Origin of the sequence: Streptomyces sp. TN58, from assembly GCF_001941845.1 — a bacterium.
Lineage (GTDB): Bacteria > Actinomycetota > Actinomycetes > Streptomycetales > Streptomycetaceae > Streptomyces.
Genome location: NZ_CP018870.1, coordinates 6,801,119 through 6,858,789 on the forward strand (window position 1 = coordinate 6,801,119; position 57,671 = coordinate 6,858,789).

General features: G+C 72.3%; 47 protein-coding genes and 7 pseudogenes (2 of these 54 running past the window's edge). 29 read left to right on the forward strand and 25 right to left on the reverse strand.

Annotated elements, in window-relative coordinates:
* Positions 1-79 carry the 5' portion of a hypothetical protein gene (locus BSL84_RS30765; RefSeq protein ID WP_159393594.1) on the reverse strand. It extends 368 nt beyond the left edge of the window, so the window shows 79 of its 447 coding nt (coding positions 1-79); it begins with the start codon at positions 77-79; its stop codon lies beyond the left edge, outside the window.
* Positions 80-182: 103 nt separating this feature from the next.
* Here BSL84_RS30765 and BSL84_RS30770 point away from each other — a divergent pair, with 103 nt between their 5' ends.
* On the forward strand, positions 183-1,418 hold the full coding sequence (locus tag BSL84_RS30770) for a hypothetical protein (protein WP_075971694.1): 1,236 nt from the start codon (positions 183-185) through the stop codon (positions 1,416-1,418).
* 674 nt (positions 1,419-2,092) lie between these two features.
* Positions 2,093-2,629, forward strand: coding sequence for an SMI1/KNR4 family protein (locus BSL84_RS30775; RefSeq protein ID WP_159393595.1), 537 nt, complete (start codon positions 2,093-2,095; stop codon positions 2,627-2,629).
* 34 nt (positions 2,630-2,663) lie between these two features.
* Here BSL84_RS30775 and BSL84_RS30780 read toward each other — a convergent pair whose 3' ends face one another.
* Positions 2,664-3,785 carry an IS630 family transposase gene (locus BSL84_RS30780; protein WP_075971696.1) on the reverse strand — a complete coding sequence of 374 codons (1,122 nt, stop codon included), beginning with the start codon at positions 3,783-3,785 and terminating at the stop codon, positions 2,664-2,666.
* A gap of 139 nt (positions 3,786-3,924) precedes the next feature.
* Between BSL84_RS30780 and BSL84_RS30785 the strand changes: the two are divergent.
* A pseudogene (locus BSL84_RS30785) lies at positions 3,925-4,314 on the forward strand (transposase); the annotation flags it as partial.
* Positions 4,315-4,598: 284 nt separating this feature from the next.
* Here BSL84_RS30785 and BSL84_RS30790 read toward each other — a convergent pair.
* The 4 genes from BSL84_RS30790 to BSL84_RS36670 all read right to left on the reverse strand — a co-directional run bounded on the left by BSL84_RS30790 (position 4,599) and on the right by BSL84_RS36670 (position 7,718).
* Positions 4,599-5,264: a response regulator transcription factor gene (locus BSL84_RS30790; RefSeq protein WP_030031644.1), complete on the reverse strand. Its 666-nt coding sequence runs from the start codon at positions 5,262-5,264 to the stop codon at positions 4,599-4,601.
* Positions 5,261-6,457, reverse strand: coding sequence for a sensor histidine kinase (locus BSL84_RS30795; RefSeq protein ID WP_045321091.1), 1,197 nt, complete (start codon positions 6,455-6,457; stop codon positions 5,261-5,263). The genes BSL84_RS30790 and BSL84_RS30795 overlap by 4 nt, the downstream gene beginning before the upstream one ends.
* Before the next feature lie 7 nt (positions 6,458-6,464).
* Positions 6,465-7,127, reverse strand: coding sequence for a DUF998 domain-containing protein (locus BSL84_RS30800; protein ID WP_079273361.1), 663 nt, complete (start codon positions 7,125-7,127; stop codon positions 6,465-6,467).
* A 333-nt stretch (positions 7,128-7,460) separates the two neighbouring features.
* Positions 7,461-7,718, reverse strand: coding sequence for a hypothetical protein (locus tag BSL84_RS36670; RefSeq protein WP_199838770.1), 258 nt, complete (start codon positions 7,716-7,718; stop codon positions 7,461-7,463).
* Between the two features lies 1 nt (position 7,719).
* Between BSL84_RS36670 and BSL84_RS30810 the strand changes: the two are divergent.
* A pseudogene (locus tag BSL84_RS30810) lies at positions 7,720-7,881 on the forward strand (HNH endonuclease); the annotation flags it as partial.
* A 241-nt stretch (positions 7,882-8,122) separates the two neighbouring features.
* Positions 8,123-10,897, forward strand: a complete 2,775-nt coding sequence (locus tag BSL84_RS37210) for a hypothetical protein (protein WP_075971699.1) — start codon at positions 8,123-8,125, stop codon at positions 10,895-10,897.
* A 943-nt stretch (positions 10,898-11,840) separates the two neighbouring features.
* On the opposite strand, the gene BSL84_RS30820 is transcribed toward BSL84_RS37210, so the two are convergent.
* From BSL84_RS30820 to BSL84_RS37215, 3 genes are all read right to left on the reverse strand, one after another.
* Positions 11,841-12,332, reverse strand: a complete 492-nt coding sequence (locus BSL84_RS30820; protein WP_075971700.1) for a hypothetical protein — start codon at positions 12,330-12,332, stop codon at positions 11,841-11,843.
* 443 nt (positions 12,333-12,775) lie between these two features.
* Positions 12,776-15,547: a PKD domain-containing protein gene (locus BSL84_RS30825; protein ID WP_075971701.1), complete on the reverse strand. Its 2,772-nt coding sequence runs from the start codon at positions 15,545-15,547 to the stop codon at positions 12,776-12,778.
* 524 nt (positions 15,548-16,071) lie between these two features.
* The gene (locus BSL84_RS37215; RefSeq protein ID WP_234363661.1) at positions 16,072-16,209 is read right to left on the reverse strand and encodes a hypothetical protein; all 138 of its coding nucleotides are present in this window, start codon (positions 16,207-16,209) and stop codon (positions 16,072-16,074) included.
* A gap of 223 nt (positions 16,210-16,432) precedes the next feature.
* On the opposite strand from BSL84_RS37215, the pseudogene BSL84_RS37220 reads away from it, so the two are divergent.
* The 4 genes and pseudogenes from BSL84_RS37220 to BSL84_RS30845 all read left to right on the forward strand — a co-directional run.
* A pseudogene (locus BSL84_RS37220) lies at positions 16,433-16,849 on the forward strand (tyrosine-type recombinase/integrase); the annotation flags it as partial.
* A gap of 132 nt (positions 16,850-16,981) precedes the next feature.
* Positions 16,982-17,300: pseudogene (locus tag BSL84_RS30835) on the forward strand (helix-turn-helix domain-containing protein).
* A gap of 291 nt (positions 17,301-17,591) precedes the next feature.
* On the forward strand, positions 17,592-18,926 hold the full coding sequence (locus tag BSL84_RS30840; protein ID WP_234363572.1) for a hypothetical protein: 1,335 nt from the start codon (positions 17,592-17,594) through the stop codon (positions 18,924-18,926).
* The gene (locus tag BSL84_RS30845) at positions 18,923-19,432 is read left to right on the forward strand and encodes a hypothetical protein (RefSeq protein ID WP_075971702.1); all 510 of its coding nucleotides are present in this window, start codon (positions 18,923-18,925) and stop codon (positions 19,430-19,432) included. The genes BSL84_RS30840 and BSL84_RS30845 overlap by 4 nt, the downstream gene beginning before the upstream one ends.
* A 288-nt stretch (positions 19,433-19,720) precedes the next feature.
* Here the strand turns inward: BSL84_RS30845 and BSL84_RS37225 are convergent, their stop codons facing one another.
* The 3 genes and pseudogenes from BSL84_RS37225 to BSL84_RS30860 form a co-directional block, all read right to left on the reverse strand.
* A complete protein-coding gene (locus BSL84_RS37225) occupies positions 19,721-19,909 on the reverse strand; it encodes a hypothetical protein (RefSeq protein ID WP_234363662.1) in 189 nt (62 codons plus the stop codon).
* Between the two features lie 152 nt (positions 19,910-20,061).
* Positions 20,062-20,655: pseudogene (locus BSL84_RS30855) on the reverse strand (helix-turn-helix domain-containing protein); the annotation flags it as partial.
* Between the two features lie 5 nt (positions 20,656-20,660).
* Positions 20,661-22,049, reverse strand: coding sequence for an MFS transporter (locus tag BSL84_RS30860; protein WP_075971703.1), 1,389 nt, complete (start codon positions 22,047-22,049; stop codon positions 20,661-20,663).
* A gap of 127 nt (positions 22,050-22,176) precedes the next feature.
* On the opposite strand from BSL84_RS30860, the gene BSL84_RS30865 reads away from it, so the two are divergent.
* On the forward strand, positions 22,177-22,809 hold the full coding sequence (locus tag BSL84_RS30865) for a helix-turn-helix domain-containing protein (protein ID WP_075971704.1): 633 nt from the start codon (positions 22,177-22,179) through the stop codon (positions 22,807-22,809).
* 13 nt (positions 22,810-22,822) lie between these two features.
* Here BSL84_RS30865 and BSL84_RS30870 read toward each other — a convergent pair.
* Positions 22,823-23,125: pseudogene (locus BSL84_RS30870) on the reverse strand (hydroxymethylbilane synthase); the annotation flags it as partial.
* Between the two features lie 108 nt (positions 23,126-23,233).
* Between BSL84_RS30870 and BSL84_RS37690 the strand changes: the two are divergent.
* Positions 23,234-23,542 carry a hypothetical protein gene (locus BSL84_RS37690; protein ID WP_075971705.1) on the forward strand — a complete coding sequence of 103 codons (309 nt, stop codon included), beginning with the start codon at positions 23,234-23,236 and terminating at the stop codon, positions 23,540-23,542.
* Between the two features lie 25 nt (positions 23,543-23,567).
* Here the strand turns inward: BSL84_RS37690 and BSL84_RS30880 are convergent, their stop codons facing one another.
* The 4 genes and pseudogenes from BSL84_RS30880 to BSL84_RS30900 form a co-directional block, all read right to left on the reverse strand.
* On the reverse strand, positions 23,568-24,065 hold the full coding sequence (locus BSL84_RS30880; RefSeq protein WP_045322242.1) for a metallophosphoesterase family protein: 498 nt from the start codon (positions 24,063-24,065) through the stop codon (positions 23,568-23,570).
* An 89-nt stretch (positions 24,066-24,154) separates the two neighbouring features.
* Positions 24,155-24,984, reverse strand: a pseudogene (locus tag BSL84_RS35030) (IS5 family transposase).
* Between the two features lie 225 nt (positions 24,985-25,209).
* Positions 25,210-26,658: an Asp-tRNA(Asn)/Glu-tRNA(Gln) amidotransferase GatCAB subunit A gene (locus BSL84_RS30895; RefSeq protein WP_075971706.1), complete on the reverse strand. Its 1,449-nt coding sequence runs from the start codon at positions 26,656-26,658 to the stop codon at positions 25,210-25,212.
* Positions 26,645-26,854: a hypothetical protein gene (locus tag BSL84_RS30900; RefSeq protein WP_030031586.1), complete on the reverse strand. Its 210-nt coding sequence runs from the start codon at positions 26,852-26,854 to the stop codon at positions 26,645-26,647. The genes BSL84_RS30895 and BSL84_RS30900 overlap by 14 nt, the downstream gene beginning before the upstream one ends.
* A 293-nt stretch (positions 26,855-27,147) precedes the next feature.
* Here BSL84_RS30900 and BSL84_RS30905 point away from each other — a divergent pair, with 293 nt between their 5' ends.
* Positions 27,148-28,029 (forward strand): MBL fold metallo-hydrolase, encoded by an 882-nt coding sequence (locus BSL84_RS30905; protein WP_075972326.1) that lies wholly within the window; start codon positions 27,148-27,150, stop codon positions 28,027-28,029.
* Here BSL84_RS30905 and BSL84_RS30910 read toward each other — a convergent pair.
* Positions 27,954-28,547 (reverse strand): TetR/AcrR family transcriptional regulator, encoded by a 594-nt coding sequence (locus tag BSL84_RS30910; protein WP_075971707.1) that lies wholly within the window; start codon positions 28,545-28,547, stop codon positions 27,954-27,956. The genes BSL84_RS30905 and BSL84_RS30910 overlap by 76 nt on opposite strands.
* Before the next feature lie 68 nt (positions 28,548-28,615).
* Entirely contained in the window at positions 28,616-30,394 is a 1,779-nt protein-coding gene (locus BSL84_RS30915) for a SpoIIE family protein phosphatase (RefSeq protein WP_079273363.1), read from the reverse strand.
* Positions 30,395-30,618: 224 nt separating this feature from the next.
* Here BSL84_RS30915 and BSL84_RS30920 point away from each other — a divergent pair, with 224 nt between their 5' ends.
* The 4 genes from BSL84_RS30920 (at position 30,619) to BSL84_RS30935 (ending at position 35,017) form a co-directional block, all read left to right on the forward strand.
* Complete coding sequence (locus BSL84_RS30920) at positions 30,619-31,098, forward strand: MSMEG_6728 family protein (RefSeq protein WP_075971709.1); 480 nt, start codon at positions 30,619-30,621, stop codon at positions 31,096-31,098.
* 88 nt (positions 31,099-31,186) lie between these two features.
* Entirely contained in the window at positions 31,187-32,371 is a 1,185-nt protein-coding gene (locus BSL84_RS30925; RefSeq protein WP_030030590.1) for a zinc-dependent alcohol dehydrogenase, read from the forward strand.
* A 131-nt stretch (positions 32,372-32,502) separates the two neighbouring features.
* The gene (locus BSL84_RS30930; protein ID WP_079273364.1) at positions 32,503-33,696 is read left to right on the forward strand and encodes a spore photoproduct lyase family protein; all 1,194 of its coding nucleotides are present in this window, start codon (positions 32,503-32,505) and stop codon (positions 33,694-33,696) included.
* Between the two features lie 172 nt (positions 33,697-33,868).
* The gene (locus tag BSL84_RS30935) at positions 33,869-35,017 is read left to right on the forward strand and encodes a glycoside hydrolase family 64 protein (protein ID WP_234363651.1); all 1,149 of its coding nucleotides are present in this window, start codon (positions 33,869-33,871) and stop codon (positions 35,015-35,017) included.
* Between the two features lie 97 nt (positions 35,018-35,114).
* Here BSL84_RS30935 and BSL84_RS30940 read toward each other — a convergent pair whose 3' ends face one another.
* Positions 35,115-35,444 (reverse strand): hypothetical protein, encoded by a 330-nt coding sequence (locus BSL84_RS30940; protein ID WP_075971711.1) that lies wholly within the window; start codon positions 35,442-35,444, stop codon positions 35,115-35,117.
* A gap of 396 nt (positions 35,445-35,840) precedes the next feature.
* On the opposite strand from BSL84_RS30940, the gene BSL84_RS30945 reads away from it, so the two are divergent.
* From BSL84_RS30945 to BSL84_RS30965, 5 genes are read left to right on the forward strand one after another with little or no spacing between them, the layout of a single operon-like run.
* Positions 35,841-37,370: an ATP-binding protein gene (locus BSL84_RS30945; protein WP_045322248.1), complete on the forward strand. Its 1,530-nt coding sequence runs from the start codon at positions 35,841-35,843 to the stop codon at positions 37,368-37,370.
* Between the two features lie 6 nt (positions 37,371-37,376).
* Complete coding sequence (locus BSL84_RS30950; protein ID WP_030031532.1) at positions 37,377-37,781, forward strand: roadblock/LC7 domain-containing protein; 405 nt, start codon at positions 37,377-37,379, stop codon at positions 37,779-37,781.
* Positions 37,778-38,137: a DUF742 domain-containing protein gene (locus BSL84_RS30955; RefSeq protein ID WP_030031533.1), complete on the forward strand. Its 360-nt coding sequence runs from the start codon at positions 37,778-37,780 to the stop codon at positions 38,135-38,137. Before BSL84_RS30950 ends, BSL84_RS30955 begins: the two co-directional genes overlap by 4 nt.
* Positions 38,118-38,738, forward strand: a complete 621-nt coding sequence (locus tag BSL84_RS30960; RefSeq protein ID WP_030031534.1) for a GTP-binding protein — start codon at positions 38,118-38,120, stop codon at positions 38,736-38,738. Before BSL84_RS30955 ends, BSL84_RS30960 begins: the two co-directional genes overlap by 20 nt.
* Positions 38,735-40,144 carry a cytochrome P450 gene (locus tag BSL84_RS30965; RefSeq protein WP_045322250.1) on the forward strand — a complete coding sequence of 470 codons (1,410 nt, stop codon included), beginning with the start codon at positions 38,735-38,737 and terminating at the stop codon, positions 40,142-40,144. Before BSL84_RS30960 ends, BSL84_RS30965 begins: the two co-directional genes overlap by 4 nt.
* Before the next feature lie 81 nt (positions 40,145-40,225).
* Here BSL84_RS30965 and BSL84_RS30970 read toward each other — a convergent pair whose 3' ends face one another.
* From BSL84_RS30970 to BSL84_RS30990, 5 genes are all read right to left on the reverse strand, one after another.
* A complete protein-coding gene (locus BSL84_RS30970) occupies positions 40,226-41,323 on the reverse strand; it encodes a terpene synthase family protein (protein WP_051873364.1) in 1,098 nt (365 codons plus the stop codon).
* Positions 41,320-42,237 (reverse strand): methyltransferase domain-containing protein, encoded by a 918-nt coding sequence (locus BSL84_RS30975; protein WP_045322252.1) that lies wholly within the window; start codon positions 42,235-42,237, stop codon positions 41,320-41,322. The genes BSL84_RS30970 and BSL84_RS30975 overlap by 4 nt, the downstream gene beginning before the upstream one ends.
* A 251-nt stretch (positions 42,238-42,488) precedes the next feature.
* Entirely contained in the window at positions 42,489-43,250 is a 762-nt protein-coding gene (locus BSL84_RS30980; RefSeq protein WP_075971712.1) for a DUF72 domain-containing protein, read from the reverse strand.
* A 142-nt stretch (positions 43,251-43,392) separates the two neighbouring features.
* The gene (bla, locus tag BSL84_RS30985; RefSeq protein ID WP_075971713.1) at positions 43,393-44,298 is read right to left on the reverse strand and encodes a class A beta-lactamase; all 906 of its coding nucleotides are present in this window, start codon (positions 44,296-44,298) and stop codon (positions 43,393-43,395) included.
* A gap of 90 nt (positions 44,299-44,388) precedes the next feature.
* Entirely contained in the window at positions 44,389-45,636 is a 1,248-nt protein-coding gene (locus tag BSL84_RS30990) for a saccharopine dehydrogenase family protein (RefSeq protein ID WP_030037401.1), read from the reverse strand.
* 114 nt (positions 45,637-45,750) lie between these two features.
* On the opposite strand from BSL84_RS30990, the gene BSL84_RS30995 reads away from it, so the two are divergent.
* The 8 genes from BSL84_RS30995 to BSL84_RS31030 all read left to right on the forward strand — a co-directional run.
* Positions 45,751-46,557, forward strand: a complete 807-nt coding sequence (locus BSL84_RS30995) for a TetR/AcrR family transcriptional regulator (RefSeq protein ID WP_234363573.1) — start codon at positions 45,751-45,753, stop codon at positions 46,555-46,557.
* On the forward strand, positions 46,554-46,820 hold the full coding sequence (locus BSL84_RS31000; protein ID WP_030037403.1) for a DUF4235 domain-containing protein: 267 nt from the start codon (positions 46,554-46,556) through the stop codon (positions 46,818-46,820). The genes BSL84_RS30995 and BSL84_RS31000 overlap by 4 nt, the downstream gene beginning before the upstream one ends.
* A 50-nt stretch (positions 46,821-46,870) precedes the next feature.
* Positions 46,871-47,422, forward strand: coding sequence for a GNAT family N-acetyltransferase (locus BSL84_RS31005; protein ID WP_075971714.1), 552 nt, complete (start codon positions 46,871-46,873; stop codon positions 47,420-47,422).
* 392 nt (positions 47,423-47,814) lie between these two features.
* Entirely contained in the window at positions 47,815-49,554 is a 1,740-nt protein-coding gene (locus BSL84_RS31010) for an AfsR/SARP family transcriptional regulator (RefSeq protein ID WP_107484872.1), read from the forward strand.
* 217 nt (positions 49,555-49,771) lie between these two features.
* The gene (locus tag BSL84_RS31015) at positions 49,772-52,048 is read left to right on the forward strand and encodes a TOMM precursor leader peptide-binding protein (protein ID WP_075971715.1); all 2,277 of its coding nucleotides are present in this window, start codon (positions 49,772-49,774) and stop codon (positions 52,046-52,048) included.
* Positions 52,035-54,059, forward strand: coding sequence for a TOMM precursor leader peptide-binding protein (locus BSL84_RS31020; RefSeq protein ID WP_079273368.1), 2,025 nt, complete (start codon positions 52,035-52,037; stop codon positions 54,057-54,059). The genes BSL84_RS31015 and BSL84_RS31020 overlap by 14 nt, the downstream gene beginning before the upstream one ends.
* 41 nt (positions 54,060-54,100) lie before the next feature.
* Positions 54,101-55,684, forward strand: a complete 1,584-nt coding sequence (locus tag BSL84_RS31025; protein ID WP_075971716.1) for a SagB family peptide dehydrogenase — start codon at positions 54,101-54,103, stop codon at positions 55,682-55,684.
* Positions 55,681-57,671: the 5' portion of a lantibiotic dehydratase gene (locus BSL84_RS31030; RefSeq protein WP_234363574.1), read on the forward strand. The gene runs 844 nt beyond the window's last position; only the first 1,991 of its 2,835 coding nucleotides appear in the window; the start codon lies at positions 55,681-55,683; its stop codon lies beyond the right edge, outside the window. The genes BSL84_RS31025 and BSL84_RS31030 overlap by 4 nt, the downstream gene beginning before the upstream one ends.

The window sequence follows — 57,671 nt, forward strand, 5'->3', positions numbered from 1 at the left end:
AGAAGGACTGCAGCTTCCTGTCCGGCAGCGCTTCGCTCGCGCTGCCGAGGGGGCCGCGCACCACAGGGCGTACGATCATCGCCATACTTGCAGGTCGGAGGCGTCCGATGGTTACGGCCCCGCCTGCCCGTAATGCCCTCGCGCCGTGGCGGTTGTCAGCTGGGCGAGGCGCCTGGACACCTGTGAGGGACCCTGTGGGAAGGCACACCCGGCGATCGGGAGAATACGTCAGGCCCCAGCAGCGCATATACCTCGACGACTACTGCCGAGCGTCCGGGGACTTCTTCGCCTCGGGGACGTACTACCACCAGGATGTGTTGCGCGGATTCCCGGCGGGACAGAAGGTCGAGGCCGAGCTGGTGCCCGAGCCTCACAACCCTTGGGACGCGCGGGCGGTCGCGCTGGATGTGGAGGGGCAGCGAGTTGCCTATCTGCCCGCGGTCTCGGCGAAGATGTGGCACGACGTAATCCGGGGGTGGAACACCGCCGGATTCGCGGTCTACTGCGGAGCCGAGATCAACGCGTGGGAGGGGGGCGACGCAAAGTGTCGCGTCGGCCTGACCGTGCCCAAGTGGGACTGGGAGACGCTGGTGGCACTGGCGGAGGCCGTGGGGCTTCGCGTCTCATGGGAAGCCGCCCTGGCCGATCTGACCGAGGCACAGCGGACCTTGCTGCGCAGGGACCGCGGGTACAGCCCCGACGAGCGCGTCATCCGGGCGATGCAGAAGAAGCGTGCGCACCACCCCGAGTTCAGGTGGGGCGCCGAGAACGACGGAGACCTGACGGAGCGGATGCCTTTCTGGTACGGCTACTTCGTCCGCGAGCAGATGCGGGAGGAGGCGAGGCAGGAGGAGGAGCTCGTCCGGTTCGCCCGTTCCGTCAGATCCGGCTTGCTGCGCGCGTTCACGGCGGAGGTCAGGAGAGCGCGGGAGCGGGAGCGCGAGCAGGCACGCCTTCTGCGCCAAGACCAGGACGACCGGGCGCTGCGGTTGCAACACGAGGGCAGGCGGGTCTCGGCCATCGCTGCCGAGCTCGGCCTGTCGCCCAAGCAGGTCGAGGCTGCCCTGTCACGTGCTCGCCGGGCCGCAGGGATCACTGTTCGGGGGAACGCGGGCCTGCAGAGCGACCGTCGCCGCGATGCGGCGGAGGCTGTCCGCCTGAAGAGGTCCGGCATGACGCGGGCGCAGGTGGCGAGGGCCATGGAACGGTCCGTCGACACTGTCGACGAACTGCTCAAAGATGGGCTGTTCTACGCGGCGCCTGAAGACCATCCGGAGCGGCTGGCACTGGCGCGACGGTGCCTCGGCCTGCGGGCCACAGGGCTGGGGAAGGAGGAGATCCTGGGCCGGTTGGGAGTCAGCCGCAAGCAGGCGCTGCGAGCCTTCCGGGACGCGTCCCTTCTTGACGCCGAGAGATGAGCGAAGCCACGCTTGACCACTGCCGGAGCTGCCCCACCGCAACCGGTGTGTCTGCTCACGGCAGGTCGGCTGGAATACTCCGGCCATGGAGGCCGGGGCGGCGGGGAGCGGGGCACGGTCGGACGTGGCGGCCGGCGCCGGGCAGTCGGCGTTCTGCGCAGGCAGCGGACGTCGAGGGGGCCACGGAGCTACGGACCGTGGTGTGCGTGCAGTTTCTGGACCGCTCGGGCGCCACGATCAGCACCGAGTGCGGCACGGATGCGGGCATCCTTCTCCACGGACAGCACGTCCATCGTTATGGTCGATCGCGAGCGCGCAGGATGCGTCAGGTCCGTACTGCCCCCGGTGGGTAGCTCAGCCGTTGTCGTTCTTCGCCCGCCGGCTGGGCTTCGGTGTTCCCGGGGCAAGGCCGGGTCCGCGGACGGGACTCGGGCGGTTCGTGCGGAGCGCGGGCGTCTTCGTCGACGGCGGCCGGCTGCACGCCGACTTCTTGTCCTGTCGGAGGCCGCTCGGGCTCACGCCAGCACCCATGCGTCAGCGAATGTCGACCGCCGTGCCGCCTAGTGCTGTGACCGGGAAGGTTCGCCGGGTTTGAGAACGCTGGCCCCTCGGTGATGTCAGAGGGAGGCCTGATGATGTTCCCTGCCAGTCACATCTCAGGGACGAGGGAAGACATGTCATCGGCATTGGAACGCCTCCAGGCACTGCTCGGTGAGCCGGAGGAGGCGTGGGGCTGGCCGCGCCGAGAGGTCTGGGAGGCCTCCGAACAGCACCTCGGTGTCACGCTGCCCGAGGACTACAAGGCCTTCATGGACCTGTACGGGCCCGGAACCCTCGGCGGGTACCTCCACCTCAACCGGCCAACAGGTCTCATGACCCCCGCCGAATTCGAGGACTTCTGGTCCCTGGAGGGTTGGCGCGATGCACGAAGAGGGGCGGAGGATCTCTACCCCTTCCCCTTCCACCCCGAGCCCGGTGGGCTCATCCCCTGGGGCCACGACGAGCACAGCAGCGAGTACTACTTCCTGGCCGGCGACCCGGATCCGGGCAACTGGGAAATCGTGGTCGGTAGCGAGTGCGCGGAGTGGTACCGAACCAGCGGCAGCTTCACCGACTTCCTGATGCGCTGCTTCGACGGCCTCGACCGGGCCCCGTTCATGGACCGAGGCTGGCCCGGAGGCGACGCCCGCTACGAACCCTTCGACATGTAGTGCTGTGCCCGGAAAGGGTTGGCAGGCCGGGCGGTCAAGCTGCTGTTTGCAGTGGCCTGCCGCCCCAGCGGAGACCTCGTTCGCTGCGGATCCGTGCGCGTTCGCGTCGTTGGGCGGCCAGGACGTCGGGGTGACGGGCGTTCTGGTTGCGCCAGCGCAGGTAGGCGTGCAGAGCCCGGGTCTGGACGGTGTGGTTCAGATGGGTCGAGTTGGCCAGGGTGAACTGCCGCAGTGGTCCGAAGTGGGCCTCGATGGGGTTGGCCCAGGACGCGTAGGTGGGCGTGAAGCACAGCTCCACCTTGTTGCGGGCCGCCCACCTGCGGATCTTCCAGTTCAGGTGGGCGGAGAGGTTGTCGAGGATCACGTAGATCGGGGCGCCGTCAGGACGGGCGGCGCGGATGGACCGTAGAGCGGCCCAGGTGTGGTCGATGCCCTTGCGGCGCCTGTTGATTCCCCAGAGCTTGTCGTCGCCGACGGAGTAGCAGCCGTGGAAGTAGGTGACGCCGTGGGTGCGTCGGTAGGTGGCCGGCAGCCGGTCGGGGCGGGTCCTTTCAGCCCAGCAGGAGCCAGCGGTGGGGCGGATGCCCAGCGGCCCGAACTCGTCGAAGGCGAATGTGCGGTTCGGCCGCTCGTTGACCGCGTACTCGATCCGTTCCAGCTTGGCGTCGAATCCCGGGTCCGGGTATTCCTTCCAAGTCTTCGTCCGCTGGAAGGTGATCCCGCGGCGGGCCAGTAAGCATCGCAGGGCCTCGCGCCCGATCCGGACGGGCCGGGCCAAGTTCCTGCGCAGGTGATCGACCAGTTTGCGGACCGACCAGCGGGTGAAGGGCTTGCCCAGCACGGTGGGCCGGGTGGTGGCCGTCTGGATGACGAAGTCCTCGTCGTCACTGCTCAGCAGGCGGGGACGGCCTCCCGCCCACTGAGGGTTGAGGCATGCGAGCCCGATCTTGTTGAAGCGGTGGATCACGTCACGGACGGTGTCCTCGTCCGCCTGGACCAGCCGCGCGATCACCGGGACCGTGCTACCGCCGGCCGAGGCCAGCAGCATCATCGCTCGCCGAAACCGCACCGAGCTCGTACTGCCCCGCCGCACAATCCGCTGGAGCTTCTGTCCCTCGTGCTCCGTTAGCCTCCGGGCCCTGACCGGTGGTGCCATCCCGCCCCCCTGCTGGTTGGAAGTCGTCACTTCCAACCAGCACAACGAGCAACCCGGTGAACCTATGCGGTCACAGCACTAGACGAGTAAGTCCGAAGTCTTCGCGCGCATGAAGCGAGGGTCTCACCGGGGCCGGCCCGTGACCTGGCGCAAGGGTTCCGGGGCCGCGATGAGCTCGCACTTCGTCCGCCTGCGGATCCGCCTCGCGGGCCGCCGGCCCAAACCCGCCGCCAACGGCACGATCCCGCTGGTCTGGCTGGTCGCGCAGTGGCCCGAGAGCGAGGCCGAGCCGGTGAAGTACTGGATCTCGAACCTGCCCGCGAACATTCCCGCCAAGGACCTCGTCCGGCTCGCGAAAGCCCGCTGGCGGATCGAGCACGACTACCGCGAGCTGAAGACCGCTCTGGGGCTGGACCATTTCGAGGGCCGCTCGTTCACCGGCCGGCACCGGCACGTCACCCTCGTCACCGCCGCCCACCTGTTCCTGACCGAACAGCGGAGGAACCCAAAAGTCCCTGCCAGGGCCTGACCCTCTACCCAAGCCCTGGACCTCCTCCAACACCTCATCGCCACCTGGACCGGCACCTGCCCCACCTGCCAGCAAACCGTGCCATGGCAGCCCTACGACACCACCTGACAAAGCACTACCAAGGGCTGCCCCGTGCTCCCCGGCGGGCGCGCGGCGCCGGTTACAGCGCCGCGCCGCGTTGTCGCAAAGCGCCCGCATACGCCCAGCATGAGGACGCTCCTCCGCCTTGCGATGCACCGCATCCGACACCGCGCGCTGATCCGCCAGGGATCACGGGACAGCCCTTAGCTGCCGACACGGACCAGGCCCGTCTCATAGGCGAGGATGACCAACTGGGCGCGGTCGCGGACGCCGAGCTTGGCGATGGCGCGGGTGACATGGGTCTTGGCGGTGTGCGGGCTGATGACGAGTTGTGCGGCGATTTGGTCGTTGGAGAGGCCGGTCGCGATCAGACGGGTCACCTCGATTTCCCGGGCGGTGAGCACGCGGAGACGCTCTGCGGTGTCGACGGGTGTCGCCGGGCGGTGCGCGAACTGCTCGATCACCCGCCGTGTCGCGCCCGGGGAGAGCAGTGCGTCGCCGGCAGCCACCGACCGGACGGCCTGACGCAGGTCTTCCGGTTCGATCTCCTTGGTGAGGAAGCCGCTTGCGCCGGCCCGCAAAGCCGCGAACACATACTCGTCGGTCTCGAAGGTCGTGAGCACGAGGACCCGGCAGCCCGTCAGTTCGGAGTCCGCCACGATCTTCCCGGTGGCGGTGAGGCCGTCGGTACCGGGCATGCGGATGTCCATCAGGACGACATCAGGGCGGACGGCGCGGGCCGTGCGCACGGCCTCGTCACCCGTTCCGGCCTCGCCGACGACCTCGATGTCCTCGGCGCGCGCGAGAAGGCTGCTGAATCCGGCCCGTACGAGGGCCTGGTCGTCGGCCAGAAGTACCTTGATCGTCATGGGCGGAAGCGTGGCACAGGGATGGCGGCCCGCACGACCCAGCCAACGCCCTCGCCGCCCTTGCCGCGCGGTCCTGCGGAGAAGTCGCCGCCGAGCGCCCGGACCCGTTCGCCCATGCCGCGTATGCCGTTTCCGGATCCGCCCGAGGCCGCCGCCGGGATCCGGCCGTCGTCGGTGATCTCCACATCCACCCGTCCGTGGCAGCACCGGATGCTCACGTCGGCCCGGCAGGCCCGTGCGTGGCGGGCGGTGTTGGTGAGGGCCTCCTGGACGATCCGGTGAACGGCGAGGGAGACCGGTGCGGGGACGGCGGCGAGGTCGCCGGAGGTCTCCAGCCGGATGTCCAGCTCCGCCGATCTCATCCGGTCCACAAGAGGCTCGACTTGGGGAATTCCGGCCGTCGGATCATCGTGAGCCTCTCCCGGGGCGCGCAGCACGTGGACGAGTGCCCGAAGGTCCCGTACCGCCTCGGAACGGACCTGTTGGGCGGTGGTGAGTGCGGCCCGGGCATCCATCGGCGAGTCGTCCAGTGCCTCGGTCGCGACCCGCAGCTGGATCCCGACGACGGTGAGGGTGTGCCCGACGACGTCGTGCAGTTCTCGGGCGATCTCCAGGCGGGCCTCCGCGATCCGGCGGCCGGCCTCCAACTCCCCTTCCCGCGCGGCCCGCAGCAGGCGCTCGTCGAGTTCGGCCCGCCACCGGAGGCGGTTGCGGTAGGCGGCCGCGGCGGCGAGAAGTACCGCCAGCCACAGGGCCTCGGTGCCAAGGGAGCCGAGGACCTCGCGTGGGGTGGCGCCGCCGGAGGTCGACTCCCAGGTCGCGGCGAAGGCCAGTTCCGTCAGGCCGACACCTGCGGCCCAGGCGAGTCCGGGGCGGCCGGGCCGGTCGTCGGCGGCCAGGGTCGCGTACGCGGCGGACGCCGGCCACACCCAGCCGGTGTCGGTGAGCCCCGAGGAGCGGAACACGATGACGGCCTGCAGGCTCAGCAGGAGGACGGCGAGCGGCCACCGGCAGCGCACCAGGAGGAGCAGGCTCAGCCACAGGGCGAGCGGTACGGCTCCCGCGAGGTCCAGTCGGCCGCCGAACCGGGCGGTGCCCGCCAGGACGGCAATGGCGGTGCCGACTGCGAGTAGCCAGTCGACGAGCCGCACCGAGCGCCGGCCGGCGGGGGTGGGGGCGGCAGGTCGGTCCATGCGCCGATCATGCACGACGGTCCCGCCCCTGTTCCTGGCGGGAGCCCATCGCCACCGTGGCGAGCGCGATCCACCCCAAATCGACGGCGATGACCAGGCGTTCGACAAGACCGACGAGGGTGGGGGCGCCGACCGCCCCCAGCGACGGGCCGCCGTGCATCACGTCGACCAGGAAGACCGCGAGCGCAGCCGTTGTGGTGACCGAGGCCGCGGTGAAGAGGCTCAGGGCCGTGCGCAGGCCGGGCCGCCAGGCGGCCAGTGCCCGGCGGAGCAGCACCGCGGCAGTGGGCAGGGCCGCGAAGGCGAGGAAGGCGGCGTTGCCGTGGACGAGTTCGGAAGGGGAGGGGCGGCCCCACTGGCCAGGCGGGTCCGCGGGGAACAGGGCCGCGACCAGGATGCCGACTGTCCACACCGCGAGCGCCGCCCGGCCGGCCCGCCGGGCCCCGGTACCGAGCCGTATCGTGAGGACGGCGGAGGCGGTGCCGACGGCCAGCAGCGCGGCGGGGAGCAGCCAGCCGGCGGTGCCGTGCACGTACCGGCTGATGGTTTCGCCCACCAGCTCGTACTCCGAATTGAGTGCCTCCAGTACGGCCATCGCCAGTCCCGCGATGCCGACAAGGGCCAACGGAGGCCGAACCCCCGCCACACACGCCGTGTTCGTCGCCGTCATGTTGTCCTCCTCGATTTCGTTCCGGTGATCCAGAACCTACGGAGGGGCAGCGGCGGCCACATCGCCCCGATGAGGGCGTCGGCCCGTACACCGAACGGTGTCGTTGCCCCCGCCAGCTGCACCAACCGGTGTACGGCATCGGTCGGCTCGACGCCGGGCGATCCGTTCAGGGGAGCAACCACACCCCCCGCGTAATGGTGGAGAGGCGGCCCCCTGTCCCGGGGAAAGACCCGGCGGTCCGTGGCACGGCGGCCGCCGCGCGGCGGCCCCGCGGGCCGCACCGGCCGCACCGGAAGCCGCAGCCGGTGTCACCGCGTTCATCCTCGCCGGGCGCTACTTCGAGGCGCGCTCCAAGCGGAAGGCCGGCGCCGCGCTGCAGGCACTGCTGGAGCTCGGCGGAGTAGCTGTCGGTGTCGGTGCCCAGTGCGTCGGTGAGGAGAGGTAGCCGCCGGTCCCGTTGGTCAGTTTGGTGAGCGCGGACGTGCTGACCTCCTGTGCGGCTCCCAGGCCGATGGCGAAGGTACGGGCGTTGATCAGTCCGCTGACCTCGTCGAGGAACTTGGGCTGGTTCCCGAGACCGTCGGTGAGCACCCTGACCGGCGGCGTGTGGTGGCCGTACTGCGACGAGTGGGAAGTCACGCCGGCCGGCGCGCTGGACATCGACCACATGGTCCCGCTCGCCGGGGCCTGGGACTCCGGAGCAGCGGTATGGACCCCGGCGCGCCGTGAGGCGTACGCGGACGGCCAAGGCTCCTGCGCGACCTGGTTCCAGCCTGACCGGACCCGGCCGGACGAGGCGGGTGGCGGGCGCGGTCACCGGGTGCGGTGACAGGGGGTGCGAATATCGGCCACGCCGACCCCGCACGGATGTGCGACGATCTCTCGTCGCACATCACCGTGGGGGGTCCATGACAACCGCATCGGCGTCCGGAAGACGCCTGTTTTCCACCGTATTGACGGGCTTGCTTGGCGTCCTCGCTGCGCTGCTCCTGCCAGTGGGCACCGCTCAGGCCGCACCGGTCGCCGAGGACTGCGTCGGCGTCACCGAGGGACGGTACGCGGGCACGTTCACCGCGGCCGGGCAGACGCACTGCCTGGAGCTGCCGAGCCAGCAGGGCGCCCGGATCGCTGCCCTCACCTCGCGCGGCGGCGCGGGTCTGACCGTCCAGGTCGAGGTGGTCGACCGGAACGGCACCGCGCAGTGCACCGCCGGTGACCTCGCCGAGGGCATCTGCGGGCTGACCGGCACGGCGCCGTTCCGCGCGCTGGTGCACGCCGACGACACCGAGGCCACCGGTCCGTACGGCGTCCACTTCGTCCGCACGGACGTCCTCCAGAAGAACTGTCAGACCCTGCCCGCGGGGACGTTCGCCGACGACTCGGGGACGGTGCGGCTGGAGACCGGCAACGGCGTCTTCTCGCACTGCCTGACGATCCCGGCCGACGCGCACTCCACCTCCGAACTCCTGCGCATCCGCTACAGCCTTCCGGACGACGCGGACCTGTTCCCGGACTACGCGATCAGCCTGATCGACACCGATGGCAACGGGCCTTCCTGCCACAGCCACGCCACCCCGGGGCAGCAGCTCCGGACCGACGGCCTCACCAGCTGCTCCTTCACGGCGGGCAAGGCCTACACCGTGCTCCTGGAGGGGCAGGACGTCCCGCGCGGCCACACCCTGGACCGCCGCGACGTCACCGCTGCGGCCCGCGGCTGCGCCACCTCGGCGGCCACGGCGGTCGGAGCCCCGGCCACGACCGGGACGTCCGGCCAGAGCGGCACCCTGCGCTGCCACCGGATCACCACGGCAGCCGCTACGGACCGGCTGCACGTCGACGTCCGGGACGCCCACGACAGCACCAACATGCTGATCATGAACAACGCCGGCGACATCGCCTGCCATCCACGGACTTCGGCGTGCACGCCCACCGGTTCCACCGGCTACCAGGTCGTCACCCAAGCTCCGGAGAACTGGTCCCTGCCCGCTTCCTACCGCCTCGACGCCTGGCGGATCGCCACCGCCGCCGGGCCCGCCGCTGACTGCGCGCGCTCGGGGTCGGTCGCGTACGGGTACGGCCCGCTGACCGGGACGCTCTTCGAGGAGCGGACCGGCGTGTGCGCCGTCCTGCCGAGCGTGAAGGGCGACCGGTTCAGGGCGACCATCACGGCCACGGACGACGGGTCGTACCTTCCGGTCCCCTCGCTGTACAACCAGGCCGGAAACAACCTCTGCATGGGAGGGTCGTCCTCGTACGACTGCCAGGGCTCCGACCAGAGCCTGTTCGTCCTGGCCCTGCCGGATCGCACCGACCGTACGGCTTACCGCGCCGAGCTCGTCTGCACCACCGCTCCGTGCGGCTCGGAGGAGGTGACCATCGGGACGGTCACGCCGACCACTGTGCAGAGCGGTACCGTCGCCACCCTCACCGTTCAAGGAACGGCGCTGGGCACGAGCACCACTGTCGACCTGACCGGCGGGCCGGCGCCGCTGACGGCCAAGACCGTCTCGGTCTCCGACGACGCCCGCACCCTGAAGGCCACCGTGGACCTGCGCACGGCTCCCGCGGGCCACTGGAACATCAGCGTGAGAGCACTGAGCCACCAGTACGCGGCCGGCACGCTGACGGTGACGCCGCCTGCGGTCTCCGGCCTGGGCACGTACAAGCCGGTCACCCCGACGCGGTTGATGGACACGCGCAGCGGGCTGGGTGTGCCGAAGGCGAAGGTGGGTCAGGGCGGCACGGTGACTCTGCAGGTCGCGGGTACCTCGACCATCCCGGCGTCGGGTGTCACGGCCGTGGTCCTGAACGTGACGGCGACCGACCCGACCACGGGCAGCCACGTGTCGGTGTACCCGGACGGGACGCCGCGTTCGAGCGCCTCGAACCTGAACTTCACTGCCGGGCAGACGATTCCGAATCTGGTCGTCGTCCCCGTGGTGAACGGGAAGGTCAGCTTCTACAACAACGCCGGTTCGGTGGACCTGATCGCCGACGTGGCGGGCTACTACACGACGGACGGCTCGGGCTCCTCCTACAAGCCGGTCACCCCGACGCGGTTGATGGACACGCGCAGCGGGCTGGGTGTGCCGAAGGCCAAGGTCGGCCAGGGCGGCACGGTGACCCTGCAGGTCGCGGGTACCTCGACCAGCCCGGCGTCGGGTGTCACGGCCGTCGTCCTGAACGTGACGGCGACCGACCCCACGACGGACAGCCACGTGTCGGTGTACCCGAACGGCACGACCCGTACCAGCGCCTCGAACCTCAACTTCACCACCGGGCAGACGATTCCGAACCTCGTGATCGTCCCCGTGGTGAACGGGAAGGTCAGCTTCTACAACAACGCCGGTTCGGTGGACCTGATCGCCGACGTGGCGGGCTACTACACGACGGACGGCTCGGGCTCCTCCTACAAGCCGGTCACCCCGACGCGGTTGATGGACACGCGCAGCGGGCTGGGTGTGCCGAAGGCCAAGGTCGGCCAGGGCGGCACGGTGACCCTGCAGGTCGCGGGTACCTCGACCATCCCGGCGTCGGGTGTCACGGCCGTCGTCCTGAACGTGACGGCGACCGACCCCACGACGGACAGCCACGTGTCGGTGTACCCGAACGGCACGACCCGTACCAGCGCCTCGAACCTCAACTTCACCACCGGGCAGACGATTCCGAACCTCGTGATCGTCCCCGTCGTCAACGGGAGGGTCAGTTTCTACAACAACGCGGGAGCGGTCGATCTGATCGCCGACGTGGCCGGCTACTACACGAAGTAGCGCCGAAGCCCCGTCCGTGCGCCGGCCCGATCGGCCGGCGCACGGATGGCGCTGGCCGCCAGCGGGCCAGGTCGTTCCTCTCCGCCACAAGATCCGCTGTGAAGGCCCAGGTCGCAGACCTCGGGCCTTCGTTCGTTTGCAGCCCTGAAACCCATGGTCCAAGCTCCGCTGGCGCCTCGCGGTCGACGAGATGGAGCGGGACCGGCTACGGCGGCACCGACGTGGAGTTCACCCCCGCCCCGTAAACCGGGGAGGACGGGAGCGGCGGCCGTCGGGCCCGGCTCGACTGGCGTTGCCGGCCATCGCCGGCATCCGTACCGTCCTCAACTTCTTCCTCACCCGCGAGATCACCCAGGAACGCGCCGAGATGGAAGTCGAACAGAAGGAGGACTTACCGCAGCGACGATGAAGCGATGCTGCGGCCGGCCCCGCCGAAGAGCCCGTCGAACCGTCGAGACCACCGCCACCGCCACCGGCCCCGTCCGCGTCCGCGTCCAAGCCGTGGTGTTTTGCTACAGCCGTGCCCGCCACGCTCCTGCGCGACGTGGCCGAGGCGCTGGAGGCGGGCCGGCCGCACCGGTTGAATGCCGTCGGTTGCGGCGTGCCGCGCACGCGGTGGCCGAGCTGGTCGCGCGCCGAGGGCCGGACCGAGGCGCCCGACCACTTCGGGCGGGCGGTCCGGGCGGCCGCCCCGAGTAGATCCTCCACACCGAAGGAGGCGACCGGTTCACCCGGAACGGCGAGACACTCCCTGCGGGGTCTGGGGTCGAGGCACCACCGACCCGAGTGGCAGGTCGCTGCCTGGTCCTCACGGCACGGACTACTGCTGGCCGGGGCCGATGACGGACTGGCCGATCTGGTCGGCCAGCCAGGAGGCGTGCCGTTCGTCGTGGGAAGACCCGCGGCGGCGCACCGTCACGAGAACGGTGTGGTCATCGGTGCGTCAGCCGACACCGATGTGGCGGCTGTTGAACAGGAGGAAGACCCGGGCGTTGTTGGGTTCGCCGTGTAGATCGAGCTCCGGTACGTCGGGCCATATCAGCCCTGACCACCAGATCTCGCCGATGTTCGAGCCGACCAAGGCGGCGAACCCGTCCTCGATGGAGCCCACGGGCCGGTACTCCATCGATGCCCATAGCGGCAGCTGCGGAGAGAGGAACTCCGGATCACTGGGGAGGTCGGGTGCGTGGACACCGCCGTGCAGACCCGTGGGGTCGGACGGGTCACGTACCCAGTCGTCCGCATCCTCCTTCCGGAACCAGGCATCCGGCAGAGCCTCGCGTATCCGCAGCACCTCGGGGACGGTGCGCAGCTCGACGTCGACCGAGACCTCGGCGTGCTGGCGGTCACCGATCGCCACAAGCCGTCGTGCCACGGACAGTGCCAAGGCAGAGTCCGGAGTGCGGAAGACCGGGTACGTGATCGGGCTGGACATGCCAGCACCCTTCCACAACCTACATAGACGTGACCAGGCAGAATGGCCGGCTGACGACACCACCGCCATCGCCCTCGCATGCAACCGGCCGGGCATGCGCCGATTTTGTCTTCGGCACGTGGCCGGGGGCGGGTGTGGCGGACCGGGTGTTCATCCATACATCAGAAGCGACTGAATGAAAACGGCTACCTGAGGCGATAAAGTCCCAGCTCAGAAAGTGTCGACCCCGCGCCCGCGAGGATGGTCCGGAGCACCAGAACGCCCCGGCCGAAGACGTCCGCGTGGTCGTCCGGATCACCCCGACCAGGGTCCTCGGCAACGCCGCCCGGGCCTCCGGCTGAGGATCAGGCCGTCCCGGACGACCCGGAGCCCCTGCCTCCGCACGGTGTGCGGGGGACCGGGGCTCCGGGGTCAGGTGATACGGGGTCCAGGTGGTACGGGGATCAGTCCTGCGTGAAGTAGCCGAGCAGGTCGGTGATCACGTGGTTGCTGCCGCCCCAGCTGTTGAACACGCTGACCTTGCCGTCCCCGACCGGGGTCGTCACGTGGTTCGGGACGGTCAGCCCGGGGAGGGTATTCAGACTGCTCGCCTCCGGGCGAGCGGACCCGTGGCCGAACGCGGTCAGGAACCCGGGACCGGTGGTCTCGGTGGCCGTCAGGTTCAGCACGGCGCCCACCGCGTCGGCCGGCAGGCCGGACACCGTTGTGGTCGCGCCCGGGGCGAGCTTGCCCGTCAGCCGGGTGTCGGCCAGACGCTTCGGCACGACCGGGGTGAACAGGGCCTTGGAGTCGCTGCCGTAGTAGCCCACCGCGTCCATGATCAGGTGCGTGGACCCGGCGTTGTTGTACAGCCAGATCGTGCCGTTCGGGCCGACCGGGACGATGACCTGGTTGGACTTGTCTTTGCCCGGCTCCGGGTTCAGGTTCGAGCTCCCCGTCGGATGCGCCGAGTCCGGGTAGGCGGACACCCACGAATCCGACGTCGCACTCGTGCTCGTCAGGTTGACCGCGACTGCCTTGGCGTCTGCCGGGATGCCGTTCACTCCCGCGACCTTCACCGGGCGCGTCGTACCGCCGGCCAGCGGGCCGCCCGCCGTACGGGTGTCGGCAAGGCGAGTGGGGGCGATCGGGCTGAACTTATGGCCGGCGTTCGGCTGGTAGTGGCCCACGAAGTCCACGATCAGATGGGCCTGACCGGAGTTGAGCCGCATCCAGACCCAGCCGTTCTTGTCGACGGGGACGGTCACCGTGTTCGACGTGGTGCCGCCCACCCGGACGTTGACGTTCGACGTCTCCGGACGGTCCTCGCGGGTCGGCGACACGCTGAGGTGGGTGTCCTGCGTGGCACCGGTCAGGGTCACGTTGAGGACCACCGAGGACATGCCGCCCGCGGTGGTGTGATCCGATGTCGGCAGCTGGATCGGCATGCGGACGACAGTCGGTTCGCCGCCCCGGATGGCGCCGCCGTGGAAGCGGGTGTCCGTCAGACGGTGAGGCCTTTCGGGAGCCACGAAGCCGGACGGCGCATAGTCCACCGCCACCGTCCGGGTGGTCGTGGCCGTGCCGCCCTTGATGTCGGTGAGCTTGACCGTAACCTCGTGGGCGCCCGGCTTGGCGTAGGTGTGCTGCACGGCGGTCAGACCGTCGTAACTCTGGGACCAGCCTTCACCGAAGTTCACGTCCATGCGCGCCACCGGCCACGGCGTCACCGACGCCGAGGCATTGAAGGCGTAGGTCAGCGGGGCGACGTGCGCGTCCGAGCCGCCCGCGGGCGGCAGGACCTGCGTGGCGGTGAAGTCCGCCGTCCCCGGGCCGGCCGGGGCCACCTTGACCGGCTTCTCGGCGGAGGCCTTCACGCCGACACCGTTGACGGCCGTCACCTTGACCACGTAGTCGCCGGGCCGGCTGTAGGCGTGCTTGACGGGGGCGTGCGGGGTGCCCGGCGAGGCGACGACCGGAGCCGTCCCGTCGCCGAAGTCGACCTGGTAGCTCATCGTGGTGGGCCATCGGCTGTCGGAGCCCGCCTGCACCTGGACCTCGGTCCCGGCCGGCGCGTGGGCCGGGTCGACCGTCACCGTGGCCCGGGAAAGGCCGTCCTGGAGCTCGCTGGCTCCGCGGTCGAGGTATCCGCCGTTCTTCCCGGTGTTGGGAACGAGCGGGTCGTCCACCATCGGCTTTCCGGCGACGTCGGTGAGCAGGACGCCCGGCGCCGTGGCATCGGCGGAGTCGATGCGCGGCGAGCCTTCGAACCCGTCGCCCTCCACGTCCGACTCGTTCGAGATGTCGTGCGCACCCTGGCCGGTGGCGGCCAGGAACGTGCCCGCATCCTTGTACGTGGTGCCGGACCAGCTGTAGGGCACCGGGGCGAGACCGGGAACGGCGGACAGCAGGTTGTAGTCAGCGAGCGTGCCCGCCGCCGCGGTCTGCGACACGAGGACCGCGTTCCGCGGATCGGCCGACGTGCACGCGCCGCCGGTGCTCTCGGTGAGGAGCACGTTGTTGAAGATGCCGGAGGCGGTCGAGCTTCCGGTGACCGAGAGGGTCGCCGCGCAGTAGCCGTAGAGCGTGTTGTTGGTGACGACGGTGCCTGGCGCATCCGCCACGGCCACCGCCGGGCGGGAGTGGCCGAGGACATTGTTGCGGCTGAGCACGGTGTTGCGAGAACCGCCGTTGACGAGCACCTCGCCCAGGTTGCCCCGGCTGACGCGCACGTTCGAGCTTCCCTCGCCGACCACGAGAGAGGCCTGGCCGACGTTGCGGCTGTGGATCCGGTCCAGCTCCACGTCGGAGGAGCCCTTGATCTGGAGGCCGCCGCGGATGAGCAGCTTGTTCAGCACGACGTGAGAGGCGCCGGTCACGGTCAGCCCCTTGCCGGCGGCCAGCTGTACGTGCCCGGCAGGGCCCGGCTGGATCTCGGACACGAAGCTGACGGGCTTGCCCGGCTCCCCCGAGCGGGCGATGGTGACGGCTTCGTCGTAGACCTTGCCCGGCTTGATCCGCACCGTCTGGCCCGGCTGCACGACCTTGGCCGCCGCGGAGATCGTGCAGTACGGGACGGCCTGCGTACCGGTGCCCGCGTCGGAGCAGTTGGAGCCGTCGTGGTTGCTCACGTAGAGGTTGGCCGGGGTCTCGGCGGCGCCCGCAGCGCTGACCGGTCCACCGAGAAGGGTGACGACACCTGCGGTGAGCAGGGCCGTCGCACGAGTGGGACGCACCAGAAGGGTTCCTTCGCGAAGAGGCTATGGAGAGCCGTCACGGGCGCGGCGCCGCACGACTGGTAGACCTCTTGTTCCCCCAGCGACAGTCGGGCGCACGCAGACCCGCGAAGACTACGATCATCATCTATTGTCCGAAAGCCGATGTCACGCCCGTCGGGAACGGAGCTACGACAACTCCGGCCGTATGCGCGACATCCCGTGGGTTGTTCTGAGCCCTGCTGAGGCGCTGACCCCGTGGCCAGGGGGTTCTTCCCCGTTCGCGTGGCCTGTCGGCCAGTGACGTAACTTCGAGATTCCTGAAGCCTTCTCATCTCGTCCGACCGATCCGCAGTTAGACCGAAGGCGGGGAGGCTCGGGTTGGCGGCGCTGGCAGTTGTACGGGACCTGCGTGAGCACTGGGCGCCCGCGTCGACTGAGGAGCTTGAGGGGTTCGAGACCGACGTGCTGTCCGGGTTCGTCCTGGCGCGGGCCTCGGCAGGGTTGGCGGACGGCACGATCCGCGGGGACGTCGGACACCTGGATCAGATCAGGTCCTGGTTCGGCCGGCCGCTGTGGGACATGGAGCCCGCCGACGCGGACGCGTACTTCGGGAAGGCGCTGCGGCAAGCGCCCAGCGGCACTCGCCTGGGCCGGTCGCAGGCGCTGAGCACGTACTTCATGTTCCTGGAGCTCCGGCACAAGGTCGAGATCCACCGGATGACCGGCCGGGTGGTCGAGTGCCCGATCGATGAGATGAACCGGCCGCGCGGGGCCAAGGACGCCCAATCGCGGATCCCGCCGAGTGAGCCGGAGATCGGCACGCTGTTCAGAGGCTGGGGCGGCGAGCTGGCGACCTGCCGGAAGTTCGCCCCGACTGCCCGGAACTACACCGCCTCGAAGCTGATGTGCCAGGTCGGCCTGAGGGTGAGCGAGACGTGCGGTCTCGACCTGGGCGATATCAAGTGGGACCTGGGCCGCTTCGGCAAGCTCCACGTCCGCCACGGCAAGGGCGCCCCCGGATCGGGCCCGCGCGAGCGGATGGTGCCGCTGATCAACGGCGCCGACCGCACGCTGCGGTGGTTCATCGAGGACGTCTGGGGCCAGTTTGACGACGACCACACCCGGCCCGGCGCCCCGCTGTTCCCGAGTGAGCGGAAGAACACCGACGGTTCCGCCCGCCGGGTCGGCGACGACGCCCTGCGCAACGGCCTCGACAATGCCGTCAAGGCTCATCTGCCGAGCTGGACGGACAAGTTGACGCCGCACGTCCTGCGGGACTTCTGCGCGTCCCAGCTCTATGGGCACGGGCTAGACCTGCTCGCAATTCAGGAAGTTTTGGGACATTCCTGGATCGCCACCACGATGCGATATATCCACGGCAGCAGACCCGGGTCGAGGACGCCTGGGTCGCCGGGGGGAACGGGCCGCGAAGCGGCTGGAAGGACTGGCCCGATGAGGTGGAACCTGCGGCTGACCGCCGCGAACAAGGGTATCCGAGCTCCAGCGGAGCCTGGCCGAGCACGGCCTGGTGATCTCAGCCGGGAAGATGTCCGGGCTGTGGTCCGGCCAGCCGGTCTCTCTCAAGCTGGACGACCTGGACGTCATCTGTGTCGTGCTCGGCTGCGAGATCGGCGACCTGCTGATCCCGGAACCACGGAAGGTCAGCCGCCCCGGCGAGGAGAACGCCACCCAGACCGCTGTCGGCGCCGCCGCACCAGTTCCAGCGGTGGTGCCCAAGCGTCGCGACGGCCGGCCACTGCCGCCTGCATGAGCCGGTATCCGAAGGGCTATCGCAAGCCCACCGACTCCTGCGACAGCTGCCTGGCCTGGGGCGACTTCAGCGGACGGCTCTGCCCTGCCTGCTACATGTTCGGCCGCAGCCACGCGACGGCCGTCTGCTTCGGCTGCCGTCGCACCCAGCCACTGAAGTGGGACTACTGCCGTCTGTGCTGGTGTCAGGCCCGGCTCCACGCCAAGGCCACTGCCGGCCGGCTGGCAGCCGAGACCGACGTGAGAGACCGGCTCGACGCCGTCCGGCACCACCAGCTGTTCTTTATGGGCTTTGCACTACCGCAGAGGGTCCGCACCCGTCGTCGCGCGCCGCGGAGGAGGGCGAGGAACCCTCCCGAAGCCGCCACCCGCGCCGGCTTGGCGGCTGAGTGCCGACTGGAGACAGCTACCGCTCTTCGGACAGATCCCGCGCGACTACGGCCGCCTCGACCCGGCCGACGCCGACCTGGCCAGTCCCTGGCTGGCCTGGGCGAAGTACCTCGCCTACCAGTTCGCCGAAACCCGTGGCTGGGGACGCGGCATCCGCTTCGCCGTCAACCGCGGCCTGGCCCTCATCCTCACCGGCTACGTCGAGGGCGACATCATCCGGCACACAGAGATCTTTGCCCCGCTACGGGCTCTGGACCTGCGGGTCGGACACGTCGTCACAGTCCTGGAGAAGATGGAGATCTTCGAGGACGACAGCGAACCCTCCCTCGAGGGCTGGCTCGCCGAGCGTCTGGAGGGACTCTCCCCCGGCATCCGCTCGGAAGCCGAGCGATGGACCCGCGTCCTGCACAATGGTGGCCCCCGCAGCCTCCCGCGACGGGAAGGCACAGTCTGGCTCTCCCTCAGCCGAGTCCGTCCGGCCCTGCTGGAGTGGTCGACCCACTACGACAACCTGCGGGAAGTGACCCGCGACGACGACATCAAGACACTGCACGGCCGCCAGCGGCATGACCAACTCGTGGCTATGCGTTCGCTGTTCACCTGGGCCAAGCGGAGTGGGCTGATCTTCCGCAACCCGACCAGCCGGATCAAGGTCGGTCAGTACGAATACGCCGTGCTGCAACCGCTCGTCCCCGCCCAGGTCGACCGCTCCGTCGCGGCTGCCACCACACCGGCGACGCGGCTCATCCTCGCCCTCGCGGCGGTCCACGCCGCCAGGGTCACCCAGATCGCCACCCTCATGCTCGACGACGTCGACCTCGGCAACCGCCGGCTGACCATCGCCGGACGCGTCCGCCCGCTCGACGACCTCACTCTGAAACTGCTGCTGGACTGGCTGGATCACCGGCGAAGCCGGTGGCCGAACACCGCGAACTTCCACCTGCTGATCAACAACCAGACCGCCACGAAAGCCAGCCGCGCCAGCAACCATTGGATCAGCGCCTCGATGCGCGGGCAGGACGCGACGCTCGAACGGCTCCGTGTCGACCGGCTACTCGAAGAAGCCCTGACCCACGGGCCCGATCCTCTCCACCTCGCCGCAGTCTTCGGGCTCGACGACAAGACAGCAATGCGCTACGCGGACTCCGCGCGAGCCTTGCTGGAACAGGCCGCCGAACAGCAACTCGATGAAACTTGTTCGACCCGGACGCCCCCTGACGCAATCATGGGCGTGTGACGTCGACCGAAGCAGCAGCAATCGCTCTCCAGGACCATGCCGCCCTCTGGAGGGTGGGGGACATCAGTGCGAGCGAGGTCGTCAATTCCGCCTGCGATGCGCTCGTCGCCGGACTCGACACCCCCAGCCTCCGGATCCTCGCCGCCTGCACGCGCGCCGAGGCGGACTACGACGTCCACGACCTGCTTCCCCCGGCACTCGCCGAACTCGGCCTCACCCTCCATCCAGCCAGCGGCGAAACCGGCCAAGAGGCTGCCGTGCGAGCAATCGCACGGCGCATGCTCGCCGGCGAGTTGCAACCCTGGGAGCTCACTTTCCGGATTCACCGGCGCTACGGGCACGAGCTGCCTCTGGCTGAGCGGCTGGCCGAGCTCGACGACGAGTACGGGATGCTCGAAGACGGCGACGAGGCAGTGGCTCAGATCGACGCAGAGGTAACGGCCGAAGCCCGCCGCCTCGCCAACCTCCCCATGGTTCCCGCCGAACCCACGGATACGCCCAGCTGATGCACACGGATCGCCCCGCGAGTTCCCACTGAACATGCTTCGGTTTCCCTGAACCCGCGGGGCTCACCGGCCTCGGGGAACATCGGTACAGGGGTTGGCGCTGAGAACGATCATGGTCAGGGTGTGGGCGTACTGACCGGTTTTCGTACTCGCGGCGGGCCTTGCGCTGGGCCGGGTCCGCGCGAAGGTCCTGGCTGCCGTCGAGCGGTTGGCAGCGGGTGAGGAGTTGGTGGTGCACGGCCGGGACGGCGGTGACGCGCAGGGTGTAGCCCTGGCCGCATCGTACGGTCACTCCCTGGTCGAGCGCGGCGCGCTCGGTGGGCTCCAGCTCGGTGGCGGCGCGGAGGTAGTCGGCGACCTTGCGTTGGCAGCGGCGCGGTCGGGCAGGAGGTCGGCGACGGCCGTGCGGATGGCGCCGCGGCTGACCCGGTACTCGCGGGCGAGGGCAGCGATGGAGCAGCCCTCCAGGTACGCCATGCGCACGGTGTCGGTCTTGTCGGCCGGGACAGCGGGGCGGCGCCCGCCCTTGCTGCCCTTGGCCTCGGCGGCCCGCAGCCCGTCGTAGGTGAGCTCGCGCTGGAGGTCACGCTGGAGTTCGCCGGCGACACCGTCCGGATCCGCACCGGCAAGGCAAGTCGGCTGAATCCGTCGACGGCTGAGTGCAGGTATACGTAGCCGCCGCGTTCGGTCTTCTTCTTGCGTCTGTCGACGGACTTGGCTTGTTCGCTCCCGCGGCCGTGAACGCGCCATCCGCCACCGTCGGGGATGCGACCGACTTACTTGACATCGACGTGGACCATGTGCCCTGGTCGACGAGCAATGATCTTTTGGGGGTCCCTGTTCGACGCCCCGTTTGGGTCGATGAACCTGCGCCGGTTCAGCCCCAGCTGGGCCAGATGCCGGCTCACGGTCCGTCGGCTGATGGGTGTCCCGGCTTGTGTGAGCTCGAAAGAGATACGGGCTGCCGACCACTTGTGGGCGCGTCGGAGGACCTCGACCTGCGCTACTACTTCGTCTGGGGTGGCCGTCGGCTGGTGTCGTGGCGTCGAGGAGCGGTCCAAGAGCCCGATCTCGCCGAATCTGCGGTAGCGATTCACCCACTTTGAGGCACAGGCCCGGGAGATGCCCATCTCAGCGGCGACGTGCGCGATGGGGCGAGTTCGGCAGCGCTCGACGAGGTGGAGGCGCCCTTCAACGGACAACGGTGCGTTGCAATGAGTCACGCGGTTCATCGCGCTTGTGGGGAGGCGGGGCCCGTCGTGGGCTCCTTCGGCCGTGCTACGTGGGCGATGAGGAAGAGCAGGACGCCACAGGTGGCGACCAGGATCCAGCCCGGGCGGGATGCGTGTGCGAGCCCCGTCGGGCTGGTGGCCATGACCAGGCCGCCGGCGAGAGCGATGCCGAGGGCGGAGCCGAGTTGCCGTGCGGTGGAGGTGATCGCCCCGGCCACGCCGGCACGGGCGGGTGGCAGTCCATTGACCGCGGTGTTGGTGATCGGGGCGTTGGCGAAGCCAAACCCGACGCCGATGAGCGAATATGCGGCCAGAAGCAGGAGCACGCTCGTGTGCGGGGTGAGCCGGACCAGGCAGAGCCCGCCGACGGTGATGAAACCGCCGGCAAGGAGCAGCGGCAGCCGCGGTCCCGTGCGGCCGACCATGCGGCCGGACCAGGGGGCGCAGACGGTCGCTCCGACGGCCAAGGGCAAGGTCGCCACGCCGGCGGCCAGCGGCGTCCATCCGCGGGTGTGCTGCAGGTAGAGGGTGTTCAGCAGCAGCGTCATGTTCAGGGCGACGAAGACCGCCACCGCGCCCACGACGGCACCGCTGAAGACCGGGCGCCCGAAGAGCCGCAGATCCATCAGCGGCTCACGTCGGCGGGACTCGACCCACACGAATCCGGCTGTCGCCACGGCAGCCCATGCGTATCCCGCCAGCGCCGCAGGCGACGTCCAGCCGATGCGCGGCCCTTCGATCAGGACGCCGACCACAACTGCGAGGACCATGGTCAGCAGGACCTGGCCGGGCAGGTCGAGCCGCCGGGCCCGCTGTGCCCGGGACTCCGGCACGAACACCGCACTGAGCAGCAGAGCGGCCGCGATGACGGGTGCGTTGATCCAGAACAGCGCCCGCCAGTCGAGCCCTGCGAGCAGCGCGCCGCCCGTGACGGGTCCGGCGGCCATGCTCAGCCCGAACACTGACGCCCAGATGCCGATCGCCTGCGCCCGTTCCTTCGGGTCCGGCATCGCGTTCACCACGATCGCGAGCCCCACGGGGCTGAGCATCGAGGCGCCGATGCCCTGCAGGGCGCGGGCCGCGATGAGTACGCCCGCCGACGGGGCGAGCGCGCAGACCAGTGAGGCCGCGCCGAACACGACCAGCCCGCACTGGAACACCCGGCGGCGTCCGAAGCGATCCGCCAGTGCGCCGGAGGAAATCAGAAGACTGGCCAGGACGAGGGTGTAGGCGTCCACGATCCATTCGAGACCGCGCGTGTCGACATCCAGGCCGCGCCCGATGGCCGGCAGACCCACATTGACGATGGTGGTGTCCAGGCCCACCAGGAACATGCTCAGGCAGCAGACGGCCAGTACCGTCCAGCGTCTGCGCGCACTCAGCATGGGTTGAACAGGGTGTGTTGTCGCGGTCACGGTCTACCTCTGATGTTCGGGAAACAGTGCCCGGCAAGGCTCGGCCCGGGCGACGGCCGCAGCCCATCAATTTTGCGAACACTGCAAAATTGGATCCATGAACACAGGATCCACTGACGCGGAGCTGGAGCAGATTCTCGATGGCATCGGGCCCCGGCTGCGCAGGCTGCGCAGGGAACGGGGACTCACGCTGGAGGCACTCGCGGCCACGACCGGGATCTCGGTCAGCACACTGTCCCGGGTGGAATCAGGCAGGCGGCGCCCGACTCTGGACCTGCTCATCCCCCTGGCACGGGCGCACCACGTCGCACTCGACCAGCTGGTGGCGGCGCCGGCCAGCGGTGACCCTCGGGTGCACCTCCGGCCCCTGCACAAGGAGCGCGGGAGCGTCCTCGTGCCCCTGACGCAGTACCCGGGCCGAGTGCAGGTCTTCAAGCAGGTACTGGCACCCCGCCAGCCGGAACTGGTCACACATGAGGGCTACGAATGGCTCTACGTCCTCGCCGGTCGGCTACGCCTCATCCTCGGGGCGCGGGACTTCACGCTGCGGCCCGGCGAAGTGGCCGAGTTCGACACCACCGAGCCACACTGGTTCGGCCCCGCGGACACGAGCGCCGTGGAGATCCTGCACCTGTTCGGTCCGCGAGGAGACCAAGCCATCGTCCGCGCCGGACCGTCCAAAACCGATCCCGCCCCGCCGACCGCCCCAAACCCACCGTCGACAACGTGATGACCCGCAACATTTAGTGGGGGATGGTGTCGATGACTTCGCGGGCGCCCTGGCGCAGGAGTGCGACGGCGACGGAGGTGCCGAGGGTGGCGGGGTCGAGGCGGCCGGCCCACTCGTGGGTGTTGGGGACGACCTTGCCGGCGGGGGTGAACACCGAGGCCCGCAGGGAGAGGTCGCCGCTGCGTTCGGCGCGTGCGTAGCCGGCGATGGGGCTGTTGCAGTGGCCCTGGGGGACAGGCAGGAGCATGCGTTCGGCGAGGGTTTCGCGGTGGGTGTCGGGGTGGTCGAGGGCGCTGACGATGTCGATGAGATCCGCAGCCGCGGGCCGGCCTCCGGGCCCGGGGCGGCCGGCGGCACCGGGTCCGCCGCGCGGATGCGCGGGCCCCGTCCAGGGGCGACCAGGCCGCAGTCGAAGGCGTGGACGATGGCAGGCGGCGCGGTCGCGCAGGCCGAGCTGGGCGAGGATCCGCGCGAGGTGTCCGGCCACGGCGTCCTCCGGGAGGGCCAGGGCTGCGGCGATCTCGTCGTCCCGCAGCCCGCAGCCCGCAGCCCGCAGCCGACCGCGGACAGCACCCGGCGTTCGAAGTGCCCGGGTACGGTGCCGGCCGGGCGGCGGTCATCGGCGGCGGACGTCGGCATCGCGGCTCCCCGGGATCCTGGCTGGTCGGTCTGCGGGCGCCGACAAGCCAGCCACGGCAGCGCCGGGCAGGACATCCGGAACGATCCGGAGTGACCCCCGTGCCCGGACCTGCGGGGCCTCACACGGTCAGGCGGTGGAGGACGACGTCGTTCAGGGCGCCGTCCTCGGCGGTGAGGGTCAGATACGTGTGGTGGGGTTGGCGCCGCCGGTCGGTCGGGGAGCCGGGGTTGAGCAGGCGCAGCCCGCCAGGGGCGGTGGAGTCCCAGGGGATGTGGCTGTGCCCGAACACCAGGACGTCCGTGTCGGGGAAGAGCGCGGCGCAGCGGCGTTCGCGACCGGCGGCCGGCCCGGTCTCGTGGACGACGGCGAAGCGCAGGCCGCCGAGTTCGGCGCGGGCGACCTCGGGCAGCCTGCGGCGCAGGGCGGGCCCGTCGTTGTTGCCGTACACGGCGATCAGGCGCCGCGACGCCGACTCCAGTACGTCGAGGGTGGCCTCGTCGGTCCAGTCCCCGGCGTGGATCACCGCGTCGGCCTCGCCGGCGGCCCGCAACAGGCCTTCCGGGAGGCGCTTGGCGCGCGAGGGCACGTGGGTGTCCGAGGTCAGCAGCAGCCGCATGGGCCCACCATAGGGCGCTTCGGGAGTTCCGTCCGGCTCGCGGCGGTGGGGCGTGGCGCCAGGCGCCGCTAGGAGTTGTCGTCAAAGTGTCACGCCCACATCAGGAGCGACGCGAGGGTGACGGCTGCTTGGTAGGACTGGGCGGTCTTGTCGTACCTGGTCGCGATGCCGCGCCACTGCTTGAGCCGGTTGAAGCACCGTTCCACCACGTTGCGGCGCTTGTAGACCTGTTTGTCGAAGGCCGGCGGCCTGCCTCCCCGGCCGCCTCGCCGGGTCCGGTTGCGGACCTGGTCGGACCGTTCAGGGATCGTGTGCGTGACGCCGCGCCGCCGCAGCCAAGTACGGATGGCCTTCGAGCTGTAGCCCTTGTCGCCGATGACGTGGTCGGGCCTGATGCGCGGTCGACCCGGCCCGATCCGGGGCACCCGTATCGCGTCCATCACGGCGGTGAACTGGGTGCAGTCGTTGGTGTTCCCGCCGGTCAGGACGAACGCGAGGGGGCGGCCCGCCCCATCGCAGGCCAGGTGAATCTTGCTGGTCAGTCCGCCGCGGGACCGGCCGAGGGCCGGGCTGCGGAGCCCCCTTTTCGGGCTCCGGCCGCGTGCTGGTGGGCACGGACAACGGTGGAGTCCACCGACACCAGCCACTCGATGTCGCCTGCCGCGTCCGCTTGCGCCTGCGCGGCCTGGAGCATCCGCTCGAAGGTTCCGTCCGCCGCCCACCTGCGGAAACGGGTGTGGAGGCTGGCCCACGACCCGTACCGGTCGGGCACGTCCCGCCAGGCGACCCCGGTCCGGAACTTCCACACGATCCCGTTCAGGATCGTCCGGTCGTCCAGCCGCGGCCGCCCCAACACGGGCCGAGGCAGCAACGGCTGCACGAGTTCCCACTCAGCGTCCGACAGTTCATGGCGACGTATCACCCAACCATGATCCACAATGCAGGATCACTTTGACGACAGGCCCTAGTGCTGTGGCCGGGAAGGTTTGTCGGGGCGCGGTGTCTGGCGCGGTGCCTCGCAAGGCGGAGGGTCATCCGCGTACCGGTCGTATGCCGACGATCCCGGCAACGCGGCGAGGTGCCGTGCCGGGCGCCGCGAGCCGGACGGGACGTTCGCGACACGCCCCAGCACCCCGGGCCGCGGTTACCGGGCTCGCTCGCTCCGAGCCCGAGTACGGGCCGTGCGGTCGCGGTAGGGGACCGCCGGGGCCGGGCCGATGGAGGGGGCCGTCCGCTCGTAGGCGTGGCCGGCGCGCAGCACGGCCGCCTCGCCGAAGGGCCTCCCCATGAGCTGCATGCCGATCGGCAGCCCCTGCGGGTCCAGGCCGACCGGGACGGTCAGCGACGGCACCCCCGTCACGTCGGCCGGGGCCGACAGCCGCACGTACGCGTCGGAGACGCTCTCCACCGTGCCGTCGCCCCAGGTCACCGTGGCCTGCCCGGCCTCCACGGCCGTCATCGGCACGGTGGGCGCGGCGATCACGTCGACCGCGTCCAGGTCCGTCATGTCCGTCCACGCCTGCCGCAGGAGCGTACGGGCGCGCTGCGCACGCAGGTGGTCCCCGGCGGTCATCAGCTCGCCGGCCTCCAGCAGGACCCGTACGTCCGCCGAGTAGAGGCCGGGTACCGCCCGCAGCGTCCGCTCGTGGTACGCCGTCGCCTCGGGCACCATCAGCCCCCACTGGATCGCCCGGATGTAGCGCGTCATCGGGATCGTGACGTCGACGAGGCGTGCGCCGAGGTCTTCCAGCCGGGCGATCGCACCCCGTACCGCGGCCTCGACGTCCGGGTGGACGTGGTCGAAGTAGTAGTTGCCCGGCACGCCGACCCGAAGTCCCGTCAGGTCCGTGCCAGGACCGGGCCGGTAGTCGCCGGGCGGCGCCGCGACGGACGCCGGGTCGCGCGGGTCGCGGCCCACCAGCCGGGCCAGGACCAGGGCGGCGTCCTCCACGGTCCGGGTGAGGGGCCCGACATGGTCGAGGGACCAGGACAGCGAGGTCACACCGTGCCGGGGGACCAGCCCGTAGGTGGGCTTGAGGCCGACGATCCCGTTCAGGGCGGCGGGCACCCGGATCGATCCGCCGGTGTCGGTCCCCAGCGCGAACGTCGCCGCGCGGGCCGCGACCGCGACGGCCGAGCCGCCGCTGGATCCGCCGGCCACCCGGCGCGGGTCCCAGGCGTTGCCGGTCTGGGGGGTGGTGAGGCCGTAGGCGAACTCGTGGGTGTGGGTCTTGCCGACGAACACCGCCCCGGCCGCGGAGAGCCGTGCGGCGACCGTGCTGTCGGCCGGCGCCCGGTGCCCCGCGCGGACCCGGGAACTCGCGGAGGTGGCCGTACCGGCCACGTCGATCAGGTCCTTCAGGCCCGCGGGTATGCCGTGGAGGGGGCTGCGGGCCCCGCCCGCGGCGATGTCGGCGGCCGCGCGCCGCGCCGTACTCCGCGCCCGGTCCGCCGTCACCGAGACATAGGGGCCCAGGCTGGGCTGCACCTCCTCGATGCGCTCCAGTACCGAGTCCACCAGCTCGACCGGCGACAGCCGGCGCGTCCGGACCGCCTCGGCGGCGTCAGCCACGGTCAGTTCATACGGCTGCATCGTGCTGCCCCTCTCCCGCGCGGTACGCGGCGGACGGCGGCGTGTCCCCGAAGTCGAGTTCCCGCAGGACGGACACGACGGAGTGGATGTGGGCGGCGGTGACGGCCACTTCGGCGTGGCGTTCGGGCGCCAGGGCGAGGCCGGAGCGTGCGGCCCAGCGGGCCGCCTCCTCGGGGGTGAGGTCGTCGGCGGACACAGGTGTCCTTCCTGAACGGGTCGAGGGGGAAGGGGCGGTGGACGTTCACCGCAACTAAAAGCTAACAGATTGCGTTAGTGGCGGGCGGGGGTCTAGGGTTCCAAAAAGCGAATCAATTGCTTTTAGGTGGGGTTCTCGCCCCCTCTGACGCAGGAAGGCCTCCCGTGCACGCAGTGCCGCCCGCCCCCGCTTCCGCCTCCGCTTCCGCCCCCGCTTCCCCTTCCGTCCCCGCTTCCGTCCCCGCGCCCGTTTCCGTCCCGTCCTGGACGGTCGGCTCCGTCGCCGTCCACCGCATCGACGAAGTCCCCCTGCCACCGCAGACCGGCTCCTGGCTCCTGCCCGCCGCCACCGCCGGCGTCGTGCGCGAACACGGCTGGCTGCGCCCCGACTTCGCCGATCGCGACGGAGTCCTGCGCCTGGACAGCCACAGCTTCGCGATGGTCGTGGACGGCCTGCGCGTCCTCGTCGACACGGGGATCGGCAACGGCAAGACCCGGGCCAACCCGGCGTGGCACGGCCTGCGCACCGACTACCTCGAACGGCTGACGCTGGCGGGATTCCCGCCGGAGTCGGTCGACCTGGTCCTGCTGACCCACCTGCACACCGACCACGTCGGCTGGAACACCCGCCAGGTCGCAGGCAGTTGGGTACCGACCTTCCCCAACGCCCGCTACCTCACCTCGAAGGCGGAGTACGACTTCTGGGCGGACCACGCCATGGACGACGCCCGAGCGGCCGTCTTCCGCGACTCCGTGCACCCGGTGGAGGAGGCGGGCCTGCTCGAAGCGGTCGACGTACCGGCCGGAGGCCTCACCCTGGCCGCCGGCCTGGAGCTGGTACCGGCGCCCGGGCACACGCCGGGCCACACGGCCGTCCGGGTGACCGGCGGCGGCGCCACGGCGCTGATCACCGGGGACTGCATTCACCACCCCGTACAGCTGGCGCACCCGGAGATCGGCAGCTGCGTCGACATCGACCCCGCTCGGGCCGAGGCGACCCGCCGATCCGTGCTCGCCTCGCTCGCCGGGACGGGCACGCTCCTCCTCGGTACGCACTTCCCCCCGCCGACCGCCGGCCGCGTGGTCGCCGACGGCGACGCCTACCGGCTGGAAGCCGTCCCCGGCGGGGCCGCGGCGAAGCCGTCCAGGAACTCGTCCACGAGCCCGCACGCGTAGTCGGCGGTGAGGCCGCCGGGGCGGAAGAGGATGCGGTACATGATCGGCGCCACGACCCGGTCCAGCACCGGCTCGACCCCCGGCGCGTCCTCGCCGCGCTCCGCCGCCCGGGCGAGTACGACGCCGATCTGCTCCGCGGCGTACTGCGAGCACCGCGTGGCGTTGTCGCCGTCGGGGGCCCCGAGGAGGGCGTCGCGGATGTAGGCGCGGCCGACCGGGGACGCCATCTCCTCGACGAACTGCTCGGCCCAGCCGCGCAGGTCCACGGCCAGGCTGCCGTGGTCGCGCGGCGGAGCGTCCGGCCGCAGGCGCTCCACGGCGACGTCCGACAGCAGCGCCTGCAGATCGCCCCAGCGCCGGTAGACCGTCGACGGGGTGACGCCGGCGCGCGCCGCGATCAGCGGGACGGTCAGCTCCGCGCGGCCCAGCTCCGCCTGGAGCTCGCGCACCGCGGTGTGCACCGCCTCCTGCACGCGCGCGCTGCGCCCGCCCGGGCGGACCATCGGTTTGCGACTCATGGCGGCAGCCTAAAGCAACGTTCTTGCTTTACGAGGCCGGAGGGACTCCCCGAAGCGAACGCCTGGCGTCAGCTCTTCGAGGCCCGGGCCCGGTCAGGAGCGCCGACGCGGACCGCGAACAGGACGGCGTCGTCGCGGGCGTCCTGGGAGGCGACGGTGTCCATGAGGGACCGCAGCAGCGCGTCGAGCGGAACGTCCGGGGCGGCGGTGGCGAGCCGGTGGGCGAGCCGGTCGACGTCGTCCTCGATGTCCCCGCCCGGTCGTTCCACCAGCCCGTCGGTGTACAGCAGGAGGGTGCTGCCCGGGGCCAGGGAGCGGCTGTCGCAGGTGCGGGGCCCCGGCTCCAGGGCGTGGTGCAGCAGCACGTCGTGTTCCGTGAGGGCTTCCATGGTGCCGTCCGCCCCGACCAGGAGCGGGGCGGGGTGGCCCGCGTTGCTCCACCTCAGCTGCCAGCTGCCGTCGCCCGCCGGAGTGAGATGGGCGTGCACGGCGGTGCCGCTCGCCGGGAGGCGCAGTCGCCGGCAGGCCCGTTCGAGCGCGCCGAGGGCCTGCTCCGGGCCGTCGCCCGGATGGTCGTGATCGGCCTGCCGCAGCATGCTGCGGACCTGGCCCATGAGGGCGGCGGCCCGCATGTCGTGCCCGGTGATGTCGCCGACCGTCAGCGCCAGCGCGCCCGCCGCGTTCGTGCCCGGTGCCACCGGCAGGGGGTAGGCGTCATACCAGTCGCCGCCCACCATGTCGTCCTGCGCGGCCGGCCGGTAGAGGGCGGAGAGCTCCAGGCCGGGTACGTCGGGGAGCTCGGTGAGCATGGCCCGCTGCAACTGCCGGGCGACGGTGACGCGTTCGTCCAGGTGCAGGGCGCGCTCGACCGCCTGGGCGGTGTACCCGGCGAGTGTGGTCAGGACCGCCCGCTCGTCCACGCCGATCCCGTACGGGGTGTCCCAGCCCAGGACCAGCGCCCCCAGGGTGCCGCGCGTGCCGCGCAGGGGCAGGCAGGCGGCGGTGCCGTGGTCGAGGGTGTCGAACGCCGGGGTTGCCAGGGGGAGGCCGGGGGCCGTGTCGGCGCCTTCACCCTCCCACGGTGCCTGGACCACGATCATCCGGTTCTCCCGCACCGCCCGGGCGACCGGCCAGTCCGAACCGAGGGGAAAGGCCTCGGCGCGGCCCCCGCCCGTCCCGCCGTCCTCGCCCGCCCCGCCGGTCGAGGCGAAGGCGTCGTCGACGGGATGCAGGACGTGGTGGAGCATCCCCCGCCGCACCAGGACCAGGTCGATGAGGGCCGGCTTGAGGTCCCCGCTGACCACGTCCCCGACCCGCTGGCGGACGTCCGCCAGGCCGCTGGTGTCGGCCAGGTCCTCGGACGCCCGCAGGAGCAGCTCGGACCGGTTCAGCAGGGCGTGCACGCGGGTCGCCTCGCCGGCCGCCGCGTGCGCCGCGTCCTCCGCCGCCTCGCGGGCCTGACGGACGATCTCGGAGCGGGTCCGCATCCGCATCTGCGCGCTGCACGCGGCGGCGATGTCCGACAGGTCCCGTACGTCGTCCTCGCTCCACTCCCGCAGGCCGTGGTCCGTGACGGCGAGGACGCCCAGGACCTCGCCGGAACCCCCCACCAGCGGGACGCCCGCGAACGCGAAGGTCGTGCCGCCGCCGTCGTCGGCATGTGGCAGGAAGCGGGGCCGCCCGTCCTGTGCGACCCGGCGGCAGCACACCAGCACGCCCGGATCGGGGCTCGTACCGGGCGGCCAGCACTCCGGGACCGCGCCGGCGGCCTCTGCGGAAGGCTCCAGCCAGACGACCCCGAGCGGTACCGCCAGAAGCCGCGTGGCGAGCCGGGCGAACCGATTCAACCCGTTTCCTTTCCTACCGGGTCGCACCCGCACTGGTGCTCCCATCGTATGGGTGCCCCGCCGATCACGCCGATCACGCACCGGGTCCGCGGCGCGGGAGCGGCGCGGGCGCGGTTTCGGGAGGCGCCCAGGAGGGCAGGCGCCCGGCGGGTCGAAGCCGCCGGCACCGGTGGCCGGCGCACCGACCGCGAGGACCCGCCACGCACCACCGGGGAGGAGAACCCTTGCAGACCTTTCTCCCGTACGCGTCGTTCCGGGCCTCGGCAGCCGTGCTCGACACCCGGCGGCTCGGCAAGCAGCGCGTCGAGGCACTCCAGGTGCTGCGCGGCCTGATCGTTCCGGGCTACGGATGGCGCCGCCACCCGGCCGCACGCATGTGGACCGGCTACGAGGAGGCCCTCGTACGGTACGGGCTGGACGTCTGCGGGACCTGGACCGCCGAGGGGCGCGCCGACACCTGCGCCGCCACCCTCGTCCGGGACTTCCGGGCCTGGCTCCCGGGCGGGGAGCCCAGGACACAGCGGCAGCTGGCCGCAGACGGCGACCTCCCGCCCTGGCTCGGCGCCCCGGACTTCCACCGCAGCCACCAGTCCGCCCTGGTCCGCAAGGACCCCGACTTCTACCGCCCGCACTTCCCCGGGGTCGCGGACGACCTGCCCTACGTCTGGCCCGACTCCGACCGCGCGCCGGGGCGGGCGGCGTGAGGTGACCGGGCCGCGCCCGGTTCCTCCGGAGCAATGCGGGCAGGCGCCTGGTGCACGGAGAAATCCCCGGGGGTGAGGAGGAGGCGTCATGAGGGCTCTGACATGGCAGGGCAAGCGGGACGTACGCGTCGACACCGTGCCCGACCCCGCCATCCGCGACGGCGACGACATCATCGTCAAGATCACGACGACCGGCCTGTGCGGATCCGATCTGCACCTGTACGAGGTCCTCGGCGCCTTCATCGACCCCGGTGACATCCTCGGCCACGAACCGATGGGCGTCGTCGCGGAGGCGGGAGCGGACGTCACCGCCCTCAAACCGGGTGACCGGGTCGTCGTCCCCTTCAACATCTCCTGCGGGACGTGCCACATGTGCACCCGCGGACTCCACTCGCAGTGCGAGACGACACAGGTCCGCGAGCACGGGACAGGCGCCTCCCTCTTCGGCTACACGAAGCTCTACGGCCAGGTGCCGGGCGGCCAGGCCGAGTACCTGCGGGTGCCCTTCGCCAACGCCCTGCCCGTCAAGGTCCCGGACGGGCCGCCCGACGAACGCTTCGTGTACCTCTCGGACGTCCTGCCGACCGCCTGGCAGGCCGTCGAGTACGCCGGCGTACCGCCGGGCGGCAGCGTCGCCGTACTGGGCCTGGGGCCGATCGGCGACATGAGCTGCCGCATCGCCGCCCACCGCGGCGCCGACACCGTCATCGGCGTCGACCTCGTACCGGAACGCCTGGACCGTGCCCGCCGCCGCGGTGTCCACGCCCTGGACGTCCGGCAGGGCGCCGACGACCTCGCGGACGCCGTGCGCGAACTCACCGGCGGCCGCGGCCCCGACGCCGTGATCGACGCGGTCGGGATGGAAGCCCACGGCAGCCGCGTCGCGGCGGCCGTCCAGGGCGCGACCACACTCCTGCCGGACGCCCTGGCCGGCGCACTGATGAAACGCGTCGGGATCGACCGGCTCGCCGCGCTCCACACCGCGATCGACCTCGTCCGCCGCGGCGGCACCGTCTCCGTGTCGGGCGTGTACGGTGGCGCCGCCGACCCGATGCCCCTGCTGACGATGTTCGACAAACAGCTCACGCTGCGCATGGGACAGGCCAACGTGCGGCGCTGGGTCGATGACATCCTGCCGCTGCTCACCGACCAGGATCCGCTGGGCGTGGAGGACTTCGCGACCCACCGGCTGCCGCTGGAGGAGGCACCCGACGCGTACGAGATGTTCAGCAAGAAGGAGGACGGCGCCGTCAAGGTGCTCTTCACGCCATGACCGCTCCGGAGCGTGTCCGGGCCGGCCGGCCGGCCGCCGTCCCGGGCCCGCCTCCGGCAGCGCACGCCGCACGCCCCACGCATCCCCGGCGCCCCGCGGGGACAGCCGCCGAACACACGCAGGAGGCGCACATGCCGGCCCAGCCACCCGCCGGCCGCCCCGGTGACGGGGGCCAGGACGCCCTGTTCGGTCCGGAGGACATCGACACCGGGCAGATGCCCGGTGCGCGGACGCACGCCGGACCGCTCTTCCGGGACTCCCCGACCGCGCGCCGGCTGCTGTCCGTACGGGAGATCTACGCCGAACCCGCGGCCGCGGCCTCACCGCGGGGCAGGCAGGTCCTCGCGCGCTACCCCGACGCAGAGGTCGTCCCCGTCGCCTCGCACTGGCGGATCCCGGACCTGCACGGCAACGAGGGGAACGTCGACCGCTGGGTCCGGATCAAGACCGAGACCCTGGTCCTGGGGGAGAAGAAGACACTCACCACCCGGCCCAACGGCCGCTCCGCGGACTGGATCGCCCCCGGCCCGGCCAACGGCTGCGCCATGGCCTGCGCCTACTGTTACGTCCCCCGCCGCAAGGGGTACGCCAACCCGATCACCGTCTTCACCAACATCGAACGCACCATCGCCCACCTCTCCCGGCACGTCGCGCGCCTCGGCCCCAAGCCGGAGGCCAACCAGTGCGATCCGACCGCCTGGGTCTACGACATCGGCGAGAACAGCGACTGCTCCGCCGATGCCCTGATCAGCGACAACGTGGCCGACCTGGTGCATGCCTTCGCGCTGTGGCCCACCGCCAAGGCGTCCTTCGCCACCAAGTTCGTCAACCCCGACCTGCTCCTCCTGAACCCCCGCGGCCGGACCCGTGTGCGGTTCTCCCTCATGCCGCAGAGCGACTCCACGCTGCTCGACATCCGCACCAGCCCGGTGGAGAGCCGTATCGCCGCGGCCGGAGACTTCCTGGAGGCGGGCTACGAGGTCCACTTCAACCTCTCGCCGGTGGTCCTGCGCCCGGGCTGGGAACGGGACTGGTCCCTCCTGCTCCGGCACATGGACGACGTGCTGCCGGCCCGGGTGAAGGACCAGGCGGCCGCCGAAGTGATCATGCTGACGCACAACGAGGACCTGCACGACCTCAATCTCCGCTGGCACCCGCGCGCGGAGGACGTCCTTTGGCGCCCCGGCATCCAACAGCCGAAGACCTCGCAGAACGGCAGTCGGAACGTCCGCTACCGCAACGGGGTGAAGGCCGAGGCCGTCGCGGCGATGCGCGCACTCGCCGCCGCGAACGCGCCGTGGCTGCGGATCCGGTACGCCTTCTGACCGTTGAGGGCATGTCGAGAGTATTGACATGAATTGAACGCAGCCAGACGCTGAGAGCGCTCTCACGATTCAACAGATCGACCTATGCCCTGCCGCCCCCATCGGCAGGTCCCCCCGCGCAAGGAGGTTGAGAGTGTCCCGTCTGTCGAAACTGCCGGCGTTCGGCGTCTCGGTGCTGACCGTTGGCGCCGGTCTGCTGCTCTTCGGTCCGCCGCCGTCGGCCGATGCCGTCCCGGCGACCATCCCGCTCACCATCAAGAACAGCTCGGGCCGCAACGAGCCCGTCTACATCTACAACCTGGGCACCCAGCTCGCGTCGGGCCGACAGGGCTGGGCCGACGCGAACGGCACGTTCCACCCCTGGCCCACCGGCGGAAATCCGCCGACCCCCGCGCCCGACGCGGCGATCGTCGGCCCGGCCCCGGGGCAGACCAAGACGATCCGGATGCCCAAGTTCTCCGGACGCGTCTACTTCTCGTACGGGCAGAAGCTCGTCTTCAAGCTCACCACCGGCGGCCTGGTGCAGCCCGCCGTGCAGAACCCTTCCGACCCCAACCGCGACATCCTGTTCAACTGGTCGGAGTACACCCTCAACGACAGCGGGCTGTGGATCAACAGCACCCAGGTCGACATGTTCTCCGCCCCGTACGCGGTGGGTGCGAAGACCCCGGGCGGCACGGTCGAGAACACCGGCCGCCTCAAGCCCGGCGGCTACAACGCCGTCTTCGGCGGGCTGCGTTCGACCGGCTGGGGCGGCCTGATCCAGAGCCGTCCGGACGGCACCCCCCTGCGCGCGCTCTCGCCCGGCCACGGCATCGAGGCCGGCGGCATACCGGCCGGCGTGATGAACGACTACATCAACCGCGTCTGGAGCAGGTACAGCTCCTCCACCCTGACCGTGACGCCGTTCGCGCACCAGCCGAGCACCAAGTACCACGGCCGGGTGTCGGGCAACGTCATGAACTTCACCGACGGCTCGGGGGCGGTCGTCACGAGCTTCCAGAAGCCCGACTCCGACAGCGTCTTCGGCTGCTACAAGCAACTGGACGCCCCCAACGACGCCGTCAGAGGCCCGATCTCCCGCACCCTGTGCGCGGGCTTCAACCGCTCGACGCTCCTGACCAACCCGAACCAGCCCGACGCGAACAGTGCCGGCTTCTACCGCGACGCCGTCACCAACCACTACTCCCGCCTCATGCACGCGCAGATGGCCGACGGCAAGGCGTACGGCTTCGCCTTCGACGACGTGGGCGCCCACGAGTCGCTGGTCCACGAGGCGAACCCCCAGGAGGCCTTCATGACCCTGGAGCCGTTCAGCTAGGGCGTGCTGTGACCCGGTGAGCCTTTGCGGCCGCAGCATCGGAGCCGGCGCGAGGACCGATCCGGGCGGCGGGTGCGCGGCGGCTGCGCACCCGTCGTCAGTGGTCGTGGCGCGCCCCGTGCTCCAGCCACCGGGGGGCGGCCGCGCGGGCCTCCGGGCCGAAGGGGGCGAGGGGCGGTCGTCCGCCGGGGCCCGTCGCGGTGAGGGGGATGCCGAGGCTCTGGCACATCCGCTGGGCGCGGGCCAGCGCGCTGAAGGTCATGGGGGAGGGGGAGCTGCTCGGCAGTTCGACCGTGACCTGCTCGGGGCGGTGCGCGTGCACGAGGGATTCGATCTGCAGGGCCGCCGCCGCCCGGTCGGTGACGCCCAGCTCGTGCAGGATCCGCACGTGCAGTGCTCCGCCGGCGATGTGGTGACTGATGACCATGCCGTACCTCTCCGCGCACCGGGATCCCCAGGACGACTCCAGTGTGCGGCAGGCGCGCCGCCCCGACGAGTCGGGAAAGGCCTCGGGCCTGCACGCCTTAGCGCATCTCCGCTCGGGGCGCCACTTGGCGCCCGGGCTGCGCGGCCGGTCTCGGTGGGTGTCCCGGGGCGGAGAGCCGGGACGCCGGAGCGCCGGCGGGGCGTCGACCTCCCCTTACGCGGCCGGCCGCCGAGGACTTCCCGGCGCCGTGGCCGGAAAACGTCAGCAGATATGGCGCAAAGCAGTTCCTTCGGTCCGATGAACTCCAACGAAAGCGCCCGTGCGGGCAGTTGGGCGTAGTTATGCTCCCGCCCACCGGTCAGAAGGTAACCCTTTTCCGATAATTCAAGGACGCCGATGGAGCAAAGAGACATTCCACCTGAAACGGCCCGCCCGGAGGTGGGAGCAGGCCGGGCACTGCCCGCGATCGCGTCCGTGGCAGCCGTCTGCCTGGTCGGGGCGCTTGTTTCCTCCTCCGAGCCGGTCGGCACCGTCCTGGTCGCCGTCGGCGCCCTGTGCGCCGCCGCCGTGTTCGTGGAAGCCCTGCGGCGCGGCCGCGCGCTCGCGGCCCGCAGCGCCCAGATCGCCGCCCTCCAGCACACCCTGGCCCGCCAGGAGACCGAGGCGACCCGCCTGTCCGCCGTCGTGCTCCCCGAGGCCATCGAGCGACTGCGCCGGGGCGAGGTGGCCGAGGAAGTGCTCACCTCCCTCGGCGGCCGCGCCGGACACGGCAACCGCTGGGGCAACGACGCCGCCCTCACCCCCCGCTTCAGGACCGCCCTCCAGGACGTGCTCGCGCACGTCATCGACGCCGTCGACAACGAGGAGAGCCTGCGCGACTCGGCGCAGCGGGCCTTCGTGAACGTCGCCCGCCGCGTACAGGCGATCGTCCACCAGCAGGCCCACGAGATGCGCGAGATGGAGGACCGGCACGGCCGCAACCCGGACGTGTTCGGCGACCTCCTGCGACTCGACCACGGCACCGCCCTCATCGGCAGGCTCGCCGACTCCATCTCGGTCCTCGGCGGTGCGCGCCCCGGCCGGCAGTGGAGCAGGGCCGTCACCCTCTACAGCGTGATGCGCGGCGCGATGTCGCGGATCATCGACTACCAGCGCGTGGAACTCCACTCGGTCACCGAGGTCGCCGTCCTCGGCCCCGTCGTCGAACCGCTCATCCACACCCTCGCGGAGCTGCTGGACAACGCCACCCGCTACTCCCCGCCGCACACCCGGGTCCACCTCACCGCCGTCGAGGTGCAGTCGGGTATCGCCGTGGAGATCGAGGACGGCGGCCTCAGCATGAGCGAGGAGGCCCGCTCCCGCGCCGAGAAGATGCTCGCGCAGGCACAGTCCGGCATCGACCTCAACGACCTGGGCGAGACGCCGCGGCTCGGTCTGGCCGTGGTCGGCCGGCTCGCGCAGGCGTACGGGTTCCAGGTGTCGCTGCGCTCCTCGGCGTACGGCGGCGTACGCGCCGTGGTCATCGTGCCGCAGCACCTGATCACCACCGCGTCCGCGGCGACCGGCCTCGCCCACGGCATCGGCTCCTCCTCGGGGCCCAGGGCGGTGTCCGCCACCCCGCGCGAGCACCCCGTGGACGCGCCGCCGGCCGCCGTGTCCGTCCCCCGGCCGGCTCCGGCGCCGCTGTCCGGGCCGATGCCCGCCGCCGGCCCGGCCTCCGAACGCACCGCGACGGGTCTGCCGCAGCGGCGCCGGAAGGACCGCGTCACCACCTCCGACGTCCGGCCGGCCGCGAGGCCGCAGTCGGCGGACGACAACGGTCCCGGAATGTGGCTGGAGGCGTTCCACAGCGGACTGGCCGGCGAGCCCGGCCAGGACGCACCGGGCGCACAGGACTCGTCGGGTTCAGCGACCAAAGGGGCGTAAACAGTGATGACTCAGCGAAGCAGCATGGACTGGATGCTCAAGGACCTGGCCGCCGGAGTGCCGCAGACGCGGCACGTGATCGTACTGTCCGCGGACGGGCTCTGCGTGGCGCAGTACGGGGCCGAGACGGACACGGCCGACCGCCTGGCGGCCGCCTGCGCCGGCCTGCAGAGCCTCGCCGGAGCGGTGGCCGCCGAGCTGCCCAGCTCCGAGGGCAGAATGCGGCTGGTCGTGATCGAGATGGACGGCGGGTTCTTCTACCTGATGGCCGCCGGAGACGGCTCCTACCTCGCGGTCCTCGCCGACGAGGGTGTCGACGCGGGCCTGATGGGCGCGCAGATGCGCAACCTGGTGACCCGAATGGGGGACCACCTGAGCAGCCCGCCGCGGCATGACGGGCAGCCCGCGTGAAAGAGCCGCCCGCGAGCTGGGAGGACGCCAGTCCCGAACGGCTCTATGTCATCACCGGCGGACGCAGTGGCCCCTCCACCTCCGTCCGCCTGGACCTCGTGACCTTAGTGGTGGCCAAAGGGCCTCCCCGGCCCGAGATGCAACCCGAGCAGGCCTCCATCCTGCGGATGTGCCAGTCACCGCTGTCGGTGGCCGAGATCGCCGCGTACGCAGGCCTGCCCGTGAGCGTCGTCACCGTGCTGGTCGGAGACCTGATGGCCGCCCAACGCGTCCACGTCCGCCCGCCCATTCCCACCGCGCAGCTACCCGACCTTGCTCTGATCGAGGCAGTGATCGATGGACTTCAGAAGCTCTGACCCGCCCGCCGGGCCGCGCGAGGCGGACATCCTGCCGCACACGGCCGCGGCGGCCGTGAAGGTCGTCATCGTCGGCGGCTTCGGTGTGGGCAAGACGACGATGGTCGGTGCGGTCAGCGAGATCAAGCCGCTGACCACCGAGGAGACGATGACCAGGGCCGGCGTCGGCATCGACGACACCTGGGGCGTCGCCCGCAAGATCACCACCACCGTCGCCATGGACTTCGGCCGCATCAGCATCAACGACGAACTCGTGCTGTACCTGTTCGGGACACCCGGCCAGGAACGCTTCTGGTTCCTGTGGCGCGGGCTGTTCGAAGGCGCGCTCGGAGCCGTCGTACTCCTCGACACCCGCCGGCTGGAGATCAGCTTCGACGTCATCGGACGGCTGGAGGAACGCGGTGTGCCCTTCGTCGTGGCCGTCAACTCCTTCCCCGGCGCGCCCGAGCACCCGCTGGAGGAGCTGCGTGAGGCCCTCGACCTGCCGCCCGCCGTCCCGATCCTCGTCTGCGACGCAAGAAGGCGGGAATCGTCCCGCGACGTCCTGCTGACCCTCATGCGCTACCTGCACTCCCAGGCAGCCACCCAGGAGGCAATGTGAGCACCACCCCCACCCCGCCGCCCGAGTGCCCCGCCCACGCCGCGGCGACCGCGGGCGGCCTGTACCGCCTGCACGGAGCGGAAGCCCAGGCGGACCCCCTCGCCCTGTACGAGAAGCTGCGGGCCGAGCACGGCCAGGTGGCCCCGGTCCTGGTGAGCGGAGACCTCCCGGCGTGGCTGGTCCTGGGCCACCGGGAGAACCTGGACGTCGCCCGCACGTCGTCGCGGTTCGCCCGCGATCCCCGGGGCTGGCGCGACCTGAGGGAGGGCCGGGTCCCGGCGGACACCCCGCTCGGCCCCATGGTCTCCTGGGTGCCGGTGTGCAACTTCACCGACGGCCCTGTCCACGAGCGGCTGCGCGCGGCCGTGGTCGAGTCCCTGGAACGCTTCGACAAGCGCGGCATCCGCCGCTACGTGACGCGCTTCGCCAACCAGCTCGTCGACCAGATCGCGGCCGAGGGGTACGCCGACCTGGTGACCGCCTTCTCCGACCAGCTCCCCATGCTGGTCATGACACAGCTCATCGGGGCCCCCGACGAACACGGGCCGCTGCTGGTCAACGCGGCGCGCGACATGCTCCAGGGGACGGAGACGGCCCTCCAGAGCGACCGCTACGTCACCACCACGCTGGAGAACCTGGTCACGGAGCGGAAGGCCAAGCCGGCCCGCGACCTCGCCTCCTGGCTGATCGAGCACCCCGCGGACCTCACCGACACCGAAGTGCTCATGCACCTGCGCGTCGTGCTGATCGCGGCCTACGAGACCACCGCCAACCTGATCGCCAACACGCTGCGCACCGTACTGACCGACCCGCGGTTCCGGGCAAGCCTCTCCGGGGGCCACATGACCCTGCCCGACGCCCTGGAGCAGGTCCTCTGGGACGACCCGCCGATCAACACGATCATCGGGCGCTGGGCCACCGGGGACACCGTGCTCGGCGGCCAGCAGGTGAAGGCCGGGGACATGGTCCTGCTCGGCCTGGCGGCCGGCAACGCCGATCCGCAGATCCGGCCCGACCCGTCCGCGTCCGTCCATGGCAACCGCTCCCACCTGGCCTTCAGCAGCGGCCCGCACGAGTGCCCGGGCCAGGACATCGGGCGCGCCATCGCGGACACCGGCATCGAGGTCCTGCTGGACCGGCTGCCCGACCTCCAGCTGGCCGTCGACGCGAGCGAGCTCCAGTGGCGGGGCACGCTGATGTCACGTCACCTGCTGTCCCTGCCGGTACAGTTCGCCCCGCGCTCGGTGCCCGCCCCGGCCCCGCAGCTCCCGGTGGAGCAGCCCGCCGGGCACCCCGTCCACCCGGTGATCCCGCCGCAGCCGGCGGCGCCGCCCGCGGTGGCCGTCACCGGGGGCCGCAGGCGGCGCGGTGTCAGCTGGTGGCGCCGGCTGTTCGGCCGACGCTGAGGCTGCCGCCTCGTTCCGCTCTTTCCGCTTCTCACGCTCCCAGGGGGCCCCGGCCGCACCGGCCGGGGCCCCCTTCCGTCGTCAGTGCCGCAGGTGCCGCCACCAGCCGGCCAGAGCCGGCAGGTCGGGCGGCCCGGTCCCGGTGCAGCCGGGGCCCTCTGCGAACCGGACCGTGAACGAGGAGTCCGCCACGGGCAGTTCGTACCGGTTGCGCGGGCTGGCGTACCGCGGCGCACGGGTCTGCCACGCGATGGAGCCGGCGACGTAATGGCCCAACGCCGCCAGATGACGACGCAGTTCGCAGTCCGCGCCGTGCTCCAGCCGGTCCCGCAGCCGGAGGAAGAGGACCATCACCCGGTCGCGCAGCGCCACGGCGAGAGGTACCGCCTCGGCCGGGGAGCAGCCCTCCTGACGGGCGAGGACGTTGACGAGGTTCACCTCGCGCGGTTCCAGATGGTCGTCCTTGTCGTAGGAGAACAGGTCGTTGTCCGCGCTGACGACGAAACCGGCCGCGTCCGTGAGGGCCGTCAGGGCGGGGGAGCACAGGACGTCCGCCGGCAGCCGGTCCCGGCGGGCGACGTCCGACCAGGTCAGCGAGAACCGCGTGCCGTTCGCGAGCGGGCCCATGGCGACGAAGTCGTTCAGCCCCGGCATCGATCCCTCCTCCGCCCGGGCGGCGCGCCAGGCCGCCCCGAGCAGCCAGTCCCGCGTCCCCTCGACGAATCTGCGCAGCTCGTAGGGGGTGAGCAGAGCGTGGGTGCGGCCGACCAGGTCCAGCAGCGCACGGGTCATGGGCCCTTCGGGCAGCAGGCCCGCCCCGGGGTCCTCGATCGTGCGCAGCAGCCGTGCCCCATGTTCGACGACGGCCGCCGTCCCCACATCGTCGGAACCGGAGTCCTGCCAGTCGTCGACGGCGTTGGCCCAGTAGTTCCACTCGGTGAACAGCAGGAGGGCTTCCACGTCCCCCTCGGGGATGATGCGGCACGAGAAGTCGGCGCTGTGGGTGGCGAGCCCCCATGCGCGCTCGACCGGATCCGGGTACAGGCCGAAGGCGTCGAGCCACTCGACCGCCCGGGCTTCCACCTCCTTCGCGTCGGGATGGACGAGGTCGCGCGGCAGGGGGCAGTAGAAGGGCGGCAGCCCCCTGCCCAGGCGTGAGGGCCGTGGCGGCGCGGTCATCCGCCACCGCCGATCCGGAAGCGCAGCAGCCGCGTCTCCACCGCGTGATCGCGCCACAGCCGGAAGAACTTGCTGTGTGCGATCGTCGACTGTTCGAGCCGGTCGGCGCTCCAGGCCCCGGGCTCGGCGCCGGAGCCCGCTCTCAGCCGGTCGAGTTCGGCGGTGTTCCAGGCCATGGACTGCACCCAGAACTCCGCCACCGCGTCCGTCACGTCCTCGTCCTGGACCAGCTCGAATCCGGCCGCCTCGGCCGCGGCCAGGTAGTCCGAGCGCCGGCCCAGCCGCGTTCTGTAGTAGCCGTCCATGAACTCCCGCCACTCGGACGCGCCCACGAAATGCTCCTGGATCCCGAACCAGCCACCGGGTACGAGCGCCTTGGCGACGACCTCGAACAACCGGGCCCGGTCGGTGTACCCGCTGCTCTCGTTGGCGTAGGCGGCGTCGTACACCCGGGTCTCGTCCAGGTCGTGCACGTCCGCCAGTACGGGCTCCACGCGCTCCGCGACCCCGGCCTGACGGGCGAAGTCCCGGACGATCGGCAGGTGTTCCGGTGCGACGGTGAGACCGGTGACCGACGCGCCGTGCTCCTGCGCCCAGTACAACGAGGTCCCGCCGAGACCGCAGCCGATGTCGAGCAGCCGCCGGGGAGGCGCCTCGTACGCGCCCCAGGAACGGGCCGCGTGGTCGACTATCCGCTCCTGCGCCTCGAACAGACCCCGCTTGAGCGCGCTCTGCGCGACGGTGGTGTCCGGTGGGCCGTCCGGATACAGCCCCACATGGAAGTGGACGCGTGGACCCGGACCGTACTTGTGCAGGATCTCCTGTGTCTTGCGGCTGTAGTAGAGCCGCACCGCGTCGTCCGCGGCCGCGCCGCGGCCACTGCCTAAGGGCCATACGAACGGTATTACGCGCATGGGTGTCCGCCCTTTCGTGGGGTAGGGCCGCCCTCCGGGACACGCCGGCGCCGCTTTCGTAGCGTCCCGAACGGCACACTGTTGAAGCACGGACCATCGTGGCACTTCGGAGGCACCACGTCAGCCCGCTGGATCAGCACGGTACCGCCAAGATCAGTGCGTCGTAGGCGGGTTGAGGGGGATGACGAGCCGGTTCCCGGCACGGAGGGCGGTCGAGCGGGCGGTGGCGGGAAGCCGGCGGTGCTCCGGTCTCATGCGCCGGCGTACGCCGGGTACGGCCGTCCTGGCGGGGACGGCACGAGCCTGGTGAACGCCCGGGCGTCGGCCACGGCCGCTCCGCCGGGGTCGTTGTTGAAGTAGGCGAAGACGTCCGAGTCCGCCGGCCAGGTGTCCACGATCCGGGCCGCCCAGGTGTGCAGGGCCGTCCGTCCGTAGCGGGGAGCCGGCCGGGCGCGGCCCGCGTGGAAGCGCACGTATCCCCAGCCCGCGGTGCGCCACAGCGGCGTCACGGGCCGCGATCCGCGGTCCGCCCAGCACAGGGCGGCACCGCGCTCGGTCAGGACCGAGCGCACCTCCGGCGTCCACCAGGAGGCGTGCCGGGGCTCGACCGCGACACGCGTCTCGGCCGGGAAGCAGGCCAGGCACGCGTCGAGTGCGGCCGGATCGGCTCGCAGGGTGGGCGGCAGCTGGAGCAGGACCGGTCCGAGCCGGTCCCCCAGGGACGCGGCGTGCGCCAGGAGCCGGTGAACCGGCTCGGCCGGCTCGCGCAGGCGTTTGACGTGCGTCAGGAAGCGGCTGGCCTTGACGGCCATGACAAAACCGGGCGGGGTGCGGGCCCGCCACTGGGCGAACGTCTCGGGTGTCGGCAGCCGGTAGAAGGCGGCGTTGCTCTCCACGGTGCGGAAATGACCGGTGTACTCCTCCAGCCACAGGCGCTGCGGCCGGTCCGGCGGGTAGAGGACGCCCGACCAGTCGCGGTACTGCCACCCGGAGGTGCCGACGTACACGCCCATGCCCTCCGCCTGCCCACGGCCGGGTCCGGCACACCTCGGCGCCCACGGCGGATCCGGCTGCCTCGCCCCCGGCGCGGGGCCGCGGACGCCGGGCAGCGGGCGCGGCCGTCCCGCGGTCGGAGGCCGCCCGCCCGCTGGGCCGTCAGGCGAGTGCCGCGGCCAGCACTTCGGCCGCCCGGGCCACCAGGGCGTTCTCGCGGGGCGCGGCCGCCTCCGGTTTGGTGGTCAGCACGGCCAGCTCCACGGGCGGCCGCCCGGGAGGCCAGGCGATGCCCACGTTGTTGTTGGTCCCGTACGACCCGGCGCCGGTCTTGTCCCCGATCACCCAGTCGCGGGGGAGCCCGGCGCGGAACCGGTCGCCGCTCGTCGTGTTGGACACCAGCCAACGCGTCAGGAGCTCGCGGTGCCGCGGGACGAGCGCGTCGCCGAGGACGAGCCGCCCGTACGTCCGCGCGATGGCCCGGGGGCTGGTCGTGTCGGTCACCCGCCACGGCTCGGCCGAGTTCAGCTCGGGCTCCCACCGGTCGAGCCGTGTCACGCGGTCACCGACGGAGCGGCAGAGGCGGGTGATCGCCGAGGGTCCGCCCAGCTCGCGCAGCAGCAGGTTCGCGGCGCAGTTGTCGCTCTGGGCGATGGCGGCCGAGCACAGCTCGGCCACCGTCAGCCCCTGGGCGATGTTCTCCGGCAGCCCGGTCACCGAGCCGCCGCCCGCGCCGGCGACGTCCTGCGCGGTGTAGCGGATCCGCCGGGCGAGGAACCCGCCGTCGCGGTCCAGGTCCCGCATCACGGCCGCCGCGGCGGGCGCCTTGAACACCGAGCACATGGGGAACAGCTCGTCGGCGCGGTACCGCACCGTCCGGCCGGTGCCCGTGTCCCGCGCGTACGCCCCCACCCGCGCGCCGTACTCGCGCTCCAGCGCGCGCAGCCGCCGTACGGCCTCACCGCCCGCGCCGCCGGGCGCCGCGGCACGGGCCGCACCCGCCGGCAGGGCCGCGCCCAGCGCCACTCCCGCTCCCAGAGTCAGTACGGCACGACGGGTCTGCTCCACGTCGTCACTCCTCTCCCTTTGACGGTCACGTGGGGGCAAAGACGCCAAAGAAGATCAATTCGGTTCCGTTCGGCTGCCGGTGCGGCGGTGTCAGCGGCCCGGAGCGGGCGCGGGGTCCTGCTCGCGGACGGCCCAGGGCGAGCCGTACTCCGTCAGCAGGTCGAGGAACGGCACCGGCGGCAGGGCCTCGGGGCCCAGGACGCCGGCTCCCGACCACACGCCGTTCGCGAGGAGTTCGAGGGCCACCACCGGGTTCACCGCGGTCTGCCAGACGACGGCCTGGGAGCCGTACTCGCGCATCGACCACTGGTTGTCGACCACGTGGTAGAGGTACACCTCGCGCGGCCGGCCGTCCCGGGTGCCCCGGACCCAGGTGCCGGCGCAGGTCTTGCCCGTCATCCGGTCGCCGAGCGTCGCCGGGTCGGGGAGGCAGGCGGCGACGACGTCGCGCGGCGAGACCCGGACCTCGGCGCCGTCCCCGCCGCGGACCGGCACCCGGGCGGTGGAGTCCAGGCCCAGCGCGTGCAGGGCCTTGAGCTTGCCGATGAAGTCGTCGCCGAGGCCGTACTTGAACGTCACCCGGCGGGCGCCGACCCAGCGCGGGACCAGCAGCACCTCCTCGTGCTCGACGTTGACGCACTCGACCGGCCCGATGCCCTCGGGGAAGTCGAAGACCTCCGGCTCGCTGAACGGCTCGGTGGTGAACCAGCCGCGTCCGCTCTCGTACACCACCGGAGGGTTCAGGCACTCCTCGATCGTGGTCCAGATGTTGAAGGACGGTGCGAAGTCGTAGCCCTCGACGGTCAGGTTCGCGCCGTCGCGGATCCCGATCTCCTCGATGTCGTCGAAGAGCTCGTCGGCGGCGTAGCGGGCGAAGACGTCCGACAGGCCGGGCTCGACACCCATGCCGACGAGCGCGAGGCGGCCCGACTTCTCCCAGTCCGCGGCCCGCTCGAACTGCTCGTCGCCGAGCTTCACCCCGCACTCGGCGTGCGGGCGGTCCGGGTGCGGGCGGGAGAGGGACATGGCCATGTCGACGTAGTGGCTGCCCGCCGCGAGGGCGGCGCCGAACAGCGGCATCACGAAGCGCGGGTCGGTGGCGTTCATCAGTACGTCACACCCGTGCTCGGTGAGCAGCGCGGTCACCGCCGCCTCGTCGGAGGCGTCCACGCGGCAGGCCCTGAAGCGCCGCTCGTCGGCGCCCAGGGCTCTGACCGCGGCCTGCGCGCGGGCCAGGTCGTAGTCGGCGACGACGAAGTGGTCGAAGAAGTCACGACGGGCGGCGATCTTGGTGATCGCGCTCCCGACGCCGCCGGCACCCACAAGCAGAACACGCATGTCTTCGTCCCTTCTCGGCGAGGCGTGCGCCTCCAGGGGGCTGATGGAACCGGGCGCCCCGAGTTAAGGTCAATGGTGTTGGCATAAGACCGGCACGTCACGGAGGCGGGCGCGATGGCGAAGGACGTGGTCCCGGAGGAGGCCCGCAGGCGGCGCCGGCCGACCCGGCAGGGGACGGTGCTCTCGGAGCGGCTGATCGTCGAGACGGCGCTGCGGATGGTGCGCGAGCACGGCAGCGCGGGCCTGTCCGCCCGGCGGCTCGGGGCCGCACTGGGCGCGGACCCCAGCACCCTCTACCGGTACTTCGAGGGCATGGACGGCCTCACCCTGGCCATGGGCGAGGAGCTGATCGGCCGGGCCCTCGCCGGCTGGGCACCGACCGGCCGGTGGCGCGACGACCTGCGCGCCCTCGGACTGCGTATCCACGGCGCCTACCTCGCCCACCCGCAGGCCGCGCTGCTGACCGCGAGCCGGGTGACCGGCCGGCCGCGGGAGATCGCGGCCGACGAGGCGATCCTGGGCATCCTGCGCGGGGCGGGCTTCGGCGACGAGGACGCGGTGCGGATCTACCACGCCTACATCGACCAGAGCCTGGCGTTCGCCGCGCTCGACGCGGGCCCGCTCGCCCTGACGGCCGAGGCCCGCGAGTCGGACGAGGAGCGCTGGGAGTCGACGTACGCCCGGCTGCCGGCCGACGCGTACCCGAACATCGCGGCCACCGCCGGCCTGCTGGCCGCCCGTATGCCGCACAGCGCCTACCCGGTCGCCCTGGAGATGCTGCTGGAGACCGCCGAGCGGCAGCTGGCGGACTCCGGGGGCCGGGACGGGCCCCGGTCGGGCGTTAGCCGTGCGCCGGAGCGGGCAGACGCCGGGAGGAAGCGAACCCGGACCCGGACGGACCGTCCCGAGGAGGCACGATGAAGGCTTCGGCAGTGGCGTACAAGCCCGTGGGGCTGGCCCTGGGCGCCCTCGGGGGCGCGCTGGCCGGCGCCGCGTTCAAACAGCTGTGGAAGGGGCTCGGCCACGACGACGACGCCCCGAACGCCACCGACGAGGACCGGACGTGGCGGGAGATCCTCATCGCCGCGGTCCTCCAGGGCGCCGTCTTCGCCGTGGTCAAGGCGGCCATCGACCGGGGCGGCGCCGTGGCCGTCCGCCGCCTCACCGGCACCTGGCCCGACTGAGGGCCCCGATCGCCCGGCCGGTCCGCCGGCGGCGCGGTACGTTGGCGCTCATGACCGGACACCGGCACGCCGCCTGGCCGCCCGCCCCGATACGCACCGAGCGCCTCGTGCTGCGGGCCTCCGAGGCGCGCGACCGTGCGGCCTTCGTCGACCTGTTCGCGTCACCGGAGGTGGGCGTCTACGCCGGCGGCTCCCGCCCGCGTGACGAGCTGGAACGCACGGCCCCCGAAGTGCCCGGCCAACGGCCGGGCTTCTTCGTCGCCGAGCTCGACCGAGCGATGATCGGCATGATCACACTCGACCCGCGCGACGCCGGGCGACCCGGACACGTCCGCCCGGGCGGTGGGGAGACCGAGCTCGGCTACATGTTCCTGCCGCGGGCGTGGGGCCGCGGATACGCCGCCGAGGCCTGCACGGCGGCCCTCGACTGGCTCGCCGGGGTACGCCCCGGCGAGCCGGTCGTACTGTGCACCCAGAGCGCCAACGACCGCGCGATGCGCCTCGCGGCGAGGCTGGGCTTCACCGAGGTGGAGCGGTTCGAGGAGTTCGGCGCCGAGCAGTGGTTCGGCGTGCGCGAACTGCCCGCCTCCACCGGGGTCTGAGATCAGCCATATCAGTGGCGCGATATGCACCTTAATTGGATCACGACAACGTGCTTGGATAGCGCCTCCACGGTAATTCGTTTACCGCTTAACGGTTTTGGCGAACCGGCGGTAACTCCTCGAAGCGTCCGGGTTACGGAGAAGGGAGAACAATGCGGCGGGAAGGAATTGGGTCATCCGCCGGCTCGACTTCCACAAGATCCGTTATGTAGTGTTCCCGTTATTCACCGCCCAACGGGGGGCGGACGGCGACTCGGGGATTGGTCCGGACTATTTCCGGCGTGTGACGGCCCCGCAGAACCGGCAGACCACCGCCCCCGCCGCGCTCCCCATTGGGGGAATGCGTGTCCCGACACGGGGGATCAATCATCCGGTTCCAGCTTTTGGGGCCCTTGAGCATTGCGCACGGCCCCGAAACCGTCGTTCTCAAACCGTCCAAGCCGACCAGCCTCCTCGCCGCACTTCTGCTCCACCCCAACACCGTGGTCTCGACCGCCTACCTGCTGCGCGCCGTGTGGGACGAGGAACCGCCCGCCACGGCCCGCGCCGCACTGCAGACGTGCGTCCTGCGACTGCGCCGGCTGTTCGCCGAGTACGGCATATCCGCGACCACCATCGAGGCCGTGCCGGGCGGTTACCGGATGCGCAGCGACACCGGGACCCTCGATCTCGTCCGCTTCCGCACCCTCGCGGCACGGGCCGGAGCGGCTGCCGACCCGGGGGAGGAGCTCTACGGGCTGCGCGAGGCGCTTTCCCTCTGGCAGGGGCAGCCCCTCGCCAACGTCGCCTCCCGCATGCTCCAGCGCGACGCGGTGCCCGCCCTCGAACAGGAGCGGCTGCGGGTGCTGGAGCGGGTCTGCGACCTCGAACTCGCCGCGGGCAACTGCCATCAGGTCCTCGTCGACCTGTACGAGAGCGCACGCCGGCACCCGGTCCGCGAACGCTTCACCGAGCAGCTCGTCGAAGCGCTCTACCGCACCGGTCGGCAGGCCGAGGCGCTTGCCGAGTACCGCACGGTGCGCGACCGGCTGCGCGACGAACTCGGCATCGACCCCGGACCGGGACTGCGCCGCCTGGAACTCGCCATCCTGCGCGCCGAGGAGCTGGCGCCCGCCCCGCCGCGGCCGCCCGCGCGCACCGCGGCCGCGGCAGGAGCCCCCGCGCTGCCCCCCGGCGCGTCCGCCGGCCCGACGGCCCCGAGCCGACCGGGCCGGCCGGGCCGTGCGGTACCGCCCGTCCCGGCGTTCGCCGGGCGCGAGGCCGACCGCGGGGCCATGGCCGCCCGGCTCACCGCCGCCCGTGGACCGCGCCTGGTCGTGGTCTCCGGAGCGCCCGGCATCGGCAAGTCCGCGCTCGCCCGCCAGACCGCCCACGAGGTGCAGGAAGCTTTCCCCGGCGGCGTGTTCACCCTCCGGCTGGCCCGGCCGGACGGGACTGCGGTCGCCGTCGAGGAGGCGGCGCGGCTCCTGCCGGACGAGGCCCCCGGCCGCTGCCTGATCGTCCTGGACGGCGCGGCCGGCGCCTGGCAGGTGCTGCCGCTGCTGGCCGCCGCGGAGGACGCCGCCGTCCTCGTGACCAGCCGGCGCCAACTGGCCGCGGTCGTCGCCACGCACGGCGGCGCCGTGCACCGCCTCGACGTGCTCCGGCCCCCCGAGGCGTACGGGCTCCTCGCCGGGCTCGTCGGCCCGGAACGCATCGCGACGGAGCCCGCCGCGGCCCGCGAACTGGCCTGCGCCTGCGGGCACTTCCCGCTCGCCCTGCGGATCGCCGCAGGACGGCTGCTGACAAGGCCCGGCCTGTCCGTCGCGGACTGCGCGGCCTGGATCGCGGAGGATCCCCCCGCACGGCTGGCGCTCGCGGAGGACCCCGGGCTCTCCGTCCCCGAGGTGCTGGGGCAGGCGCTCGACGCGCTGGACCCCGAGCTGCGTGAGGCGTTCCTCCGGCTGGGCGCAGCCGGAGCCGCCGCGGACCCGTCGGCCGGGGAGAGCGAAACCGTACTCGAACAGCTCGTGGAGGCGGGTCTGTTGGAGGACGGCCCGCCCGGCCCCTACCGCCTCCACGACCTGCTCCGCAGCTACGCGCGTTGGCGCGTGCGCACGCGGGAGACGGCGGCCCCGGCCGCGCCGCGCTGACCCCGCAGGCAGACCCCGCACGGCCCGCTCCGCCCCGCACCCGTCGCCGTCCCGCACCGTCGCCGTCCCGCACCGTCGCCGTCCCGCACCCGTCGCCGTCCCGCACCCGTCTCCGTCCCGCCGCACGCCTCCCTGCTGTCGGCTCCCTCCCGTCCAGGCTCCCTCCCGTCCAGGCTCCCTCCCCGATCCCGCCCAGACCGCACCCAGGGGTGTTCCCATGGCCCACGCCAGCTACGAAGCCGTCGCCGAGACCCGTCCCCGGATCCGCCGCGACGTGCTGTTCACCGAGACGCCCGACGGCGTGCTGTTCCACAACGCGGACGGGGGCTTCCGCCTCACGGCCACGTCCGCCTACCGCTTCGCGACGCTGATCGTCCCCCACCTCACCGGCGAGCACTCCGTCGCCGACCTGTGCCGGGGCCTCGGCGAAGCGCAGCAGACGATGGTCGGCGAACTCGTCCGGACCCTGTACGAACGGGATTTCGCCCGGCCCGTCACCACCCCCGCCGGACCCGGGGCCGGCCAGGCGGCGCCCGATCCGGACGTGGCCCGCCGGTACGCCCCGCAGATCGCCTACGCCGACCACTACTCCGACGACGCCGAGGCACGCTTCCTGCGCTTCCGCCACACCCGGGTGGCCGTCCTGGGCGACGACGACATCGCCCGCTGGTGCGCGGCGAGCCTGATACGCAACGGCTGCGCGGTCGTCGGCGTGTCACCGGCCCTGGCCGCGCCGGCCCCCGCCGCGCCCGCCTCCGGTACTCCCGCCCTGGACGCCGAGGTGGCCGAGGCCGTCGCCGACGGCTGCCCGGTCGAGCTCCGCACCCTGCCGGCGGCCCCGGGAGGGGAACCCGCCTGGCCCGAACTCTCCGGCTACGACCTCGTGGTCGTCACCGGCGGCCGCACCGCACCCGCCCGCCTCCTGCCGCTGCTGCGCGCCGGCATCCCGGCCGGCCGCACGCTGCTCCCGGCCTGGACCTACGGCGCCGACGCCGTCATCGGACCGCTCATGACCTCCGGCACCCCCGGCTGCTGGGCCTGCGCCGCGCTCCGGCTCGGCGCCGCCGCCGGCCGTGACGGCGCCACCGCGGCCGCCGCCGACCTGTGGAGCACCCTGGCCCTGCCCGGCGGGCCCGCCGCGGCCGGCCCGGAGCCGGGGCGTCCACTGGCCGCCATGATCGGCAACCTCCTGGGCTACGAGGTCTTCCGCACCACCTCCGGGGCCCTGCCCGCCGAGACCGCCGGCCAGCTGATCGTGCAGGACATGGCCTCCCTCGACGTCACGGCCGAGCCGCTCCACGCCCACCCGCGCTGCCCCTTCTGCGCCCCGGACGCCGAGGCCGCCCGACGGCCCGTGACGCCGGTGGACCTCGCCGAAGCGGGTACCGTCGCGGCCGCCGCCCTGCCCACCCTGGAGACGGCACGCGAAGCGGACGCCCTGGTGGAGGAGCTGAACCGGCGCTCGGCGCTGGTCCGCCCATACGCCGGCGTCTTCACACGCTACGCCGACGAGCCGCTGACCCAGATCCCCCTCAAGCTGAGCGCGGTCGAGTTCGGCACCGGCCCCGCGGGCCCCCGGACGGTCACGGCCTTCGACGTCCACCATGTCGCCGGGGCCCGGATGCGGGCGCTGGACGCCGCCGCGGTGGTCTACGCCGAACACGTGGTGCCCGCCCACGGCGTCGCCGCCAGGGGTGGGGGCGCGGTGCCGGAGGACTCGCTGACCGTCGCCTCCGGGCTGCCCGGCACGGCCGCCGCCTGGCAGCAGGCCGTCTCCCTCGTCACGAAGGAGCCCGCGCTCGTGCCCGCCGGCGCGGTCCGCCCCTTCGGCCCCCACAACGCCGACCGACTCTTCGAACGTACCCGCGCCGGCGCCGGGGCCGGACCCTCGCCCGCCGACGCGGCCGCCGCGGGCCTGCTGTCCGCCCTGGCCCACGACGCCCTGCTGCGGGCCGTCCGCGGCTGCGCCGCAGCACCGGTACCGCTGCCCACCGGCACCGGCACCGGCACCGGCACCGGCGCCGAACTCGTCTTCCTCGTACGGTCGGCCGATCGCCTGGGGCTCCCCGTCGAACTCCTCGACCTCGGCGAGGCGGCGCACTCCGGCGTCCAGGTGCTGCTGGCCCGGGCCGGGGAGCGCTGGGCCGTGGGCGCGGCCCTGGACCGGCGGACCGCGGCGGTGGCCGCGCTGCGGGACCTGCTGGGCGCCGTCCAGTACGAGCGGGACGACGCTGCCCCCGGCGGGCCCGCCGACACCGGTGACCCGCTCCTGGCCGACCTCGACGCCCGTACGCTCACGACCGAACCCGGCGCCCGGCCCCAGGGCCCCGCCCGGGCCGCCGCCGACTGGTCGGAGGTGCTGGGCCGGCTGCGCGCGGCGGGCCGCGACGCCTACGCCGTCCCCACCGGGGCACCGGACCTCGCCTCGGCCGGACTCCACACCGCCAGAGTGCTGCTGACCACCGCCCAGGAGCCGGGCGATGACGACAACTGACCCCCTGACCACAACCGACCGCCCGACGACAGCTGATCCCCTGGCGGGTCCGCCTACGGCCGCCGGTCCGCTGACCGCCTGCGACCCCGGCCTCTCCCACACCCTCGGCCCCGAGGCCGCGGCCCGCTTCGCCGCCCGGCTGGACCGTGTCCTCGCCGCGCTGGGCGGGCCCCCGGCCACGCTCACCCCCCTCGGTGCCGGCGACGCCTTCATCCGGCCCGCCCCCGCCGAGACCCCCGCCGGCAGCCGGGCCGGCGCCGTGCCCGTGCACCTGTACGGGCACCAGGCGGTCGTCGGGCCGCCCGGCGGCTGCGCCCGCTGCCTGGAACGCCGCTGGCAGGCCGTTCGGTCCGTCGCGCTCCGCGACGCCCTCGAACTCGGCGGCGGCACCCGGCCCGCCGGGGACTGGCCGTACGCGCACCCCTTCGCCGCCGACGCGCTGGCCGCCCTGATGACGGCCGCCCGGGAACCACGCCCCGGCGCCCCCGGGCCCGGCGGCGTCTTCCCCGACGTCCGCCTCCTGGACCTGCGGACCGGCCTCGTACGCCGGTACCCGCTGGTCCCCGACCCGGAGTGCCCGGGCTGCGCCACCCCGTACGAGGACACCGCCGACGCGGCCGTGCCCGAACTGCCGCCCGCGCCGAAACACCGGCCCGGCGTGTTCCGTACCCGGCCCGTCGAGTCGTACGGCATCGACGTGGCGGCCTTCGCGAACCCGCTGTGCGGGGCACTGGGGCCCTCCCTCGTCCAGGACGTCTCGTCGACCTCCACCTCCGCCACCATCGGCTGCTTCTCCATGCGCTCGGGCGCGTACCTGCGCGAGACGTTCTGGGGCGGCCACACCGACTCCTTCGCGCGCAGCGCCCACGTCGGGGTCCTGGAAGGCCTGGAGCGCTACGCCGGGATGCGGGCGCGCGCCCGGACCACGAGCGTCACCGGCTCCCTGACGCGGTTCGGCGCCGACGCCGTCGACCCGCGGGAGACCGGCCTCTACAGCGATGCCTTCCACCGGGACAACCCGCGCGTACGCCCCTTCGACCCCGACCGGGAGATCGCCTGGGTGTGGGGCTGGTCGCTGCGCGACCGGGTGCCCCGCCTGGTCCCGGAGATCCTGACGTACTACCACGCCCCGGGCCTTGAGAACCGGTTCGTGCAGGAGAGCTCCAACGGCTGCGCCTCCGGCGGCAGCTTCGCCGAGGCCGCCTACTTCGGCCTGATGGAGGTCGTCGAACGCGACGCGTTCCTGCTCACCTGGTACGGGCGCCAGCCGCTGCCCGAGATCGACCCGGCGAGCAGTTCCCGGCCCTCGACCCGGGCGATGGTCGACCGGCTGGCGATGTACGGCTACCGGGCCCGGTTCTTCGACACCCGCATCACCTTCCCCGTCCCCGTCGTGACGGCGGTCGCCGAACGGTTCGACGGCGGTCCCGGCCGGATGTGCTTCGGCGCCGGCGCCGGCCTCGACCCCGAGTCCGCCCTGGCCTCGGCCCTGTGCGAGATCGCCACGGACGCCGTCAACCTGCCCGGGCGCACCGAGCGGGACGAGACCCGGCTGCGCGCCATGGCGGCCGACTTCGACCTGGTCACGGCGCTGCACGACCATCCGCTCGTCTACGGGATCCCGGAGATGGGCGGGCACGCGGACTTCCTGCTGCGCGGTCCCGGCCCCGGCCGCGGGCGCCCGCGGACCGTCGCCGAGCTGGCGTGGCCCGACGCGTGGGGCGCCCCCGCCTCGGACGACGTGCGCACCGACCTGGAGCGGTGCGTGGCGGCCGTCGCGGCCGAGGGCTTCGACGTCGTGGTCGTCGACCAGACGATGCCGGAGCAGCGGGCCCTGGGGCTGCACACGGTGAGCGTGCTCGTCCCGGGTCTGCTCCCCATCGACTTCGGGTGGTCCCGGCAGCGGGCGCTCGGCATGCCGCGGATGCGGACCGGGCTGTTCGCCGCCGGTCTGCGCGAGCGCCCGCTGGAGCCCGGCGACCTCAATCCGGCACCCCACCCCTTCCCCTGACCGGCCACCGCCGGTGTCCGCCCCCCAACGCAGGAGGACCCATGGGCCACGCCCATGTCTACGCCCACGAGATCATGCACCGTGGCAGGGTGCCGATGGAGCCCGTCGACTTCGTCCCCGACTGGGCCGACCGGCCCCGCAAGGCCAAGTTCCACCCGGACGCCGAGACGTTCCCGCTGCCTCCCTCGCCGGCCGGGCCCCCGCGCACCGCGCCGGGACGGTCCGCGCCCGGCTTCACCCTGTCGCTGCTGTCCGGGATGCTCAGGGACTCGTACGGGCTGACCGGCCGGCGCCTCGCGGTCCAGGCCAACACCGACCTGGCTGCCCTGCCGCACTACACGCACGCCAACTGGTCGCGCGGCACGGCCTCGGGCGGCGGCCTGTACCCGGTGGCCGTCCACTGGGCCGCCGGTCCGGGCGGACCGCTGACCCCCGGCCTCTACCACTACGCACCGCACCAGCACGGGCTGCGCCGGCTCCTGGCGGGTGACGTCACGGGCGACGTCCGGGAGGCCGTCGGCGCGGGGGCGGGCGACGCCGGGCAGGCGGCGCAGTACCTCGTCCTCAGCGTCAAGTACTGGCAGAACGCCTTCAAGTACAACAGCTTCTCCTTCCACGCCGTCAGCATGGACGTGGGCGCCCTCGTACAGACCTGGCGGCTGTGGGCGGCGCGGTACGGGCTGCGGATCGACCCGCTGCTGTGGTTCGACGAGGAGAGGCTGGCCCGGCTGCTGGGCGTGGAAGCCGAGGAGGAGGGCGTCTTCGCCGTCGTCCCGCTGGCCTGGCAGGGTGCGCCGGCGCCCGCCGAAGGCGGCGCGACGGGCGCCACCGCGCGCCATCGGGACGTCGAACGCTCCCGCCGCGTCATCGAGTTCGACGCCCTGCGCCGCATCCACCGGGCGACGGCCGGGCGGGCCGCCGACCGCCCGGCGCCGGAAGCCCTGGACGCGGCCGCCGCCCACCCGCCGCGTGGCGCCGATCCCCTGCCGCTGCCCGTTCCCCCGGAACCGCCGGCCGGCACCGGCCGCGCCCTGCGCGAGCGCCGCAGCAGCTTCGGCCGCTTCGACGCCTCCCGCCCGGTCACGGCCGGCGAGCTCGCCGCCGCGCTGGCCGACTGCGCGGCCACCCGGTTCGGGACCGAGGCGGAGCACCCCGCCGGTCCGTCCCTGACCTCGCTGTACGCCTTCGTCAACCACGTCGAGGGCGTCGCCCCGGGCGCGTACGCCTACGACCCCGCCGCCCACACCCTGCGCCTGGTCAAGCCGGGACCGCCCGGCTCCTTCCTCCAGCGCAACTACTTCCTCTCCAACTACAACCTGGAGCAGGCCGGCGCCGTGCTCGTCCCCACGGTCCGCACCACCGCCGTACTGGACGGCGTCGGCGACCGCGGCTACCGGCTCGTGGGAGGCGCCGTCGGCGCCGTCGCCCAGACCTTCTACACCACGGCCGCGGCCTTCGGACTGGGCGCCGGAGTGGCCCTCGGCTTCGACAACATCTCCTACATCGAGGAGCTGGGGCTGACCGGCACCGACGAGGCACCCCTGCTGATCATGCTGCTCGGCCGTGAACGCCCCCGGCCGGCCGAATTCCGCCACGAGATCGCCTGTGGGGGAGAGGGACGATGAACACCACCGAGTGGCACGCGGGCGACCGCTTCATGCTGCGCGTCGCAGGCCTCGCCCTGTCCGAGGTCCGCGCCCTGCGCGCCGACGGCACCCGCGGCTGGGCCGAGGAGGTCCTCGACGCCGAGGCCGGCCTGCGCCAGGGCGTCCGGCGGCTGGAGGACGTACTCCACGCCGCCGTCGGCGCCACCGACCAGGCGCCGGACGGCCCCGGCGCGGCCCGCCGCCGCGCACTGCTGCGGCTGCGCCGCCAGATCCACAACGACCGGCTGCCGGCGCGGCCCGACGCCTCGACCGAGACCGCCGTGGAGGCCGTCGCCACCGTCGACGAATGCGCCGCCGAGCAGCTCGCCGGCTGGCTGCACCGGCGCCGCCTGCTGGACAAACTCCTGGCGGAGGGCCCCTCGCTGCTCACCGCCGACCTGGCGCGCAACCGGGCCGTGCTGCGCGAGCTGGTCGCCGGCGAGCGCCTGCGCAGCGGCCTCCTGCTCGCCTCGCCGGTACTCGAACGGCAGCTCGACGCCTACGTCCGCGCCGAGGGGGCGGAGAACGGGCGGACCCGCAAGGCGGAGAGGTCCCTCCTGTCGTACGTGTACCGCACGGCCTGCAAGACGAGCCCGTTCAGCACCCTCACCGCCGTGGCCACCGGACGCTTCACGGACGCCGCCGACGCCGCGGCCCCCGACACCCAAGCCCTGGGCGCGGTGCGGGTGGACGACGAGTGGCGCAGCCACGTACGGCTCAACGTCGTGGTCCTGGCCCGGCTCGCCGAGCTGATCCTGGCCGACCCCGTGCGCCGCCGGGACCTGCCCCTGCGCCTCGCCTCCGGCTGGGGCCACGAGGACGACCGGATCCGCTACGTACGGCGCTCGGTGACGGCGGGCGACGACGCGGCCGCGGTCACCTTCGACGCCGTCCGGGACCGGCTGTTCTTCCTGCGCCGCAGCGGCACCCTCGACCGGCTCCTCGCCCTGTTCGCCGAGCGCCCCGAGCTCCGCCACCGGGAACTGACCGACTGGCTCGCGGCCGAGCACGCCGCCGGCCCCGAGGAGTGCGAGGCGTACGTATCGGCCCTCCTCCAGCTCGGCATGGTCCGCGTGCCCCTGCTCGACACCGAGGTGCACAGCCACGACCCGCTGCGCTCCTTCCAACGGGCGCTGACCTCGCTGGAGCGCCCCTGGGCCGACCGGTTGGCAGACCTGCTCGAAGCGCCCGCCGCCGCCCTGGCCGACTACCCGGCCGCCGGGTACGCGGAGCGGGCCGGCCTGCTGCGCGCGCTGCGCGGCGGACTGCACCGCGCCCAGGAGGAGCTGGGCGCCCCGGACGCGGGCCTGCCGCACACTCTGCTGTACGAGGACGTCAGCGCCGGCCGCGACCTGCCCTGCCCGCCGCGCGACTGGACCGCGCTGCGGTCGGTCGAGCGGATCCTGCCCGCCTTCGACCTCACCATGGCCCAGCGCATCACCTTCGAGGGGTTCTTCACCGCTCGGTACGGGGCCGGGGGCCGCTGCGAGGACATCCTCGGGCTGGTGCACGACTTCCACGAGGACTTCTTCGACCAGTACCTGTCGTTCACCGCACGGCGCAGGCCCTTCGACGAGCACGGCGAGTACGTCGCGGAGGAGAACTGGCTGGGACTGCCGGGCATCCGCGCCCTGGACGCGGCCCGCCGCACGTTCGTCGCCCGGATGCGGCACGCGTGGGCGGCCTACGAGGCCGAGCACGGCCCCGACGGGACGGCCCCCTTGCGCCTCGGCGAAGCGGACCTGGCCGCGGTGGCGGACGAACTCGCCTCGGTCACCCCGCTGTTCGCGCCACGCTGCCACCACCTCCAGCTGGGCCTCGACCCCGCCGACGGCACCCCGCTGACCGTCCTGAACCGCTCGTACGGCGGGCTGTCCTTCCCCTTCAGCCGCTTCACCCACGCGTACGACGGGGACGGCGCGGACCTCTCCGACGCCCTGCGGGACACGGCGGAGCGGATCACCCC

Coding starts and splice junctions, on each gene's coding strand:
- BSL84_RS37225 (WP_234363662.1), bottom strand. CDS start 19,909: ATGGCGTACCTGGAGGGCTGCTCCATCGCTGCCCTCGCCCGCGAGTAC.
- BSL84_RS30960 (WP_030031534.1), top strand. CDS start 38,118: ATGGACTTCAGAAGCTCTGACCCGCCCGCCGGGCCGCGCGAGGCGGAC.
- BSL84_RS30775 (WP_159393595.1), top strand. CDS start 2,093: ATGTCATCGGCATTGGAACGCCTCCAGGCACTGCTCGGTGAGCCGGAG.
- BSL84_RS31025 (WP_075971716.1), top strand. CDS start 54,101: ATGGGCCACGCCCATGTCTACGCCCACGAGATCATGCACCGTGGCAGG.
- BSL84_RS30940 (WP_075971711.1), bottom strand. CDS start 35,444: ATGGTCATCAGTCACCACATCGCCGGCGGAGCACTGCACGTGCGGATC.
- BSL84_RS30945 (WP_045322248.1), top strand. CDS start 35,841: ATGGAGCAAAGAGACATTCCACCTGAAACGGCCCGCCCGGAGGTGGGA.
- BSL84_RS30925 (WP_030030590.1), top strand. CDS start 31,187: ATGAGGGCTCTGACATGGCAGGGCAAGCGGGACGTACGCGTCGACACC.
- BSL84_RS30895 (WP_075971706.1), bottom strand. CDS start 26,658: ATGCAGCCGTATGAACTGACCGTGGCTGACGCCGCCGAGGCGGTCCGG.
- BSL84_RS30950 (WP_030031532.1), top strand. CDS start 37,377: ATGACTCAGCGAAGCAGCATGGACTGGATGCTCAAGGACCTGGCCGCC.
- BSL84_RS30820 (WP_075971700.1), bottom strand. CDS start 12,332: ATGTCCAGCCCGATCACGTACCCGGTCTTCCGCACTCCGGACTCTGCC.
- BSL84_RS37690 (WP_075971705.1), top strand. CDS start 23,234: ATGGCAGGCGGCGCGGTCGCGCAGGCCGAGCTGGGCGAGGATCCGCGC.
- BSL84_RS30780 (WP_075971696.1), bottom strand. CDS start 3,785: ATGGCACCACCGGTCAGGGCCCGGAGGCTAACGGAGCACGAGGGACAG.
- BSL84_RS31020 (WP_079273368.1), top strand. CDS start 52,035: ATGACGACAACTGACCCCCTGACCACAACCGACCGCCCGACGACAGCT.
- BSL84_RS30970 (WP_051873364.1), bottom strand. CDS start 41,323: ATGACCGCGCCGCCACGGCCCTCACGCCTGGGCAGGGGGCTGCCGCCC.
- BSL84_RS31000 (WP_030037403.1), top strand. CDS start 46,554: ATGAAGGCTTCGGCAGTGGCGTACAAGCCCGTGGGGCTGGCCCTGGGC.
- BSL84_RS30930 (WP_079273364.1), top strand. CDS start 32,503: ATGCCGGCCCAGCCACCCGCCGGCCGCCCCGGTGACGGGGGCCAGGAC.
- BSL84_RS30790 (WP_030031644.1), bottom strand. CDS start 5,264: ATGACGATCAAGGTACTTCTGGCCGACGACCAGGCCCTCGTACGGGCC.
- BSL84_RS31015 (WP_075971715.1), top strand. CDS start 49,772: ATGGCCCACGCCAGCTACGAAGCCGTCGCCGAGACCCGTCCCCGGATC.
- BSL84_RS30995 (WP_234363573.1), top strand. CDS start 45,751: ATGGCGAAGGACGTGGTCCCGGAGGAGGCCCGCAGGCGGCGCCGGCCG.
- BSL84_RS30860 (WP_075971703.1), bottom strand. CDS start 22,049: ATGCTGAGTGCGCGCAGACGCTGGACGGTACTGGCCGTCTGCTGCCTG.
- BSL84_RS31005 (WP_075971714.1), top strand. CDS start 46,871: ATGACCGGACACCGGCACGCCGCCTGGCCGCCCGCCCCGATACGCACC.
- BSL84_RS37215 (WP_234363661.1), bottom strand. CDS start 16,209: ATGAAGTACGTGCTCAGCGCCTGCGACCGGCCCAGGCGAGTGCCGCTG.
- BSL84_RS30910 (WP_075971707.1), bottom strand. CDS start 28,547: ATGAGTCGCAAACCGATGGTCCGCCCGGGCGGGCGCAGCGCGCGCGTG.
- BSL84_RS30865 (WP_075971704.1), top strand. CDS start 22,177: ATGAACACAGGATCCACTGACGCGGAGCTGGAGCAGATTCTCGATGGC.
- BSL84_RS30800 (WP_079273361.1), bottom strand. CDS start 7,127: ATGACGGCGACGAACACGGCGTGTGTGGCGGGGGTTCGGCCTCCGTTG.
- BSL84_RS30980 (WP_075971712.1), bottom strand. CDS start 43,250: ATGGGCGTGTACGTCGGCACCTCCGGGTGGCAGTACCGCGACTGGTCG.
- BSL84_RS30975 (WP_045322252.1), bottom strand. CDS start 42,237: ATGCGCGTAATACCGTTCGTATGGCCCTTAGGCAGTGGCCGCGGCGCG.
- BSL84_RS30795 (WP_045321091.1), bottom strand. CDS start 6,457: ATGGACCGACCTGCCGCCCCCACCCCCGCCGGCCGGCGCTCGGTGCGG.
- BSL84_RS30990 (WP_030037401.1), bottom strand. CDS start 45,636: ATGCGTGTTCTGCTTGTGGGTGCCGGCGGCGTCGGGAGCGCGATCACC.
- BSL84_RS30880 (WP_045322242.1), bottom strand. CDS start 24,065: ATGCGGCTGCTGCTGACCTCGGACACCCACGTGCCCTCGCGCGCCAAG.